The organism is Winogradskyella luteola (assembly GCF_019203985.1).
Lineage (GTDB): Bacteria > Bacteroidota > Bacteroidia > Flavobacteriales > Flavobacteriaceae > Winogradskyella > Winogradskyella luteola.
In genome coordinates, this window is record NZ_JAGSPD010000010.1 from 1 (window position 1) to 57,671 (window position 57,671).

Genomic DNA, 57,671 nt, shown 5'->3' on the forward strand with positions numbered 1-57,671 from the left:
CATAGTGAATGAAGCGTCATCAACGTCAATGACATCAAAAGTTTGAGCATTTATCGAAGGGCAAGTACCATTTGTCGTGTACTCAATTGTATAGGTTGCGCCTGGTGTACCTCCAGTAACTTCACCTGTATTTGGATCAATTACTGCGCCATCAGTAGGTGCTGGATTAAATGTAAATGTTCCACCTGGTAATCCTGTGAGTGTTACGGTAGCTCCATTACAGTTTGGTGTCACTGTAAAAGATGCATCATCTCTTGGTACTACCACAAGGTTGAATAAAGGATTTGCTGTAGCATTGTAACAGTTGGAATCCCCTGCACTTTCAACTCTAACATAAATTGGTTGAGGATTTATTGTATTGGTATAATCTAATGGCAGTTCGCCTGTATCACCATCTGCATCAGCAAAACTTAAATGATATGTTACATTAAAATCTGTAGCAGCTTGTGTGCCTAAAATTCCTAATGTTTGTACGCTTAAATCAAATTCTTCAAAGCCATCGTTAGAAGGGTCGTCACACAATACTAAGTCTGGCACATCATTAATATCTGGTTGACCAGCGACATTTAATGTAAATGGAAGCACTTCGTGACAACCAGAATTTTGATATTCTACCCTAATGTATATAGTTTCCCCATCAGTACCAGAATAAGCATTTGTACCAGTAATGGCACCTATATCTCCACTAGCATCTCCAAATGAGTTGTGATATGTCACAATCATATCACCAGGAATCGTTGAACTAGCTAATACTGTAGCAGTATTTACCTCTAAATCAAAAATATAAGGAGGCATTCCCGTATCACAAACAAATAGATTACTTGGAGCTTCGGTAACTATTTCTGGGAGTACATTTATACATACTTCTTCCGTGTATTCACAGCCAAAATCATCAGTGACTCTATATGTGTAACAATATAGCCCCTCATTAGGTGGAGCTACAGTAATAACATTGCCGGTAGTATTTGTTATTGTTGGGTCAGCATCCCATGCTTCACTACTTATCATAGGAGTGAATGCAAAATCTGATTCCAATAATGATTCATCAAAATTTAACGACCATGTAAAAATTGTTCCATCATCAATATTTAAGTGATCTTCGATAAACAATGTCCATGTTCCATTAATAGTAGAGCCTACAAAAGAATTAAAATTTCCAACCGGTAAATACGGTCCAGCTGCAGGATCTACCGAGTTGCCTGGTGTAGGAGTACCACCTGGAATTGTTGGACCAGCACTTAATTGTTGTGTTCCACTCATTGAGAAACAATACTCCCAACCTGTACCAGGACCAGTGCCATCAGAAATAATAGGGTCACCCACAAAAGTACCTCCACCTGTTTGATTATGCAGAGTTACTTGTTGTCCACTCGGGCTAATAATTATTATTTCTAAATCCCCGATGTAAGTATGTTCCATTACCAAGCAAACACTTTCAAGTTGTGATGCATTAGTTATGGTCTGTCCTAAAAAACAATCCAATTCTAATTCTGAACTATAAGTCTGACCACCTTGCGAACCTAAATTCGCTTGTACTCCACCATTAGCACAATCTATAGCAAATGTAACTCCCTCTACTTGACCTGTGATATCTGTAGAATCGCCATAGCAAATTGTACTATCAGCAGCTTGTGTACCCGTAAAATCTGGGTCGGTAGAAACATGAATAAACTGATTAATAAAATTTGAACTTGAACACCCTGCAGGGTTGTCATCAGATACAGTTAAATTAACTATATATATCCCCTCATTGTTATAGGTTTTAGATACCACTTGACCTGTTCCGTTGGTTCCATCACCGAAATCCCATTCGTATGTTGCACCTGTTGCGTCAGATGAGAAAACACCATCACCCTCAAAAGTGATTTCTTCACCTTGACATATTCTTATTACATCTTCAGCATTTGCAGCCGGAGTCGAACTTACTAAAACAGCATCAATTGACTGGCAAGGTTCAAAGCAAGAGATCTCTGCTATCCAACCAGCTGAAGGGCCACTATCATTACTTGTGTAAACTATTGTTAAGCAACCATCTGGATTAGGCTGACCTCCTGGATTTATTTCTGTCAATGAAGCAGTAATTGTGCCTGGGCTGCTTACGGCTGTAAAAACACCTATCTCATCATATGTCGCATCGGGACCATTATAAATTGTTAAAAAATCTTGATTGGCCTGTAACGCAAACTGCGTAAAATTCAATTGTGCTTGAAAGCCAGGACTATCTGGACATAATGTTAGTGTAAAGTTTTCATCATTGCCTGCATTACCAAATTCCCCACCAGAATCATAGAAAAATCCAGGTGAGCATTGATTAAATATCCCATTTTGCATTAATATATCTTGAGCACTTAAACTAAACGATATCGTAGTTACGACTAATAGTAAAAATCTTTTCATTATTTTTTTATTGAAATTGAGACTTAATCTGAATGAAATAATTTGTACCGTCTACTCGGTACAATTTGTTTTCTGAGGGATAGAAATCAAAATTATATTTTAAAGGGTTGAAGGTTTGCCTATTAAAATTTGTATCTCTTTTAAGGTTCTTATTGTAATGATTAAATAAATCAACCTCAGATAATAAAGTATAGTTTCTCTGCTTCTCCTTAATATTTATTTGAATTATACTAAATCTATTCCTTAATAAATGTTTTATTCGTTTTACATATGCTGGCCTATCTAAAACCTGCTTTTTTGTTGACTCTTGATACACTTCTTGGATCTTAGAAAGTTCGTTAGATGTAAGTGGTGCTTTTACATTATCCTTATATTTTACGGCTTTATAGGATACTTTCCCATCATTTTGAGAAGCCATATTCAATGGAATAAATAGCATACAAATGAAAATACTTAAAAATAGTTTTTTAGACATGGACTTTTGTGTTTTATAGAATTTCGAAAATTAAGAAAATTTTAGGAAAACCGCTGTTAATTCGTCAACGTTATTGGCATTTCAACGGTTTTATATATATAACAACTTCATTTATAAATCTCCTACCCTATCGATGCTATTTTTATTACGTATCTTTGCGCTTTGATTTTTAGAATTTGATTTATAACCTTTATTACAATGAAAATCGATAGTGATTTTAATGATATAGATGCTTTAGGTGACGACCATATTGGTTCATCTAGTGATACACCTTTACGAGATGACGCTTTTAAATTAACCAATTCCGAAAAGGTTGATATTATAAAAGATGATGTAAGACACATAATGGAAACTCTAGGATTGGATCTTAGTGACGACAGCCTCAGTGGTACACCAAATCGTGTTGCCAAAATGTTTGTAAACGAAATTTTTGGAGGTTTAGACCCTAATAAAAAACCAAGTGCATCAACATTTGAGAACAAGTATAAGTATGGTGAAATGTTGGTAGAAAAAAACATTACAGTGTATTCTACTTGCGAGCACCACCTTTTACCCATTGTTGGTCGTGCACACGTGGCTTATATTTCTAACGGCACTGTAGTTGGCTTATCTAAAATGAATCGCATTGTAGATTATTTTGCAAAACGCCCTCAAGTACAAGAACGTTTAACGATTCAGATCGTGAAAGAACTTCAAAACGTTTTAAACACAAAGGATGTTGCATGTGTTATTGACGCTAAACACTTATGTGTCAATTCTCGTGGAATTAGAGATGTTGAAAGTAGTACTGTAACTTCAGAATTTGGTGGTAAATTCAAAAATAAGGAAACACGAAGAGAATTTTTAGATTACATAAAATTGGACACTAATTTTTAACTATATTTGAAATTGATATTTAATTACAAATATATTCTATACCATGAAAACTAAGTTATTTATATTTTTATCAATCTTGTCATTTTTGGCTTGTCAAAAGGAAGAGCAATTTATAACCGATGAATCACAAGATAGTATTGTAAAAAAAAGTAAAGATTTAGAAGATATAGTAATTGATCAAAGTAACCTTTGCGATTTTAACATAGAGTCAGATATAACGCCATATTTCGGTGAAGATGGTGAACCTCTTGTTGACTTTAGATGGTATAACAGTGATGAAGTATTTGAATTTTGTTCCGTGCCAAATATTCCAGCTTATATTCAAGTATCAGACAACCCTCCATTTGCATCGTGTGGATATAGTTTTATAAATGAATACTATCCTATCGATTTTTACAACACCGATCATTTAACAAAAAATATAAATTATTTAACAGATGGACCGCCACATTTAGTGTATAATCCATACAATCCACCAACTTTTCAGAACGAAATATACGGCAGTAAATGTTTTTACTGGAGAATAATAGTAATAAGTGATTGTAGTAATAGTTGTCAAAATATAATTACTAAATGGAAATTCTTCGAGTTTAATATATAGATTTAATATATTTTCTTCTACACATAAATTCTGTTTATTCGAAACTATCACTCTAGTTTTATTTATATTTCTATAAGCTTTAACCATGTCACTATTTAATACGCAGAATATAAGAATATACAATTCGCTTTCTGGCGAAAAGGAAGTTTTTAAACCTCTAAACGAAGGCTACGTTGGCATGTACGTTTGTGGACCAACTGTATACAGCAACGTACACTTGGGTAATGTAAGAACTTTTATGTCTTTTGATGTTGTATTTAGGTATTTAAAGCATTTAGATTATAAAGTTAGATATGTAAGAAACATTACTGATGCAGGTCATTTAGAAAATGATGCAGATGAAGGGGAAGACCGAATTGCAAAAAAAGCACGATTAGAGTCTATAGAACCCATGGAAGTGGTACAACGCTATACTGTAGATTTTCATAATATACTTAATGAATTCAACTTCTTACCACCTAGTATAGAGCCTACTGCAACAGGTCATATTATTGAGCAAATTGAGATTATAAAAAGTATTATTGATAACGGTTTTGCATACGAAGTCAACGGGTCTGTCTATTTTGATATTCATAAATACAACGCTTCCAAGGAGTATGGTATTTTAAGTAAACGTAAACTTGAAGATTTAATACACAATACACGTGCTCTCGATGGTCAGTCAGACAAGAAAAACCCTCAGGATTTTGCGCTTTGGAAAAAAGCTGAACCTCAGCACATTATGCGCTGGCCTTCACCTTGGAGTGACGGTTTTCCTGGTTGGCATTTAGAATGTACAGCTATGAGTACTAAATATTTAGGAGAGCAATTTGATATCCATGGTGGTGGAATGGATTTAAAATTTCCACATCACGAATGTGAAATAGCGCAGGCAGAAGCTACCAATAACAAATCACCCGTTAATTATTGGATGCATGCAAACATGCTTATTATGAATGGTAAAAAAATGGCAAAGTCCACTGGTAATTTTATTTTACCAAATGAAATTTTCTCTGGCGACAATCCACATATTACTAAAGCATACTTGCCTAGTGTTGCCCGTTTTTTTATGTTGCAAGCTCATTACAGAAGTATTTTAGATTTTACGAATAATGGTCTGCTGGCAAGCGAAAAAGGTTTCTTTAGATTAATGGATGCCATCAATATTATCGACGATTTAAAAATTAGTAGTACTTCATCTTTTGATGTAAACACTTGGAAACAGAAGTGTTATGATGCTATGAATGATGATTTTAATACTCCTATTTTAATCGCCACACTTTTTGATGCAGCCAAATTTATAAACCAGGTTAAAGATGGAAGTGCTACCATAACTAAAGAAGATTTAGAGTTGTTAAAGCAAACCATCGAGACATTTACTTTTGATATCTTGGGTCTTGTTAATGTTTCTAAAGAAAATTCGGGAACTGATAAATTATCTGGTGCAGTAGAAATTTTAATCAAACTTAGAAAGGAAGCTAGATTAAATAAAAATTTTGCTTTATCCGACAAGATTAGAGACGAATTGGCTGAAGTTGGTATTCAACTGAACGATAGTAGGGAGGGCACGACATTTACGACCAGTTAGAAGCCAATCCTAAAAACCCTTTCCAAGAGAAGGTTTTACCATTATTATGAAAAATATTCTGATTGCTCCTTTTCTATTCCTCATTAAAGTCTATCAGACCGTAATTTCCCCCATTACACCAGCAACATGTAGGTACCAACCTACCTGTTCGCATTATGCAAAAGAAGCTTTGGAAGTACATGGTTTTTTTAAAGGTGGTAAATTAGCTTTAAAACGTATTTTTAGTTGTCATCCTTGGGGAGGAAAAGGTTATGATCCTGTTCCCAAAAAGGATGACAACTAAAAATTTTCCCTCGCCCGCATGCTCGCCCATTCATTAAAAATGTACTCCGTACATTTTCTTTACGCTCTGTCGCCTTGGGGAGGAAAAGGTTATGATCCCGTTCCTCCAAAAGAAGATTAATATTACGTTAATCTCAATTTCAATCACATTCAAAATATTATATTTACGCCATAAATAGTATATCTATGCATCTATTAAAAATAAACTGGGATCCAGTAAAATCAATCGATTTAGGTTTTTTTGAACTTCATTTTTACAGTGTTATGTGGATTGTTGCCTTTGTTCTAGGTTTTCAAGTCACTAAGCGCATTTGGAAAAATGAGGGAGAATCCAATGACTCTTTAGATTCACTATTTATATATTCTGTTTTAGGGATTATGCTAGGTGCAAGATTGGGCCATGTTATCTTTTATCAATCAGAATTAATCTCAGAAGATTTCTTCAGTATCTTTTTGCCATTTAGTTTTAAAGATGGCATACGATTTACGGGCTTCCAAGGTCTGGCTAGTCATGGAGCGGCAATAGGTATGATTATTTCTATGTACCTGTACAATAAAAAAGTCTTAAAAAAATCTGTGATTTGGATTTTAGATCGCGTAGTGATCCCTGTAGCTTTAGGTGCTGTATTTGTTAGGGTAGGTAATTTTATCAATTCAGAAATTATTGGCAAATATACCGGTAGTGATTTTGGAGTGGTCTTTAGACAACTAAGTGAAACAGAACCGAGGCATCCTGCACAATTGTACGAGGCTTCCTGCTATGTTTTTGTGTTTATAATTCTTTTATACTTCTATTGGAAAACTAAAAAATCGGAACAACAAGGCTTTTTGTTTGGCCTGTTCCTTCTCTTATTATGGACCGTTAGATTCTTTGTAGAATATGTAAAGGAACCTCAAAATATAGAACGTGCCGATTGGTTATTGAATACAGGACAGCTTCTAAGTATTCCCTTTATTTTAATTGGTTTGTATTTTATGTTCTTCTATAAACCAAAAACCGAATTAAGCTAATGCAATTAAAAGCCATTTTAAAATATACATTTCTATATATTGGTCTTGCAATACTCACAAACTGTAAGGAGGATAAAACAACCAAAACTGAAAACAAAGTTGTAGTTAGCTTTAAGAAAGAAGGTGTTTTACATCTTAAAAAAGCAGATTCGGATTCTATTATTAAAACCTTGGATATTGAAATAGCAGATAATGAATACGAGACTCAAACCGGTTTAATGTATAGGGCTAAACTAGAAAGTAATCATGGAATGCTATTTATATTCCCAAATGTGCAAATGCGCAGCTTCTACATGAAGAATACCAAAATTCCACTAGATATAATTTATATAGACGAGAACAAGAGCATTGTAAGCTTTCAAAAAAATGCCAAACCTTTTGATGAAACGTCTCTCCCATCGGAAGCTCCTGCTCAATATGTTTTAGAAATCAATGCAGGGCTTTCTGATGAATGGCAACTTGAAGTTGGTGATAAAGTTACGTTTGAGGTTTTAGATTAAACCAAGTTCAATTTTAATCGAACTAATTTTAAACAACCTATACTATTCTGCAAGGTTTTTGATACCTTGTAGGTATTATAAAGCTCGCTCAAAACATACTCATAAGGTATCAAAAACCTTGCAGGATACTTTTTTATAACACTATATTTTGAGAACCAATTGGTTAAACAGTATTAATCGTATTAAGATTAGACTAATTAAAATTGTGATTCTTCAGTCATTCTTTCCTCTGGGTGACAAACAAAAAAATGCCTCTCAATTAAGAAAGGCATTATTATTCTGCGATGACACTTAGACATTGCCCAGTGTAACATCTTATATATTTAAAGACTTATTCCTCGTCTTCCTCTTTAACTTTTTTCTTTAAAGATTCAGCTGCATCACCTTTCTTAGCTGTATCGTACATTAGTGGTGTTGCTATAAACATCGACGAATATGTACCTACAATTACACCTACAATTAAGGCAAACAGTAAACCTCTCAACGAATCTGCACCAAATGCAAACATGGCCAATAACACTACTAAGGTCGTTACAGATGTATTTAATGTTCTACTTAATGTACTGTTCAAAGAAACATTAATCGTTTTGCCAAATTCCCAAGATGTATGCTCATTTAAGAACTCTCTAATTCTATCGAACACAACAACCGTATCATTAAGCGAGTAACCAATTACTGTTAGGATAGCCGCAATAAAAGCCTGGTCAATCTCCATACTAAATGGCATAAATTTCCAAGTTAATGAGAAGATACCCAATACAATCAATACATCATGGAACACAGCCGCTACTGCACCTAATGAGAATTGCCATCTCTTAAATCTAAATAAGATATAAAGAAACACAACCACTAAAGATCCTAATACTGCCCAGAATGAAGACTTCTTAATATCATCTGCAATTGTTGGGCTCACTTTACTCGATAGCATTTTACCGATTTTAGCTTCACCAGAACCATCTTGAAACTCCTCATAGCTCATGCCAGACGGCAAGTAAGGTTTTAGAGCTTCGAATAGTTTTGTTTGCACTTCATCATCAGCCTCAACCGAATTATCTTCAACTTTATATTTAGTAGATATTTTTAACTGATTTGCAGCACCGATAGTTTTTACTTCAGCACTTCCAAACACTGCTTGGTTATTTAATACAGTAGTAATTTCCTCTGTACTTACAGGTTGTTCAAAACGCACCTGATAGGTTCTACCTCCAACAAAATCAATACCCTGATCTAGTTTATTTGTGAATAAAGATACAATACTTGCCGTTAATAATATACCTGAAATTACATAAGCAATCTTACGTTTCTTTAAGAAGTTGATATTGACATTCTTAAACAAGCCTTTAGTCATTGTTGTTGAGAAATCTAATGTTCCGCCTCTATTTACCCACCAGTCAATCAGTAGGCGTGTAATGAATATCGCTGTAAATAAAGAAGTTAAAATACCAATGATTAATGTTGTTGCGAAACCTTTAATCGGCCCTGTACCAAATACAAATAAGATTAAAGCGGTTAAACCAGTGGTAATATTGGCATCTAAAATTGATGATAAAGCATTAGAGAAACCGTCTTTAATAGATTCCTTTTGTGATTTACCTTTTGCTATCTCTTCTCTAATGCGCTCAAAAATAAGTACATTGGCATCGACCGAAATACCTATGGTAAGTACAATACCAGCAATACCAGGTAAGGTAAGTACAGCACCTAGACTCGCTAACACCCCGAAGATTAATAAGATGTTTAACAATAGTGCTACATCAGCAAAAATACCAGCTTTACCATAATAAAAAATCATCCAAAGTAAAACGAAAGCTAAGGCAATAAGGAACGATTTCATTCCGCTATCAATAGCCTCTTGACCTAAAGATGGACCAACTTCATCAGCTTGAATAATTTCTGCTGATGCTGGCAGTTTACCTGCTCTTAAAACGTTTGCCAAATCCACAGCTTCCGTTAGTGAAAAAGCACCAGAAATTTGAGAATTTCCTCCAGAGATTCCACCAGCTTGGGATACGCCAGGTGCTGAATAGACAATATCATCTAATACTATAGCAATATTACCATCTTCCTCATTTGCCTTTTTGGTCATTTCTTCCCAAATCTTAGCACCTTTGGCATTCATTTGCATACTCACTGCCGGTCTGCTTATTTGGTCGTAATCTTGTCTAGCATCAGTAATAACCGCACCGCTCAATTGTGGTGTACTATCTCTATTGCCTTTAATAGCGTATAACTCTGCCAGTTCAGAATCCTTTTGTTGAATTCCCCATACAAATTTTGCATAACGCATTTCTGCAGGTAACTGCGATCTATTTTCTGGAGCATTTAGTGCTTCCATAACTTTCTTCTTATCCTTAGCTAAGAAATAAGCAATTACCGGGCCTCTACCTGGGCTTTGTATTCCTAACGGATTGATATCAGCAACATTGGTAGTATCAGACTCTATCTGTCCCGTTAAGTCATCAATAGTACTAGATGTTGAATCTTGTTCAATTTTAGTAGTCTCGGTAACTTCATCTTCAGAGGTTTCTTTAGCGGCTTCAACCATAGCTTGGTTTACTTGTGCTACATAACCAAACATCTCTTGAGCCTTATAAGTTTCCCAAAACTGTAATTGAGCCGTTTTAGTGATGATATCAACCACACGTTTTTTATCTCGTGCACCTGGTAACTCAATTAAGATACGACCAGAGTTTCCTAAACGCTGAATATTTGGAGAGGATACACCAAAACCGTCGATACGATTACGCAATACCTCAAAAGCAGATACTATCGATTCGTCTATTTTACGCTCTAAAACCGTTTTTACTTCATCATCAGACATATCGAATGTTATGTCATCACTTAAATCTCTATTGGCAAAAATATCTGGAGATGCTAATTTGGTATCTCCTTTAATGGCATCAAATGCTCTAAAAAATGATTCTAAATACGATTCTTGGGCATCTTTCTGTAACTCTTCAGCATCTGCTAACGCTTTATTGAAAACAGGATCTTTACTTTTATTAGATAAGCCTATTAAAATATCCTTAACAGAAATTTGAATAATCGCGTTAATACCACCTTTAAGGTCAAGACCTAATTTCATTGCATTCTCCTCAACCTCATTATACGTATACTGAGAAATACCTAAATCATACACCTCTATAGGTTCTAACTTATCATCGATTTCAACCTTAGAAGTCTTTAAAGAGTCTAAGTAATTTATTTCGGCCTGTGTTCTTAATTCTTGATAATCTTTTGCTGCTTCGTCATATTTAGCTATGGCAGCCTGTTTTGCTTCGTCCTCGATCTGGTTGGCCTTAAATGTAAAAGACAATTGGTAAATACTTACCAAACCAAATAAGAGTGCAAACAATTTAATTACTCCTTTGTTTTGCATTTTGTGTTTGTTTTATGTCGAAATTTTGTCGCGCAAATATAGAGTTTACAACGGCATTCGACAATTATTTTTTATCTATGTATGAATTGTTTTTTGCTTTTTGATTGAATGTAAAAAGCTATTTTGAAAAGATGGGAACTAGATGTGATTGTGATTCCCTAAGTAGTTGGCCCAGCTCTAACTTCTGGTATTTTATACGACTGATTGTCAATTGCTAAAGCAATACTGTTGTTATATGCAACACAGACTTTGATAAGGTTGCCTAATGACTTTAAATTAATTTGAGCATTCGTATTATAATCATTGAGATTACTAAACCTATCGCTTTTATGATTTAGATCTACGATTTCAACGGTTTCAAAATTCCAAGTATTGGTATTATTTATTTCTGAAATATTTAGCTCATAGTCTTTTGTGCTTTGCTGTTCTGGAAACTCGTCGGAATGGTCTCCATTAGCATTATAGGCAAACTCGATACTTTCATCATCAGACAGAACACCTTTGATGTACTGAATGTCCGTTTCGCTGTAGTAGGTAATTTTAAGCTGTCCGTTTTGGTCTTGACCAACCTGAATGTCTTTAACTCCAATAGTTTGAAGCTTTAATTGAATGGCTTCGATAGTTTTCTGAGATTCGCTTTCAGTAATTTGCAAATCAGAAAACTGTACAACAATCTGTTGATTGTGTACCACTGAAGATTCTAAGTACCTCCCTAAAAAGGCCATTAGAATAATTAAAATACCAAAATGTAGTTTGGTTTTCATGCGACAAATATAACAAAAAACAGAGACCGTATTTCTACGGTCTCTAATATTATGTTTCAAGTACTAAAATTCTACAATTCCAATAAGCCATTTGTCTTTTTAACACCTTCAGCACTTTCTGCCATGTGTGTTTTTTCAGCATCGCTTAATGGTACATCAACAATTTTTTCAATACCATTTCTTCCCAAAATAACTGGCACACCAATACATAGGTCACTTAATCCGTATTCGCCATCTAATAATGTAGAGCAAGGGAACATTTTCTTTTGGTCGCATGCAATAGCTTGCACCAATCCGCTTACTGCAGCACCAGGTGCATACCAAGCAGAAGTTCCTAATAACTTGGTTAGGGTCGCTCCACCAACTTTAGTGTCTTCCTTTACTTGATTCAATCTGTCTTCTGATAAAAACTCAGATACTTTAATACTGTTTCTTGTCGCATGTGATGTCAATGGTACCATACCTTTATCGCTATGTCCACCGATTACCATACCGTCTACATCACTGATCGGTGCTTCTAAGGCTTCAGCCAATCTGTATTTAAAACGTGCCGAATCTAACGCCCCACCCATTCCTATAATTTTATGTTTTGGTAAGTCCGTAGTTTTATGAGCTAAATACGTCATCGTATCCATAGGATTACTGACTACAATAAGAATTGTATTTGGTGAATGCTCTACTAAGCTAGAAGAAACTGTTTTTACAATACCAGCGTTGATGCCAATTAATTCCTCTCGTGTCATACCAGGCTTACGAGGAATCCCAGAAGTAATTACACAAACATCGCTATTTGCAGTTTTTGAATAATCGTTTGTGCTTCCTGTTATTTTTGTGTCAAAACTATTTAAAGATGCGGTTTGCATTAAGTCCATTGCTTTACCCTCAGCATAACCTTCTTTAATGTCTAACAAAACCACTTCGGAAGCAAAATTTTTAATCGCAATATATTCTGCACAACTTGCGCCAACTGCACCTGCACCAACTACTGTTACTTTCATTTTTTTATAATTTTTAATGTGAAACTTAATGTTTTAAAACGATTGCAAAATTACAAATAAAATTACTGTAAATGAAGAAAGCACAGGATTTACTCCTATGCTTTTCAATATTTTAAATACATATTATAAATTACCTAAATCCGAAGTTGATTCCAACAGAAAATACATCAAATTCAGAGAGGTGATATTCAGCATTCAACCTAAAAAATCCGAGCTTCAATTTTGCGCCCAATGTACCTCTTACGGCAGAAACCTTACTAGAAACAGAAAAAGGGTCTGTAATGGTTTCAGAAGTTAAAATACCATCTGTGACTCTATAATTTCCCAATAGGTCTGATTCTGATTTGCCCGTTATATAACCCAAACCTCCATAAAGATTAAATACGGGAAGTTTTGTGGAAACTGCCAATTGAAATAACCATGTATTGGTATTGTTTTCTAACTTTTGATTTTCCCCGTCAATACCAGATGATTCTGTGATATCATAAGAACCATCTAAATGATTATACGCCACAAGTCCAGATAAAGCAACTGGCCATATTTTATCTGCTGGTAGCCATTCTGTAAATTCTAACTGTAACGCTGCTCCATACATATTAAAAGTTACATCATCGGTATCCACTTTAGGAAAATAACGTGCTTTAACTTCAATACCGCTCCCCAATCCAACAGCACCCTGTATTGAAGCTGTTGGTAATAAATTTCCACTTCCATCTCCTATGCCTTGAGGCAATTCCAATACCACGGTTTGGGAACCGAAAATAGGATCATCATATTCCACTTCAACAAAAATCTCTGGATCATTCTCTCCTAAAACTGAAGCGACATCTTGTATACTCGGACCGGTAACAAATTGCACATTGTTATAATCTGCAGTGTTCATATTAAACCTTTTATCATCATCTTTAATCAGAGCTGCATTAGCTATGACAGAAATCTCAAAGCCTCCTAAGGGCTTTACTTTTGCTGAATTAAACCAATTGGCATTCATACTATGTATTACACCATCGGTTCCCGGTGCTAAATAATCATTGGCAAAACGCTGTGCATCTTCTACACCTGCCGTTAGTAAAACATCAATATCATTTTGAGCTTTACAGATTGAAACAGTTAAAAACAAAACTGCTATTGAGACTATCTTTTTCATAAGGTTAGGTTTTTATAAAGTAAATATATTAAAATAACGTTGAAAAAATGTATTTTATCGTGTTTTTATGTTTTTAATCGGTGAAAAATTAGCTTGCAATTTCTAAATTCTAGTATAAATTATTGATACCTATTCTCTATTTTTACCAAAAATTTTTACTTGCTATGAGCTTTGAAGAATTAAAACCTCAAATAAAATTAATCGCTGCCAAAAACAACTTCTCATTTGATGAACGTTTAATGCAGATTTGCGAACTTCTAGAGTCTAACATCCCTCATTATAATTGGGTTGGTTTCTATTTTAAAAATGGAGATAAAAACGAACTAAAACTCGGCCCTTATGTTGGTGAACCTACAGACCACACTATTATTCCTTTTGGAAAAGGTATTTGTGGACAAGTTGCTGTAAGTAATGAAAATTTTGTAGTACCAGATGTATCAGCACAAGATAATTATATTGCTTGTAGTATAACGGTTAAAGCCGAAATAGTGATACCTATATTTATCAATGGTGAAAATATTGGTCAAATAGATATTGATTCTAACACACCAGATCCTTTTACTGAGGCAGATGAGCAATTTTTAGAGTTTGTCTGCTTAGAAGTTGCAGCTATGCTTTCTTAAATTTTACATACCTGTTCTTATAGCCTCTACAGGATCTAATTTAGATGCCGAAATTGCAGGTATAATTCCTGAAATTAAACCAATAAAGGTTGAAAGTGCAAAGCCTAGAAACATATTACCAAAAGAGAGTACAAAATTAAAATCATCACCAATAACCCCATTCATAATCTTGGCTATTATATATACAAATAGTAAACCGAATAAACCCCCAACAATAGCCAAAATAACAGCTTCGAATAAAAATTGAAATAATATAAATCTATTTTTAGCACCTAGCGACTTTTGTATGCCGATAAGATTAGTTCGTTCCTTTACACTAACAAACATAATATTAGCTATACCAAAACCACCTACTAATAGCGAAAATCCGCTGATAGCCCAACCGATGCCATTTAGTACACTGATAATTCCGTCAATAGCATCTTTTAATCCTGAGATTACACTAATAAAAAAGGTGTTTATATCATCTGGTTTAAGACCTCTTTTGCCTCTAAGAATTTGGACAACCTCAGCTTCTAACCCCTCAATATCAGCATCTTCTTCTGGTTTTATAATCACTACATTTATAATATTGGGATTGTTATCACCAAAACGGTTTCTCACATAATTTGCTGGTAAAAAAATAGATACATCATTACTATCACCAAAAAGTCCCGACCCTTCTTTTTTAACAACTCCTATTACGGTAAATTTCTGACCATAAATCCTCACTTTTTTTCCGATAGGCTCTAAATCACCAAACAAAGATTTGGCAATGGAAGAACCAATAACCACTACAGCTTTTCCAGAATTAGATTCAGACTCATTGTAAAATCTCCCTTTTTCAAACTCTAACACCTGAATATCGGTAAACTCATGAGACACAACTACGGTATTGACACTGCTTACCAACTCGGCTTCATACCTAATATTTTCTCGTCTAACAAATAACTGAAAGGCAACATGCTTAGCATCAGAAAGCGAAGATTTTAAATGCTTATATTCATTATAAGAAATATCTTCAAATTGCTCGCGTTTCCACCTTGGCACATCGGTTGGTGCAAAAGATATTCGCGACAAATACATCGTATTGCTGTCTAAACTTGATAAGCTTTCCTTAATATTTCTATCTAAAGAATCTACAGCAGCCAAAACTGCAATGATAGAAAATATACCAACCGTTACTCCGAGTAAGGATAGAAACGTACGAAGTTTGTTTTTTCTCAGTGCATTTAAAGCAAACGAAAAACTCTCCTTGAGTACTCTTAAATAAATTAGCATTGGCCGGTACTATAAAATTAATTTAAAGATAAGACGTTTTCAACAATTTATTGTTACAAAAAACTTAAAGAAACTAAACTTATCAGGGAAATAATCCTATTGAATATTTTATTTTTGCACCTTAAAATCACAATACTTCATTATGAGTACCAAAACTATGTCGTCTGCCTTAATTTCTGTTTTTAGTAAGGATGGATTAGCTCCAATTGTAAAAAAACTTAATGACCTTAACGTTACCATCTATTCTACTGGAGGTACAGAAAAATTTATCAAAGATTTAGGTATTGATGTTGTACCTGTTGAAGATGTTACATCTTACCCTTCAATTTTAGGTGGACGCGTAAAGACTTTACATCCAAAAGTTTTTGGTGGTATTCTAAATCGTCAAAACAACGATGGTGATATAGCTGAACTGGCTGAATTTGAAATCCCTCAAATTGATTTAGTTATCGTCGACCTCTACCCTTTTGAAAAAACTGTAGCTTCTGGTGCTGACCATCAAGATATTATAGAGAAGATTGATATTGGAGGTATTTCATTAATTAGAGCTGCGGCCAAAAACTATACCGATGTTACCTGTGTTTCCTCTGTAGAAGATTATGCTGAATTTTTAGAATTACTTGAAACTAAAAATGGGGAGACGACTGAAGACGACAGAAAACGTTTTGCCGCTAAAGCTTTTAATGTGTCTTCGCATTATGACACAGCAATTTTTAATTACTTCAACGAAAATCATGAAGAGGCTGCACTAAAGATAAGTGAAACCAATGGCAAAATATTACGTTACGGAGAAAACCCACACCAAAAAGGCTTTTTCTTTGGAGATTTTGATGCTATGTTTACAAAACTTCATGGTAAAGAACTAAGTTACAATAACTTGCTCGATGTGGATGCCGCTGTAAACTTAATTTTAGAATTTAAAAATGAAGACCCAACATTTGCTATTTTAAAACATAATAATGCTTGTGGTTTTGCACAACGAAATACAATTCATCAAGCCTATGTCGATGCTTTAGCTGGTGACCCAGTTTCTGCCTTTGGTGGTATTTTAATTGCAAACACAGAAATTGACAAAGATACAGCTAAAGAAATTCATAAGTTATTCTGTGAGGTAGTTATTGCTCCTTCATTTAGTAATGAAGCTCTGGAAATTTTAAAAGGAAAGAAAAATAGAATTCTTTTAATCTTAAATGATGTAGAATTACCAAAAACTACAGTAAGAACTTGTTTAAACGGAGTTTTGGTTCAGGAACGTGATGCAAAAACGGACAGCTTAGACGATTTAAAAACAGTTACAAGCACATCGCCAACTCAAAGCGAATTAGAAGATTTAATCTTTGCTTCAAAATTGTGTAAACATACCAAGTCCAATACTATTGTTTTGGCTAAGAATAAGCAATTATGTGCAAGCGGTACGGGTCAAACAAGTCGTGTTGATGCATTAAACCAAGCTATACATAAAGCAAAATCATTCAACTTTGATTTAAAAGGAGCGGTAATGGCAAGTGATGCATTCTTTCCATTCCCTGATTGTGTTGAGATTGCAGATAAGGCTGGCATTAAAGCTGTTATTCAGCCAGGTGGTTCTATAAAAGATGAATTGAGCATTAATTATTGTAATGATAACGATGTTGCAATGGTATTTACAGGAACGCGCCATTTTAAGCATTAAATCCTATACAAAAAGAGCATCATTTTGATGCTCTTTTTCTTTTAAAAAACCAATTAGTTATGTACTATCAATCTGTTCTTAACCTCTCATTTTGTAATTCTACTTCGTGCTTCTAAATCAGCAATATTCGTTGCGGTTGCCAAACCTATGTCACCCATGTATCTCAACCAAATATCACAAACACCTGTTGGGAGCCTTTCAAACTAAAGCCTCTTGCGGGTTGCATTTCTGGCGCCCCAATATACGTTCTGTGACCTAAAGTATTAGGTACCCTAAAAAATAATGACGAGACGATAATACCTTACATTATAGCTTTAAATTGTAATTTCTGCTTCATCTTTGATTTGTTTTTAGATAGCAAAAATTGGTAAACACTATTTTTAAAAAATGTTAGCTAGCTAATATATCAAAAAAAGACACCATTAATCTGGTAATCAGACCATAATAAATTAAAATTTAACTTGCTTTTTAATAATAATGAATTAAAAAAAGCTGAAAGTTAGCGTTGATTAATTGACTGACCTCTTTATACTTAAAAAAAATCAATCAATAAACATCTATAACCGTAGAAATAACGTATAATTTATTACATTTACGCTTGGTCATTAAAATTGACTATAATAATCAAAATAATTTTAAAAAACACATGGGATTTTTTGATTTCTTAACAGAAGAAATAGCCATAGATTTAGGAACTGCAAATACGTTAATTATTCACAACGATAAAGTTGTTGTTGACAACCCCTCTATAGTAGCAAGAGACCGAATTAGTGGAAAAATTATTGCCGTTGGTAAAGAAGCCAATATGATGCAAGGCAAAACACATGAAAATATAAAAACCATCCGCCCATTAAAAGATGGTGTTATTGCAGATTTTGATGCCTCGGAACAGATGATTAGCTTGTTCATTAAGAACATTCCTGCATTGAAGAAGAAATTTTTCAACCCAGCACTAAGAATGGTGGTTTGTATCCCTTCGGGAATTACCGAAGTAGAAATGCGTGCGGTAAAAGAATCTTGTGAGCGTGTAAATGGTAAAGAGGTTTACCTCATCCATGAACCCATGGCAGCAGCGATAGGTATTGGCGTAGATATTATGCAACCCAAAGGTAATATGATTGTAGACATTGGTGGTGGCACAACTGAAATAGCAGTTATTGCACTTGGTGGTATTGTTTGTGATAAGTCTGTAAAAGTAGCAGGTGATGTGTTTACAAATGATATTATATACTACATGCGTACACAGCATAATTTATATGTTGGAGACAGAACAGCTGAAAAAATTAAAATACAGATTGGAGCAGCAACCGAAGATTTAGAATTACCGCCAGAAGATATGAGCGTTCAAGGACGTGATTTGTTAACCGGTAAGCCAAAACAAGTTCAGATTTCTTATCGTGAAATTGCTAAGGCCTTGGATAAATCCATTCTTAGAATTGAAGATTCTGTAATGGAAACATTATCTCAAACCCCACCAGAATTGGCAGCAGATATTTACAACACTGGAATTTATCTTGCAGGCGGAGGATCAATGTTAAGAGGGTTGGACAAACGTTTATCACAAAAAACAGATCTACCAGTTTACATTGCTGAAGATCCATTGAGAGCCGTAGTTAGAGGTACAGGAATTGTACTTAAAAACTTACCTAAATACAAAAGCGTATTGATTAAATAAAGCGTAAATAATGCAACAAATTTTCAATTTTGTTATAAAAAACAAAACCTTTCTGTTGTTTTTATTGCTTTTTAGTATTGCTCTTGCCTTAACCATTCAGTCGCATTCTTATCACAAAAGCAAATTTATAAACTCTGCAAATGCGCTTACAGGAGGTGTTTATGGCACAGTAAACTCTATAGGTAAATATTTTGATCTAGAACACGAAAATGAAATTCTATCAGAAGAAAACAAACATCTAAGAGAACAGCTTTTTAATTCTAAAAATAATTTAGATTCTACTTATATTGATTCGACATATTCTAAAGGACAATACAAAGTCACTGCGGCCCAAGTTTATAAAAACAGTTACTCTTCAACCCATAACTATCTTACCATAAATAAGGGCAGAAAAGATAGCATACGACAAGATTTTGGTATCATTACTTCAAAAGGAATAGTAGGAATTATAGATCAAACCTCTTCTGGTTATGCTACAGTACTTTCTATTTTAAACAAAAAAAGTAGGATAAATGCTAAGCTCAAAAGAACCGATCATATTGGTTCACTAAAATGGAACGGCTCCTCTCCTTTTTATGTTCAACTCGAAGATGTATCGAAATTTGCACCGGTAAAAGTTGGTGATACAATAGTAACAGGTGGACAATCTGCAATTTTCCCAAAAGGTATTGGTATTGGTATAATTGAAAGTTTTGAAACTGATATAAGTGGTGACACATATACCATAGAAGTGAAATTGTTTAACGACATGACCAATATAGGGGCGGTCTATATTCTCGAAAATCTTGACAGAAATGAAATAAAAACACTTGAAAATTTAAGTAATGAATAGTGTTATTTTATCAAATAGTACCCGGTTTATAGTTTTGCTTTTGGCGCAGGTTGTTATTTGCAACAACATTAATTTTCTAGGCTACATTAACCCATACATCTACATAATTTTTATCTTTTTGTTTCCCATTAGAGAAAACAGACTTGTGCTTTTATTGGTCAGTTTTATGTTGGGCATGCTGATAGATATGTTTTCAGATTCTGGTGGAGTGCATGCAGCCGCAGCAATTTGTTTGGCCTATGCACGTCCTGTATTGTTAAAAACTTCGTTTGGTATGCTATATGAGCATCAAAGCATAAAGTTTAGCAATACCGATTTAGGTAGTCTAATTACCTATGTAACCTTTGGCACATTGATACATCATTTTATATTATTCTCGCTAGAAATTTTTAACATGTCTAGCATACTTTTAATATTAAAAAAGACGTTATTCTCTAGTATTTTTACAGTGATACTCAGTATACTGATTATCATTTTATTTAGCCGAAAAAAGAAATGAGAAAACTATTACTCCTAACTACTGTTATTCTTGTTGGCCTAGTTTTTATAGCGCGCTTGTTTTATCTTCAAGTCTATGGTGGTTATGAATACAATATTTTTGAAGACAGCGCAATTAGAAAAGAGTACAACTACCCTAAGCGAGGCTATGTCTATGATAGAAACGGAAAGCTTTTAGTTGCCAACCAACCTTCTTACGATGTTATGGTAATTCCTCGAGAAGTTGAAACGATGGATTCCTTAAAACTGAATGAATTCTGTAAGCTATTAAAAATCACAAAAGAAAAATATCTCAGAAAACTAGAGAAAGCTACAAATTATTCTCCAAGATTATCCTCACCATTCGTCCAACAATTATCTAAAACTGATTATGCTGTTTTACAAGAAAAGATGAGAAAGTATGATGGTTTTTATATTCAAAAGCGGTCATTGCGCTCTTACCAAACTACTATTGGGGCTAACGTTCTTGGCGACATTGGTGAAGTTAATCGCGCTATCATTGCTAAAAAACCCTATTACAAATTAGGCGATTTAATTGGTAAACAAGGGGTTGAAAAAACCTATGAAAATATACTAAGAGGTGTTAAGGGGATAAAGTTTATTCAAAAGGACCGTTTCAATAAAAATATTGGCCCTTACAAAAATGGAACTTTTGATACGCTACCAAAACCAGGGAAAGATATTACCATAACAATAGACGCTCAACTTCAAGCTTATGGTGAGTTACTAATGACCAACAAACGTGGTGGTATTGTAGCCATTGAACCTAGTTCTGGTGAAATATTAGCTATGGTTTCTGGTCCATCATACAACCCTAATTTATTAGTAGGCAGAGACCGTTCTAAAAATTTTAATAAGCTCTATAGAGATAGTATTGCAAAGCCATTATTTGATAGAGGTTTACAGGCCATGTATCCGCCTGGCTCTCCCTTTAAAACCCTTAATGCTTTAGTCGCTTTACAGGAAAGTGTAGTAACTACCGAAGAGCGCTTTAGTTGTGCTATGGGTTATCGTTATGGTAATAGGAAAATGGGATGTCATGCACATAGAAGTCCAGCGAACATGAACATTGGGATCTACGAATCATGCAATGCCTATTTTGCAAATGTTTACCGAAGAATTATAGATAAATATGACTCCCCTGCAGAAGGTATGGACAATTGGAGTAGGCACATAAAGAGTTTTGGTCTTGGCAATTACCTTAATAATGATTTATCCGTAGGTCAACCTGGTAAAGTACCTACGGCTGAAACATACAATGAAGGTTATGGTAAAAATAGATGGTACACCACTTTTACGATTTCTAATGCTATTGGACAAGGTGAAGTTTTAGCAACACCAATTCAACTAGCTAATATGGCAGCAGCAATTGGTAATCGTGGTTATTATTACACACCACATATTATTAAAGAGATTGAAGGAGATACAATTCCTTTAAAGTTTACAACACCTAAATACACCACTATAGACAAACGCCATTTTGAACCTGTTGTACAAGGTATGTTTGATGTTTACAATAAAGGAACGGCAAATATGTTACAGGTAAAAGGTATCGAGATATGTGGCAAAACAGGAACTGCTGAAAACTTTGCCATTATTGATAGTGTAAAAACACAACTAACTGACCACTCAATTTTTGTAGCATTTGCCCCTAAAGATAACCCTAAAATTGCTCTGGCAGTTTTTGTTGAGAACGGTTATTTTGGAAGTCGATTTGCAGGTCGCATGGCAAGCTTGATGATTGAATATTACCTTAAAGGCGAAATTACAAGAACAGATATGGAAAACTTTGTACTCCGTTATTCCCTTGAGCATGAGTACCAAAAGCCATTTTCTGGTGAACCTTTTGGTATTAACAGGCAAACCACACTTGAAGCTATTGACGAAAAAGCGTTTCAAAAGTTATTAAAACTTAAAGCCGAAATCCCTAAGTCCTAGACCATGCTAAGAGAAAATCAAAGACGTTTTAAGTTTGATTGGATTACGATCATTTTGTTTTTATTATTAGTAGGTTTTGGCTATCTCAATATTTTATCGGCATCTCATGTTGGAGAAATCACGAGTTATTTTGATACATCCCAACTTTATGGAAAACACCTCATATTTATTGGACTCACTTTTGTATTAATTGTATTTATTCTCTCGTTCGAGGCCAAATTTTATGAACGTTTTGCAAGTATTATCTATTTAGTCGCCATTTTGGCCTTAATGGGTTTGTTTATATTTGGTAAAGATGTTAATGGTGCACGATCATGGTATGGCATTGGTAGTATGACCATTCAACCAAGTGAGTTTGCAAAGTTTGCTACAGCTCTGGCGGTTGCTAAATACATAAGTGATTTGCAAACCAATATGCAAACCTTAAAAGACCAAATCAGAGTCGCTGCCATTATTTTTACACCAGCTATATTGATTTTACTTCAAAATGATGCAGGTAGCACTATAGTTTACTTGGCTTTTTTCTTTGTGTTTTACAGAGAAGGTCTGCAACAGGTCTATTTGATTGTTGCCGTATCATTAATTTTAATAGCTGTACTTGCATTAAAATTCGGAATCTTAACTACTGCAATAGTTACTTTATTAGCACTCTTAATTCGTTATTTTTTCAGAAAAAAGAAACGTGCTTCCATACTTCAATATGTCTTAGTTTTATTGATTGCTGTCGGATTTGGATATGGTGTGAAATTATTTTACCAACATGGGTTAAAAGCTCATCAGCAAAACAGAATAACTATCTTTTTAAGATTGGAGAAAGATCCGATTAAGCTAGAACAAATGCGAAAAAGAGAAGCTTATAATCTCATTCAATCCGAGCAGGCTATTAGCTCTGGTGGCTTAACCGGCAAAGGGTTTCTAGAAGGCACAAGAACAACAGGAAAATTTGTACCCGAACAACATACCGATTATATTTTTAGTACTGTCGGCGAAGAATGGGGGTTTTTGGGCAGTAGCGTAGTTGTAGTTCTATTTGTACTTCTCATTATAAGAATTCTCTATTTAGCCGAAACTCAAAAATCCCAATTCAGTCGTGTTTATGGTTATGGAGTTGCTTCGATATTATTTGTACATTTTACCATTAATATCGGTATGGTAATGGGACTAATTCCTACTGTTGGTATCCCTTTGCCATTTTTTAGTTATGGCGGCTCAGGACTTTGGGGCTTTACCGTTTTACTGTTTATTTTTGTAAAGTTAGATAGCAATAAAATCAATGAATGGTAAATAAAAAAAGACTGTTTTTATTAAAAAACAGTCTTTCAATGACATTTATCATCATAGCTATTAATCAATATATGTCATATTATTTGTTTTGAATGTAATGGACATTATATAAAAAAAGACACCAAGTACCGGTAAAAACAATAACAATACTAACCAAACCATTTTGCTCTTAATTTTCCTCCGTGATTTAAGCACAACAATACACAGAAGCAGAATAATTAGTATGTAACAACCTATGAAAAAATTTACCATTTCTGAATCTACCAACATCATGGTGTCTTAATATTTTTAACTTACATTCCGAGATGCTATATAACTAACTCTCTATTTCAATTTTACAATCTTGGAATGTAAGTTTTTTTGAAAACTTCTATTTACTGTCCTTGTCCCAATGAGTAACCCCTTACACCATCGAACGTATATAAGTTTTCTGTTTTTATGGCATCTATACCGTGATCCATAGCTGCCTGTAAAACTTCTACTATTTTTCTTTTTGACAATTCTTTCCCATCTTTAGCACTATATCTACATCTCCAATGATCCGTACAAAACGTTTCATCAAATCCATTTGGCCAAACCTTAATACCCCTATTGGTAATCATTGACAACTCTAGCTCATCATTATTTAATTTTTGTAGTTGTTCCGCAAGTTTATCGGCATCGTAGCCATTCCAATCTACAAACAAATCAACTCCTACAACTTTTTTGTCTTTAGATGGCTTTCGCTGGTATTTTGGAAGTATTAATGGTGTATTATCATCAAAATGAACTTCTGGTAATTGCTTAGGCTTATTACCCAAATTAGCAATAACCGCTTCTGCAAATTCTTTTGTTCCGACACGTTTCGTGCTCATTACCGAATCATAGATATCATTGGTATGCACACCATCTTCGATAGTTCTTAACCATGCGTTTTGTATTTTTTCAGCAACTTCGCTTTGCCCAACATGATTAAGCATCATAACAGCACCGTTAATTAATCCTGAAGGATTAGCTACATTCTTACCTGCAATATCTGGTGCAGAACCATGAATAGCCTCAAACATAGCACATTCTTGACCTATGTTTGCTGAGCCTGCTAAACCTACAGAACCTGTAATCTGAGCAGCGATATCTGACACGACATCACCATATAAATTTGGCATAACAATGACATCAAAATCTTCTGGTGAATCGGCCAATAGAGCAGAACCTATATCTACGATCCAATGTTCATTTATTATATCTGGATAGCGGGAAGCAACCTCATCAAATACTTGATGGAATAAACCATCGGTCTGCTTCATAATGTTATCCTTAGTAAAACAAGTGACTTTTTTTCTTCCATACTTTTTGGCATATTCAAAAGCATAGGTTACAATTTTTTCACAACCAGGACGACTAATTAACTTTAGGCATTGTACCACTTCATCAGTTTGTTGATGCTCAATACCTGCATATAAATCTTCTTCATTCTCTCTAATAATTACAACATCCATATCTGGATGCTTAGTCGTTACGAAAGGGTGTAAACTACGACAAGGTCTAACATTAGAATATAATCCTAAAGTTTTGCGCATAGTTACATTAAGACTTTTGTAGCCACCGCCTTGAGGTGTTGTAATAGGTGCTTTAAGAAGTATTTTATTTCTTCTTATAGACTCCCATGCATTATCTGAAATTCCGGTAGAATTACCAGATAAATATACCTTTTCTCCAACTTCGATTTCCTCAAAAGTTAAATCTGCACCAGCTGCAGAAAGTATATTAAGTGTTGCATCCATAATTTCTGGACCGATACCATCACCTTTGGCTAAAGAAACTTTTATCATAATTGCGTTTGTTTTTTATTACAGTGCAAAGATGATATTCCTTTTTCATATATTTTTATATATGTTTTAAATGATATATATAAACAATACTTATCGAAAACGTTTTCGTAGTAGGCCAATACTACAGAATTGCTAATTTAAAGTAGTAAATCGAACAAAAAATTTAAGAAAATTTAACTAATTAAGATTGTCCAAGCTTGCTTTAATGGTTTCGATTTTTGCTAAAGCATCAGCTTCTTTTTTCTTTTCGGAAGCTACAACTTGCTCAGGTGCATTATTGACGAAACGCTCATTAGCTAGTTTTTTCTGTACCGATTTTAAGAAACCTTCCGTATAATTCAACTCTTCGGTAAGTTTCTTAACTTCTGCTTCAACATCGATATTGCCTTCCATCGGAATAAAGTATTCGTTAGATTTAACACGAAAGGTCAATGCGCCATCAACTGGCTCTTTTACGTATTCAAAACTATCAAGATTACCTAATTTTAATATAACCTCATCAAAAGTAGAGGACACATCTTCATTATTAATAATTGAAAAATCAATAGTATCCTTAAAAGCAATATTCTTTTGTTTTCTAATGTTTCTGATTCCCGAAATGACTTCAGATGCAAAATCAAATTCTGAAATCAATGTTTCATTAACAGATTTAGATCCTGGCCATCTTGAAATGATCAAAGCCTCTTCTGGAGAACGCTCTTCCATGTAATGCCAGATTTCTTCGGTCAAAAAAGGCATAAAAGGGTGAAGAATTCTTAAGTTATCTTCAAATAAACCAATTACTCTATTATAGGTTGCTCTGTCAATTGGCTTTTGGTAGGCTGGCTTTATAATTTCTAATAACCAAGATGCGAAATCGTCCCAAATCAGTTTGTAAGTTGCCATAAGTGCATCACTCAATCTATATTTGCTAAAATGATTTTCAATTTCTGTAATGGTTTTTTGAAATTTAGATTCGTACCATTCTAAAGCAATTTTGCTTGACTTGGGTTGGCTGATCTCTTCATCGATTTGCCAACCTTTAATCAACCTAAAGACATTCCATATTTTATTGGCAAATTGCTTTCCTTGTTGGCAAAGATCTTCATCAAACATTAAATCATTTCCTGCAACAGAACTTAATAGTAAGCCAACACGTACTCCATCTGCTCCATACTCCTCGATTAATTTTAAAGCGTCAGGTGAATTACCCAATTGTTTAGACATTTTACGACGTTGCTTGTCTCTTACCAATCCTGTAAGGTAAACATTCTCAAATGGTCTTTCTCCTTTATACTCGTAACCAGAAATAATCATTCGTGCTACCCAAAAGAATAAAATATCTGGACCAGTAACCAAATCATTAGTTGGGTAATAGTATTTTATCTCTTCATTCTCTGGATTTCTAATACCATCAAATACGCTTATTGGCCATAACCAAGATGAGAACCAAGTATCTAGTGCATCTTTATCTTGATGTAGGTCTTCAATAGAAAAAGACTTCTCGACTTCGTTCGCAGCGACATCGAGTTTCTCCTTTGCTAATTCAAAAGCTTTTTCTTTGTTCTCTGCCACTACAAAATCCTCTTTACCATCACCATAATAGTACGCAGGAATTTGTTGCCCCCAAAGTAGTTGACGTGATATATTCCAATCGCGGATGTTCTCCATCCAATGACGGTAGGTATTTTCAAACTTCTTAGGAAATAGTTTTACATCACCAGTTTTTAGAACAGCATCTAAAGCTGGTTTCGCTAAGTCTTCCATTTTTAAAAACCACTGATCGCTTAAACGTGGCTCTATAACTGCTTTTGTTCGTTCTGAAGTGCCAACCTTATTCATATAGTTTTCAGTTTTCACTAATATGCCAGCTGCTTCCAGTTCTTTAGCAATAGCTTTACGTACCACAAAGCGATCTTGTCCTTCATAATGCATTCCAAAGCTATTTAAACTCGCATCTTCATTAAAAATATCAACAACTTCGAGATTATGCTTGTCGCCTAAAACTTTATCATTTTCGTCATGAGCTGGCGTTACCTTAAGACAACCTGTACCAAATTCAACATCCACATACTCATCTTCAATGATTGGCACTACTCTACCACAAATTGGTATAATTGCTTTCTTACCTTTTAAGTGGGCAAATCTTTCATCATTTGGGTTTATACAAATTGCCGTATCTCCAAAAATCGTTTCTGGTCGTGTTGTCGCTATAGTTAATTTATCCTTACTTCCTTCAACCTGATACTCTAAATAATATAATAGTCCTTGTCTTTCAACATGGATAACCTCCTCATCAGATAGTGTAGTTTTAGCTTCAGGATCCCAATTCACCATACGATGACCTCTATAAATCAAACCTTTGTTGTAAAGGTCAACAAAAACTTTTATTACAGCCTCAGACATGTCGTCATCCATTGTAAATTTAGTTCTATCCCAATCACAAGAGCAGCCCAATTTTTTTAATTGCTCCAAAATTACCCCTCCATATTCTTCTGTCCAATCCCAAGCATGCTTTAAAAACTCTTCTCTGGTTAAGTCATTTTTATGGATACCTTGTTCTTTTAATTTGGCAACAACTTTAGCCTCAGTGGCTATAGATGCATGATCAGTTCCTGGCACCCAGCACGCATTTTTACCTAACAAACGTGCACGACGAATCAATACATCTTGTATGGTGTTATTGAGCATATGCCCCATATGCAATACGCCTGTAACATTTGGAGGCGGAATTACAATAGTATAAGGTTCTCTTTCGTCTGGTTTTGAGTGGAAATAATTATGCTCCATCCAATAGTTATACCATTTGGTTTCTACTGACAATGCATTATATTTTGATGGGATTTCCATATTTTGGTATCGTTTTTGCTAAGTAACTGACAAAAGTACTTATATTTCTTTTTTTGAAAAATTATTAGGTAATTAATATGAATATAAAGCTCTAAATACTGTTAAATAGAGTGCATTATATCTAATTAATTTTGAGGAGAGTTAAAAAGTAAGTAATTTTGATAGTATCAATTTAAAAATTTAAATGATGAAAAATTTAATAGCAATTTTATTTGTAGGATTAATTAGCCTTGGGGCTTATGCTCAAGAAAAGAAAGTAGCTAAGATTGAGTTTAAGACTGATGTTATAGATTACGGTACCATAGAGAAAGGCGCAAATGGTGTGAGAACATTTGAATTTACCAATACTGGTAATGCCCCGTTAATTATTTCTAGCGTAAAATCTACTTGTGGCTGTACAGTACCTAAAAAGCCCAAAGGACCAATTATGCCGGGTGAAACAGGTGAGATTGAAGTAAAATACGACACCAAAAGAGTTAATCCGATAAGAAAAACAATTACCGTTATTTCTAATGCAGAAACTCCTACAATAGCACTAAAAATTAAAGGTTTAGTTATAGACCCAAACAAGACCAGTGTTTTAGAAAAAAAGGAAAAGAGCATGATTGAGCAATAAAAGCTCTGTCAATACTAATCTAAGGATGAGCGCTCAATATGGGCGCTCATTTTTTTAAAGGCATTATCAAGCTTAAATTTAAACGTCATGTCTTTACCATTTCGTTCTATTTTCAACTTTATGCTCTTACCTGTTTTACCATGAAAAATCTCATTGAGTTCAGGTAATTTGTAATCATAAGCAGGACTGCCGTTAATACTTATAAGAATGTCACCTACTTTTAGACCAGATGCGTATGCATTAGATGATGTTCTTAACTCTACAATTTTATACACAGGTTTTAATACCATAATATGCTCAATGGAAAAATCTATTTTTACTGCACTAAAATCACTGCTCATTTTTTTGTTATTGTCTTGAGACATGCTGATCTGCTCTCTTACAAACATGGTTCCATGATGTTCTAATACTATACCACTGTTATTGTATGTAAAAGGTTCTTTAAAAAATCTGTTCTTTTTTAGGTGAAGCTTTTTATTACGATAGTCAAAAAACACATTAAATCGTTTTAAGATATTACTACCCAAGCTCCCACTACGTTCTTTATAGGCTCTTGCTGCATGAACATAGCTTGAATCTGGAAACGCAACATTAACATCACTGAGGCTAAAATCACCTATAGTAAACTTATCGGCTTTAGATCGGTTTCCATAAACAGATCCACTGAGTCCCTGACCCAAATAATCCTCAAAAAACAAATCTTTTTTTGGCATTAAGCCTTCTCTTTTATTTTCAAATAACCATATTGCATCGCTACTACCTGTATCTAAAAGTAGTTTTACTGGCTTTTTATCTTTGTTAATGGTAATTTCAGCATTTAGATAAGGTTTCTTTCTATGAATATTAATTGGTATGGTTTTCCATTTTTTTGAAGATTTTGGCTTAAAAGTATGTGGTCTATGCAACCTAATGTACTTAGACATATAATTAATTTCTACAACAAAATCTTTGAAAATATCATAACCAATAATACCATGAACTAAAACGCCCAGACGCGGAGTAAAATTAATCGACTTATCAAAAACAACATACAAATCCTTATTTACACCTATAACATTACCAATTTTAAATCTATTATGACTAGATTTTAGGGCCTTAATGCGTCCATTGCCACCTAGACCATGCAAGTAAAAGGATCTTGTGCTTTTTAAGTCAAGTGAGTCTCGTTCTTCAAGATTAAAAAGAATAGGTTTACTTACACCACTATCTAAAACAAAAGATAGCGTAACTCCATTAATCTCTACAGGAATGATGATAAGATTACTGGCAAGCTCAAAATCTATTTTATCACTTACATCAGCTTTGAGAAAAAAACTATCTTGAGCCATTAATAAACTACCATTAATGACACAAAAACAAAAAACTATACATCGTAAGAACAGCATAAACTTTGGTTAGTTTAATCTGAATTTACAAATCTTTATCTTATTACGTATTTTAAACGTTATTTTTTACATAAACTTTAAGAAATTTCAGAACTTAGCACTTTATAATTTACGACGATGCCAAAAATTTCAAAAAAGGGTATAAACATGCCACAATCGCCAATTAGAAAGTTGGTGCCTTTTGCAGAACAAGCAGAAAAACAAGGAAAAACAGTATACTACCTTAATATAGGACAACCAGATATTAAAACTCCACAGATAGCTTTAGATGCTGTAAAAGTACATTCCTTAGATATATTAGCCTATTCAAGATCCGAAGGTTCTGAAAATTACAGAACTAAAATTGCCGACTACTATAGAAAAAATGACATCCATGTTACACACAATAACATCATTGTTACCACAGGCGGAAGTGAAGCTTTATTATTTGCCTTTGGCAGTATCATGGACGAAGAGGATGAAGTCATAATTCCAGAGCCATTCTATGCCAATTATAATGGATTTTCAACGGCATCTAGCGTTAAGGTTGTACCAGTCATCTCAAAAATTGAAGACAACTTTGCTTTGCCTCCAATTGAGGAATTTGAAAAGTTAATTACGCCAAAGACAAAGGCCATTTTAATTTGTAATCCTGGGAATCCCACTGGTTACTTATATTCTAGAGAAGAAATAAAAAAATTAGCCGCTATTGTTAAAAAACATGATTTGTTTTTAATAGCTGATGAAGTTTATAGAGAGTTTGTTTACGATGGTATAACACACTATTCCATTTTACAAGAATCAGGATTAGAAGAGCACGCTATTGTTATTGACTCAGTATCAAAACGCTATAGCATGTGTGGAGCTCGTATTGGTTATTTGGTTTCAAAAAATGAAGAGGTTATTAAAACAGCATTAAAGTTTGCTCAAGCAAGATTGAGTCCTCCAACCTTAGCGCAAATAGCAAGTGAGGCAGCACTTGAGACACCTCAAAGCTATTTTGATGATGTTATTGACGAATATGTTAAACGTAGAAATATACTAATATCGGGGCTAGAAAATATTGAAGGTGTTAAAGTTGCCAAACCAAATGGTGCTTTTTATTGTATTGCAGAATTACCAGTAAAAAACTCCGATGATTTTGCACGTTGGTTATTAGAATCCTTTGATTATGAAAACAATACTATTATGGTAGCACCAGCAGCAGGGTTTTATTCCACTCCGGGTGTTGGCTTAAACCAAATTCGTATTGCCTATGTATTGAACGAAAAAAGTTTAAAACTTGCCATAAAAATATTAGATGAAGCCTTAAAAGTTTATAGAGATTAAATGACCATAGAAAACAATGTTTCACTAAAACCATTTAACACTTTTGGCATAGATGCTAAGGCTACCTCATATTGTAATATCTCAACCGTTGAGCAATTAAAAAATATTTTAGCCTCTCAGCATACCAACCCACTTTTTATACTTGGTGGTGGCAGCAATATGCTATTAACCAAAGATATTGAAGCCTTAGTTCTGCATATCAATCTCAAAGGCCTTACAATTGTAAATGAAACTGACAATAAGGTTACAGTAAAAGCCATGGCTGGAGAAAATTGGCATGAGTTTGTACTTTGGTGTTTAGAACAAAATTATGGTGGCATAGAGAACCTATCACTTATTCCCGGTAACGTTGGCACTGCACCTATTCAAAACATTGGGGCTTATGGAGTTGAGCTAAAAGATGTATTTGTGAGTTGCGAAGCTATTCATATAAAAAGCCAACAACTAAAGACATTCACAAAAAAGGATTGTAACTTCGATTACAGAGAGTCTGTTTTTAAACAAGATCTTAAAAGTCAATATATTATTACAAGTGTCAATTTTGAGCTCACCAAAACTAATCACAGATTACATATGGATTATGGAGCTATAAAAGACCAACTCAATGTTTTTAATATAGCAGAGCCTACTATTCGACATATCTCTAAAGCGGTCATAGCCATTAGACAAAGTAAATTACCAGACCCAAAAGATATTGGCAATAGTGGTAGTTTCTTTAAAAATCCTATTATTTCAAAAGATGAATTTGAGACCTTAAATGATAATTTTCCAGATATCCCGTCTTATCAAATCTCTGATAAAGAAGTAAAAATACCTGCTGGCTGGCTTATAGAAAAAGCTGGGTTTAAAGGTAAACGTTTCAATGATTATGGTGTACATAAAGAGCAAGCTCTTGTTTTAGTAAACTATGGCAATGCAAAAGGAAAAGATATTTTTGAATTAGCTAAACTCCTTCAAAAAACAATAAAACGTATTTTTAATATAGAGATTGAAACCGAAGTGAATATTATATAAAACATAAGTCGCAATAAATATTGCGACTTATGAATTTGGAATAATTTCTTTGAAAATGCTATTAATCAATTCTCTAAATGGAAGAAAAATTATACCAATAAAATGTGCTATTAACCTAATAAAGGTGTATTTAAGTATATTTACGTTTATAAATCCATTTTAGATGTTTTAGAAACTAAAAAAGAAGATTTTAACATTTTGAGCATAACACCAACAGAACAAAAAATAATCGATTACCTCAAAAAAGGAGATAAACGTGCATTAAATCTACTCTACGAAAATTATTCCACTAGTCTTTATGGTGTTATTTTAAAGATTACAATTAATGAAGAAATTGCAGAAGATGCTTTACAAGAAACCTTTATAAAGGTATGGAAAAATGCTCATAAATATGACTCCAGTAAAGCTAAGCTATTCACTTGGCTATTCCGTATAGCAAGGAATACAGCTATAGATAAACTAAGAAGTTTTAACAATCGTTATAAAAAAGAAGTCCAAATCGATACTTCTAACGTATATATCTTACCAACAAGTAATTTAAATCAAGATGTTTTGGATATTAAAGAGCATGTTGGGCGACTAGAAGAAAAGTACCAAATTGTGTTAGATGCCTTGTTTTTTCAAGGGATGACACAACAAGAAGCTAGTGACGAACTAGATATTCCTCTCGGTACAATTAAGTCGAGGTTAAAAATAGGGTTACGAGAATTAAAGAAAGTTTACGACCCATAAAAGAATGTATTATGGAAACAAAATTACATAGTTTTTTAAATTCTAACCTGCTAAACAAATATTTGGTAGGCGAAACTTCTGCTGAAGAAACAAAGGAAGTAGAATTTTTTATCAGTCACTATCCTGAAGCTGCTTCAGCATACGAAAAACTTCAGAATAACTTAGAGCTTATTGCCAAAGCTGGTGCTGTGGACGTGCCAAACCACATATTATCTAATATTTTAGAAGCTTTGGATGAATCTAATGACACTAAAGTGATTCAATTAGTACAGACCAAAAAGATACCTTGGTATAGTATTGCTGCTAGTGCTGCAGCTATTCTATTTGCCGCTACATCGTTTGTACTGTATCAGAAAAATCAAATGTTAAACGATGAAAACAACGTTGTTATTGAAGAGATTTTTGATTTAAGAAGTGATATCGAAAACAATAATACCAAATTGGACGAACTGTCTAAGGAATTAAACAAGTTAAACAATCCAGATGCCAGAAAATATGTTATCAATGGTAACGAGCGTGCAAAAAATTTAAAAACAGTGGCTTACATTAACCCTGTTGAAAAAACATCTATGATTGATGTAATTACTTTACCGCAATTACCTAAAGAACAACATTATGAAATCTGGGCTGAATTACAAGACAGAATGGTTAACTTAGGTATAATCGACGAATCTGATCGAAAATTAAAACCAATACCATATATGGAAGATGCATTGGCATTGAGTATTAAAATTGGAACAAGTGGCGAAGCTAACGAGAATAATACTGAGGTTGCAGAAATATCATTAAAGGAAGAATAACCCTAACCTTTAATAAACCGAAAGAGGCACAATAATATTTATGTGCCTCTTTTTTATTTTTAAATTTTTTAAAAAACCTATTCGTTTTCAAATAGCGTTTTGTGGATAATTCCGCCAATAATGGCACCTACAATTGGAGCTACCCAAAACACCCACACTTGCGATAAGTAAGCACCATCAGCAAATAAAGCCTGACTTAAAGATCTTGCAGGATTTACTGATGTATTTGAAATAGGTATACTGATTAAGTGGATTAAGGTTAATGCCAAACCAATAGCTATCGGCGCAAAGCCTTTTGGTGCTCTGGCATTTGTACTTCCTAAGATAACGATTAAGAAAAATGCCGTTAAAATCACCTCAGCTACAATTACTGCCATCATACTGTAATTATCTGGTGATAAATCACCATATCCATTCGCAGCAAATCCACCTAGTGTATCAAAACCAGCTTTACCAGAAATAATTGTCTTTAACGCCAAAGCTGCAACTACAGCTCCAGCAACCTGAGCAATGATGTAGCCAATTAAATTTTTAGCCTCAAATTTTCCACCAGACCATAGACCTACAGATACAGCAGGGTTAAAATGACCACCAGAAATATGCCCTACAGCGTAAGCCATGGTTAATACAGTTAAACCAAAAGCAAGTGCAACACCTACAAATCCAATACCTAATTCTGGAAATCCAGCAGCAAAAACTGCACTACCACAACCTCCAAAAACAAGCCAAAACGTTCCAAAGAACTCTGCAAATAATTTTTTCATAATTGATAATTAATTAGTTAGTAAAAATGTTTATATGGTTATGTGACACAAGGTTTACGTATTAAGTCACAATTAAAGAAGAGCATTAAATAATGTAAAAGCATTATCTTTGCATTAAATTTAAGCTTTAAAATGAAATTGTTACTTCTTACACTCGGATTGTTAGCTTTAGGCATCGCTGGTATTGCCATAAAACTATGGGCAAAAAAGGACGGTGAATTCGCAGGTACTTGCGCAAGCCAAAACCCAATGCTTAATAAAGAAGGAGAAGCTTGTGGTTTCTGTGGCAAGACTCCAGATCAGTTCGAAAACTGCAACGAACCTCAACACTCTTAGGTCTTAATGAGCTTTACTACAATACTGTTTTTTACTTTTGTAGTAATAGTTGGTATTCAAGCTGTATACTACCTTATTTTTCTTTTTTCCTTTTCTATTAAGAGGCCAGAAACACAAATAAAAAAGCATGTTCCAGTTTCTGTCATTATCTGTGCAAAAAATGAAGCAGAAAACTTAAAGCAGAATCTTCCTCTAGTTTTAAATCAAAACTATTCAAACTTTGAAGTAGTTTTAGTCAACGATAGTTCTTCTGATGAAACATTAGAAGTGATGAAGCAGTTTAAAACTAATTATGGTAATGTAAAACTTGTTGATGTTAAATCTATTGAAGCCTTTTGGGGAAATAAGAAATATGCACTCACACTTGGCATAAAAGCTTCTAAACACGACTTTTTAGTGTTTACTGACGCAGATTGTAAGCCAAGATCCAATAAATGGTTAGCTCACATAAGCAGTAAATTCTCTAATCAGAAAGCTATTGTTCTAGGATACGGTGCTTATGCCAAAAAGCACTTTTCATTGTTAAATCAACTTATTAGGTTTGAAACCGTAATGACAGCTTTACAATATTTTTCATATGCCAATCTGGGAATACCATATATGGGAGTTGGCAGAAATATGGCTTACAGAAAGGAATTATTTTTTAACAATAATGGTTTTAACAGTCACATGACCATAAAATCTGGTGACGACGATTTGTTTATCAATGAAATTGCCGATACTAAAAATACTGCTATCTGTACCTCTAAGGAAAGTTTTACAATTTCTGAATCAAAAAGTTCTTTTAAAGACTGGATTATACAAAAACGCAGACATGTCAGTACAGCTAGCTTGTATAAAACTAAGCATAAGTTTCTTTTAGGTGTGTTCTATACATCGCAACTATTATTCTGGGTTTTGGGTATTTTACTATTCATATTGAGTTATGATTGGATATGGATTGTAATGCTAATTACTTTACGATTTATAGTTCAACTTTTAAGTTTTGGATTTACAGCTAAAAAACTAAATGAAATTAATCTTATCTTTTTAGCACCTTTTCTAGAATTATTTTTAATTACTACACAATTAAGTATCTTTATTGCTAACCTTATATCTACACCAAAACATTGGAAATAATAGACGCAATTAAAAAAGCCAAACAGAATGACCAAATTGCGTTCAATTTTCTTTTGGATACCTTTTGGAATGAGGTGTATAAATTTCAACTTAAGCGTACAAAAAATGAAAATGACGCTGAAGATATTACCATTCAAACATTTTCCAGAGCTTTTGACAAAATAAATACCTATAATGAAGATTATAAGTTCAAAACTTGGTTGATTACCATTTCAAAAAACATCCATATTGATTTAATTAGAAAGCAGAAAAAAACAATTAGAAATACATCTAAAGACGATAACGAGCGTTACTTCGACATTGTTGACGACTCACCTACTCCAGAAGATAAGATTATAACTGAGCAAAATCTTGCCAAGCTTTTAAGAGATATCAAAAAATTAAAACCTCATTATCAAGAAATCATTAACTTAAGGTATTTTCAGGAGTTTAGTTACAAGGAAATATCCCATGAATTAAACGAACCTATTAACAATGTAAAGGTAAAATTACTCAGAGCAAAAAAATTATTGGCAGCTATCATTACTAAAACATAATGCTTTCTATGCTTAAAAAATTAGGGCCTGGATTATTATTTGCTGGTGCAGCTATTGGTGTTTCGCATTTGGTACAATCCACAAGAGCTGGTGCCGACTTTGGGTTAGGACTGCTTTGGGCGCTTTTACTTGTCAATTTATTCAAATATCCTTTTTTCCAGTTTGGACCAAGATATGCTTCTGCAACAGGCGAAAGTCTATTAGAAGGTTACCATAAGCTAGGTAAAGGCATCCTTATCGCTTATTTTGTACTAAGTTTAGCGACAATGTTTACCATTCAAACTGCTGTTACCATTGTTACAGCTGGTTTAGCAAATTCACTTTTTGGAGATATTAGTGTTTTAAACTTTGGTATTGATGGTATTAGCAGTATAGAAATTTGGACTGTTATTATATTATTAATCTGTTTGCTCATACTTTTCTTGGGCAAGTACAGAACTCTAGACAAGTTGATCAAAGTCATTATTATCGTACTCACCATAAGCACTTTAGTCGCCGTTTGCTTTGCGTTTGTAGAGTTTGACAAACCTATTTCCTTGGTTCAAATATTACCAGAAAACCCTACTGAAATTGCTTTTCTTATTGCTTTTATGGGATGGATGCCTGCTCCATTGGATATTTCGGTTTGGCATTCCATTTGGGCAATAGAAAAGAAAAAGGACGAAGGTGTGTTTTCTCCAAAAACAGCATTACTAGACTTTAATATAGGTTTCCTTGGTGCCATAATTTTAGGGTTTGCTTTTGTTTGTCTGGGCTATTTTATAATGTTTGGCAATGGTAATACCTTTAGTGATAAAGCAGCAATTTTCTCAAATCAGCTTATTGACTTGTATACTAAAAGCTTAGGAGATTGGGCTTACATAATTATTGGTATAGCTGCTTTCACCACTATGTTTAGCACAACTATTACCACTTTAGACGCATCACCAAGAGCTATGACCAAAAGTCTAGAAATACTCTCTAATGAACCAAAAAAGAATGGCTATCTCCATTGGATTTTAATTTTAGCCATTGGTACTATTTTTATCTTTTTTGCTTTGGCTTCAGAAATGGGTCTATTGATTAAAATAGCAACCATCCTTTCATTTATAACAGCCCCTTTTTATGCTATTATTAATTACAAGTTAATTTCCAGTAAGCATACACCGAAAGATTGGAGACCAAGTATAGGGCTTCATGTTTTATCATGGTCTGGTATTGCTTTTTTAGTTGGCTTTAGTATCTGGTATCTTAGCTTTCTGTAAACCTTTTTAATTATTTACTTCGTATCTTTGCTTTCTCGAAAATGAAAATGTATGGAAACCAAAGTAGCTTCAAATATTTTACCCGAACGCAAACCAAAATGGTTACGAGTTAAGTTACCTACTGGTAAGAAATACACGGAACTCAGAAGTCTTGTAGATAAATACAAACTCAATACGATTTGCACCTCAGGAAGTTGCCCAAATATGGGAGAATGCTGGGGAGAAGGTACTGCAACATTTATGATTTTAGGAAATGTCTGTACACGTTCTTGCGGATTTTGTGGGGTAAAAACCGGAAGACCAGAAACCGTAGATTGGGATGAACCAGAAAAGGTAGCACGATCAATCAAAATCATGCAAATTAAACATGCGGTTTTAACAAGTGTGGATAGAGACGATCTTAAGGATATGGGAAGCATTATGTGGGCAGAAACGGTTAAAGCCGTTCGTAGGATGAATCCTGAAACGACACTTGAGACTTTAATTCCAGATTTTCAAGGTGTCGAAAAACATATAGACCGTATTATCGATGTGGCTCCAGAGGTTGTTTCACATAATATCGAAACCGTGAGACGATTAACGCGAGAGGTTCGTATACAAGCTAAATACTATCGTAGTATGGGAGTTTTAAAATACTTAAAACAACAAGGACAGCGCAGAACCAAATCTGGTATTATGTTGGGCTTAGGTGAAACAAAAGATGAAGTCATCGCTACGCTTCACGACCTTAGAGACAATGACGTTGATGTGATAACTATAGGTCAATACCTTCAACCTAGTAAAAAACACTTACCTGTAAAACGGTTTGTTAATCCTGATGAATTTGATGAATATAAAGCTATAGGTCTAGAATTAGGATTTAGACATGTAGAAAGTAGTGCTTTGGTAAGATCTTCGTACAAAGCACAAAAACATATTGACTAATGATTAAGGTTGCCATAAACGGGTTTGGTAGAATTGGCCGACGTGTGTTTAGGTTAGCACTTCAACATCCACAGATAGAAATTATAGCTATAAATGATTTGGCAGACGCAAAAACCCTAAGTCATTTATTAAAGTACGATAGTATTCATGGCGTTCTAAACGAAACTATTTCGTACGACCATAATCATATTATCGTTAATGAGATTTCTATCCCTTTATACAATGAGGATCATCCCAAGTCTATTGATTGGTCATCAGCACAACCAGATTTTGTTATAGAATCAACAGGAAAATTCAAAACCAAATCAGAATTACAAAACCATATAAATAATGGTGCGCAATGTGTAGTTTTATCCGTTCCTGCGTTAGATGATGATATTAAGACTATAGTTCTTGGCGTAAATGACCACAGCATGGATGGTTCTGAAACCATCATATCCAATGCATCTTGTACAACCAATAATGCTGCACCTATGATTGCTTTAATCAAAGCGCATTTCGGTATAAAGCAAGCTTACATTACAACTGTACATTCTTATACGACAGATCAAAGTCTGCACGATCAACCACATCGCGATTTGAGACGTGCCAGAGCTGCCGGACAATCTATAGTACCAACCACTACAGGTGCGGCTAAAGCACTGACCAAGATTTTTCCCGATTTATCTGATGTTATTGGTGGTTGTGGCATAAGAGTACCAGTAGCTAATGGTTCGCTTACAGATATTACCATTAATGTTGAAAAACATACAACCATACAAGAGGTTAATGCTGTTTTTGAAGAAGCTTCAAAATCCCAATTAAAAAAGATTCTTGAATATACGGAAGATCCCATTGTTTCCATTGATATCGTTGGTAATTCACACTCATGCATTTTTGATGCACAGATGACATCTGTAATCGGAAATATGGTCAAAATAGTAGGTTGGTACGATAATGAAACCGGTTATAGTCATAGAATTTTAGATTTAATTTGCGATTTATCGGATAAAAAAGCACTTTTGTCGAATAAATAATTATATTTGTTAAAATAAAGTGAGCTGAAATGTCCCGAATCAAATATTACATATTTGTTTTTTTAGCGTGTTTTTGCAGTCTGATTTTCGCACAAACAAACAGTGTTGAAGATGCAGACTTGCTATCTATGAGGATACAAGAGCGCATTACCCAAGCAAAATTAGAGAGTGATCGCGGAGACTACTACAACGCTTTAGGTAATCTTGAAAAAGCACTTGTAATTGCCGAAAAAATTGATGATAAGACCAATCAGGGTAAAATCCATACCAAAATTGCTAAAGTTCGTTATCTGGTAGGTGAAACAGATAAAGCCAATATTTCATTAAATAAAGCGCTTCAAATTCAACGAGATATTGATGACTATGGCAATCGTGCTATCAGTTATAATATTAAAGGTGTTATACTTAGCACAAAAGAAGAATACGATAATGCTCTTGAATATTTTAAGTCAGCAAAAAATTTATTTGAACAGGAAGGTTTAGAAGAATATATTTCTGAAGTTACCCTAAACGAAGCGAAAGTATACATCTCGCTAAAGCAGTTCGATAAAGCCAAATCTCAACTCGATAAAACAATAATTATTGCTAAAAAGTATGAGCAAAAGAGAAGACTCAGCAGTGCTTTAATAGAAAGCGGTAAGGTTTCCAGTGCTCTCAACAACAGTGATTTAGCATTGACCCAAGCCGAAGAAGGACTTTCAATTGCTAAAGCTTATAATATTTTAGAAAATATTAATGAAGCATATTTAACATTGAGTGCTATTCATAAAGCTAAGGGAGACTATAAAAACTCTTACGATTTTATTACCAAGCATATCAAACTATCTGATTCAATTTTAGATGTTAAGCGCGAAAATTTAGCACCTGGTATTACAGGTAAATACATCTACAAATATAAGGATGCTCAAAATGCACAGTTGAAGCAACAGATAGACGAAGTTAGCGCTGAAAGTAATTTTACAAGAATTACTACCATACTTAGTATTGCGTTAATTACAATTTTATCTTTATTAACCCTATCACTTTACAAAAACAACAACATAAGGCTAAGAACCAATAACATGCTACAAACAAAAAATGATGAATTTATTGTAGCAAAAGAGAAAGCAGAATTGGCTTCTAAAACAAAGGCAAATTTCTTATCCACTGTAACGCACGAGTTGCGTACACCTTTATATGCAGTTACCGGTCTTACCAACATGCTTTTAGAAGAGGATCCTAAAGAACATCAAATACCGCATTTAAAGTCATTGAAATTCTCAGGGGATTACCTATTGACCTTTATAAACGATATCCTTCAAATCAATAAAATTGAAGCTAATAAAGTTGAGTTGGACCCAGAGGTGTTCAACCTTAAAAATAAACTCGAAAATATAATCTCTGCACTTAGCAATTCTGCTAAAGATAATGATACAAACCTACATTTTGACTATGAAGACGGTTTGCCAGAATCCTATAATGGCGACCAATTAAAAATTTCCCAAATCTTAATTAACCTACTTGGAAATGCTATTAAATTTACAAAAGATGGAGACATCTGGGTAAGAGCGTACAAGATTGACCAAAAGGACAATATGTATACACTACGCTTCGAAATTGAAGATAATGGCATTGGTATTACAAAAGAAAAACAAGACCAGATGTTTGATAGCTTTTCTCAAGGCTCTGTACAAATCAACAGAAAATATGGTGGCACAGGTCTTGGCCTATCTATTGTAAAAGGACTTATTAAAATTCTGAAAGGTAAAATCTATTTAAAGAGTGAACTTGGCAAAGGCACAACATTCTTTTTTGAAATTCCTTTAGAACACGTTGAAGAAGTTAAAGCACCTAAAGTAGAAGAAATTAAAAAATCTAATAAGATGGAAGATTTGGATTTAAGCGAAGTTAAAATTTTGATTGTCGAGGATAACAAGATCAATCAAATGATTACCAAAAAGATTCTCAATAAAATGGGATTGAACTGTGACGTGGTGGATAATGGTGAAGCTGCTGTAGAGCAAGTTAAATCAAATGATTATAATGTGGTATTAATGGATATTCATATGCCGGGTATTAGCGGTTTAGAAGCTACAAAAATCATTAGAACTTTTGACAAGGATTTAACCATTTTTGCGCTTACAGCTGTAACCATTGAAGATAAAATGCAAGAATTTGGAGAAGCTGGCTTTAACGATATTATTTCTAAACCATTTAAAAAGGAAGATTTTGAAACCAAGCTATATGATGTACTTTCCGGGAAAGAAGTAGTTTCTAGCTTCTTTTAATTAACAAATGTACTAATAGCCCTTTCCAAATCCTTAGCAATATCAATTTTTATTTGAATTGGTAAATAATACAAGTTCTCGTCTAAACTTTCATTATTAGATAGCCTTACATAATCCTTTTCGGTAGTTATAATAAGTCCTCTTTTTTCTAGCATTTCAATATCTGATGGTTTAAAACTGTAATGATCTGGATATTCAATATGATTAAAATCCAACCTTTTGTTTTTTAAAAATTCAACTAGAGGTCTTGCATTAGCAATTCCGGTGACCAATGTAAATTTAGGAAGTGAACTCAATTTAAGCTCATTTGTCTTAGAAATTACTTTTTCAGAATAGTCAATATAACTAAAGGCAACCTCTTGATGCTTTCTTATTTTTAACCGTTGTACTATTCTAGTTTTTTCGACTTCAGATATATCTTCTGGGCATTTCGTAACTATAATTACATCTGCTCGTTTAGCACCAGAGCGTGGCTCTCTTAAATTTCCCGTAGGCAAAACTATATCTTCATAGTAAGGTTTATGGTAAGCCGTCAATAGAATATTGAATCCCGCTTTTACTTTTCTATGTTGGTAGGCGTCATCTAACAAAATAACTTCTGGTTTAATCTCTAACGACATTAACTCTTCAATACCATTTTGGCGATTGCCATCAACCGCTACCTTAATATCTCTAAATTTTTTAAAAAACTGATACGGTTCATCACCAATAGTATCAGCTGTAGCATTTTCATCAGCTAAAACAAAACCATCCGTTATGCGTTTATAGCCTCTGCTTAAAGTGGCTACAGATTTCTGATCCTTCAATAACCGAATTAAGTATTCAATCATGGGTGTTTTTCCTGTACCGCCAGTGCTAAGGTTTCCAACACAAATAATCGGAAGATCAAAACGCTTGGAAGACTTAATACCTTTATCGTACAACCAATTTCTAAGCCAAGTTACAGTATAGTAAATTGGCACAATTGGGAACAATATGGTACGGATAAATTTCAAGAGTACTAAAATATATTATTTTTGAAACAAATATACACTTATGACTGTTCAAGATGTAATTAATCAACTACATGATTTAGCACCACTAGCCTATGCCGAAGATTTTGATAATGTTGGGCTTCTAGTAGGCAATAAAAACCAGGCCGTTTCAGGTGTCCTTGTTACACTAGACACGCTAGAAGCCGTAGTAGATGAAGCCATAGAAAACAATTGCAATCTCATCGTTAGCTTTCATCCAATTATTTTTAAAGGTTTAAAAAAGCTAACGGGCAAAACGTATGTAGAACGTGTGGCTATAAAAGCCATTCAACATAACATTGCTATATTTTCAATTCACACGGCTTTAGATAATGCTTTACAGGGAGTTAATTCAATTATATGCGACCAATTAGAATTAAAAAACAAACAGATTTTAATACCCCAATCAGGAACCATAAAAAAACTGCAAACTTATGTTCCCAAAAGTAATGCTGAAGCTTTACGGATGGCTTTATTCGATGCTGGCGCAGGTAGTTTGGGGAATTATGAATCCTGTAGTTTTAATGTAGAAGGAGAAGGTACTTATAAAGGCAACGAAGATTCTAATCCCGTAATAGGTAAAAAAGGAAAGTTACATTACGAAACTGAAACCGCTATCTCAGTTACTTATAAAAAACATTTAGAATCCAATGTACTAAAAGCACTTTTTAAAACACATCCTTATGAAGAAGTCGCTTACGAAATCACAACATTAGACAATACCAACCAAAATATTGGCATGGGGATGCTTGGTGAACTCAAAAATGAAATGGATGAAGTTGCATGTCTTCAATATATAAAGCATAAAATGAATACAGAATGTGTGAGACATTCTAAACTATTGGATGAACCTGTAAAAAAGATTGCTGTTTTGGGAGGTTCTGGTAGTTTTGCCATTGGTGCCGCTAAAGCTTCTGGTGCAGATCTTTTAGTAACTGCCGACCTAAAATATCATGACTTTTTTAGTGCTGAAAATGCTATTGTTTTAGCAGATATTGGACATTATGAAAGTGAGCAGTTCACAAAATCATTTTTAGTAGACTATCTCTCAAAAAAAATTACTAATTTTGCAGTCATTTTATCAAAGACAAATACAAATCCGGTAAAGTATTTATAATTATGGCAAAGAAAAAGGCTGAAGCTACTGTAGAAGAACGATTAAGAGCGTTATATGATTTACAATTAATTGATTCTAGAGTAGATGAAATAAGAAATGTCAGAGGTGAGCTGCCTTTAGAAGTTAGAGATTTAGAAGATGAAGTTGAAGGGCTGAACAAAAGATTAGAAAAACTAAATGACAGTCTTGTTGTTATTGATGATGAGATTAAAAGCAAAAAGAATTTAATTGAAGAAGCCAAAGCTTTAATTAAAAAATATAGTGAGCAACAAAACAATGTTAGAAATAACAGAGAATATAACTCATTGACCAAAGAAATTGAGTTTCAAGAATTAGAGATTCAATTAGCTGAAAAGCACATAAAAGAATTTAAGGCTCAGATAGAACAAAAGAAAGAAGTTATTTCTGAAACAAAGGATAAATTAAAAGATCGTCAAACACACCTAAAACACAAAAAGGGAGAATTAGATGAAATTTTAAAAGAAACCGAAAAAGAAGAAGAAGCTCTTTTGGATAAGTCTGAAGATTTTCAAAAGAAAATTGATGAGCGTTTGGTAAAAGCATATCTGAGAATTAGAAACAATGTTAAGAATGGCTTGGCAGTTGTTGCTATTGAGCGTGGAGCTTCAGGTGGTTCTTTCTTTACTATTCCGCCTCAAGTACAAGTGGAAATTGCATCTCGTAAAAAAGTTATCACAGATGAGCATAGTGGACGTATTTTGGTTGATGCCGCTTTAGCTGAGGAAGAAAAAGCAAAAATGAATAAGTTATTTGCTAAACTTAGTAAATAAGTATCTTAATATAGATAGAAAAAAGCCTTCACGTTTTGTGAAGGCTTTTCTATTTAAAACAATTTATTAATAACAATCCTCATGCACCTTAGCCACGGCTCTACCAGAGGGATCGTTCATGTTTTTAAAAGCTTCATCCCATTCTAAAGCAATTTTGGTGCTACAGGCCACACTTGGCTCTTGAGGAACACTTAAAGCAGCAGCATCACTTGGAAAATGACCTTCAAAAATGGTTCGGTAATAATATTCCTCTTTATTTTGTGGTGTTTGTATTGGGTAACGGAAATGTGCACTAGCCATTTGCTCATCAGAGATTTCGTCTTCAACAAGTACTTTCAATGTATCAATCCAGCTGTAACCTACCCCATCGCTAAATTGCTCTTTTTGTCTCCAAACAACACTTTCTGGCAACATATCTTCAAATGCTTTACGTACCACCCATTTTTCCATACGCTCTCCATTAATCATCTTATCTTGTGGGTTGATGCGCATTGCAACATCCATAAACTCCTTATCCAAGAATGGGACACGGCCTTCAATTCCCCAAGCTGCTAAGCTTTTGTTTGCCCTTAAGCAATCGTACATGTGCAATTTGCTCAACTTACGTACAGTCTCTTCATGAAATTCTTGTGCATTTGGTGCTTTATGAAAGTAGAGATAACCTCCAAACAATTCATCTGCACCCTCGCCAGATAGTACCATTTTAATTCCCATAGACTTTATAACACGTGCCATTAAATACATTGGCGTGCTTGCCCTTATGGTGGTAATATCATAAGTTTCAAGCTGATAAATAACATCTTTGATAGCATCTAAGCCTTCTTGGATAGTGAACTTGATTTCGTGATGAACGGTACCAATATGGTCAGCCACTTTTTTGGCTGCTGCTAAATCTGGAGAGCCTTCCAGTCCAACTGAAAAACTATGCAATTGCGGCCACCACGCCTTTTCTTTATCATCAGCTTCAATACGTCGCTCTGAATATTTCTTTGCAATAGCAGATGTCACCGATGAATCCAATCCGCCTGATAGCAATACGCCATAAGGCACATCACTCATTAACTGTCTGTGTACAGCATCTTCCAAAGCTTGTCTAACTTCAGTGATACTTGTTTCATTCTCTTTTACGGCATCATAATCTGTCCAATCGCGCTTGTACCACTGTACTAATTCGCCATCCCTACTACTCATGTAATGGCCAGGTGGAAACAATTCAATTTTTGTACAAACACCTTCCAAGGCCTTTAATTCGGAAGCCACATAAAACGTACCGTGCTTGTCCCAACCCATATATAATGGAATAATTCCCATATGATCTCTGGCAATAAAGTATTCCTCTTTATCTACATCATAAATAGCGAAACCAAAAATACCATTCATATCATCTATAAATTCATGGCCTTTTTCTTTATACAAAGCCAAAATAACCTCACAATCACTTTCGGTTTGAAATTTATAATCAGGAAATCGAGAACGTAATTCTTTATGGTTATAAATTTCACCATTGGCTGCTAAAATCAACTTTTTATCTTCACTGAATAAAGGTTGCTTTCCTGAAGCAGGATCAACAATTGCCAAGCGCTCATGAGCCATAATCACTTTTTCATCATTATAAATACCACTCCAATCTGGCCCACGATGTCTTATGGTCTTTGCCATCTCTAAAACTTGAGGCCTTAATGTTTCTGATTTCTGTTTTATATCAAACGCACATACTATACCGCACATAACTTTTTGTTTTTATTTTGAATGCGACTTTGATTACACTCAGTCTAACACTCATTTGTTATTAATTATGAAGCAAATATGATACTAAACTTTCAATTATTAAACACAAAATACCTAATTAGTTATATTTTAAAACTAAAAATAACGAATAACTAAAATAATAAAACTACAATTGAAAAAATTGAAAGTTTAGCTAATAATCTGTAAACTTTAGTATTTCTTTTCGACCACAAATCGATAAGGACATATTTTAATAAAAAAAACACCATATTTATGAAAACCACACGACTAATCACAACCGTTACTTTAGCATTCTTAATGCTACTCTCATTTAATGCAGAAGCACAAAACTTCAAAGGCTTGGACAAAAGTCCTATGGATGGGGCATCGTACCCTAGCGACTATAAAGTATCAGACAAACTCATTAAGATTGTTTACAGTAGACCTCAATTAAAAGGTAGAGATGTAAACAAATTAGCAAAACCTGGCAAAGTTTGGAGACTCGGAGCTAATGAAGCTGCCGAATTACACGTATATACAGATATGAAACTTGCTGGAAAGGATGTTAAAGAAGGCACTTATACAGTATATGCCATACCAGGAGAGACAGAATGGACCGTTATTGTAAGCGCTGACCTTAATGTATGGGGAAGTTATTTCTATAACGAAAAAAATGATGTAGCAAGAGTTACAGTACCTGTTACCAAAGGAGAAGAATCTTTGGAAGCTTTTTCAATAGCTTTTGAAAAATCTGATAATGGCGTACACATGCACATGGGATGGGGAACCGTTAGAGTTGCCGTACCATTTGTAAAGGGTTAAGCTAGAAGCTAAAAAAAAAGTTCCGAAGGTTTTAACCTTTCGGAACTTTTACATTTAAATGTTAAACCAAAATCTTGGCCAATATCTACTAAGGTATATTTAAATATTTATGTGTTTGCAATGACACTTTCCATTTAGGATTATCCATAACATAATCCACTATTTGAGGCATCATCTTTTCGCGTTTACTCCATTCGGGTTGCAAATAGAGAATACAATTATCATTGACTTTCGTTGCCTGATCTTCTGCAAATTTAAAATCATCTTTATTATATACGATGCATTTTAATTCATGAGCTTCAGCATAAATTTCTTCAGTTGGTAACTTCACTTTTTTAGGTGATAAACAAATCCAATCCCATTGACCTGTTAACTTATAAGCTCCAGAAGTTTCAATATGCGTTTGTACCCCTTTGGCTTTTAACTGTTCCGTTAATGGTCCCATATCCCAAGTTAAAGGCTCACCACCAGTTACTACGATAATATCGCTATATTTTATGGCATTATCAACGATTTTTGTTGTCTCAGTTGCAGGGTGTAATTCCGGTAACCAACTTTCCTTAACATCGCACCAGTGGCAACCAACATCACAGCCTCCTATTCTTACAAAATAAGCAGCAGTTCCCTTATGATAACCTTCCCCTTGAATGGTATAAAACTCTTCCATTAAAGGTAATAAGTGACCTTGATCTATTAATTGTTGTCGCTCTCTTCTTGTCATAGTTGACAAAGATAGTTATTAAGTGCGAAGTGTAAAGTCTAAAAACGATAAGTAAGCGTCTTAAAAATTAAAAAACACTTTAAACTTTGTACTTAACTCGATAATGGAGATTTAAACACCGCAAACATACTTTGAAATTTTAGGACTTTTACATTACCAACCCCGTGAGTTTACTCCGAGGTAGTTTGCTAAAATTACATTATTTTTATGCAAATTTTCTGATTGATGACGAATTCTGATAAATTCATAAAAGACATAGCCGAAGGCAATACTTTTAAAGGTGATTATATCACTTTAGGCGCTGCAATGTTAGATGGTGAAACCAAAACGAATGCTTATGTAAATGTACCTTTAAAAACTATGAACAGACATGGCTTAATTGCTGGTGCCACAGGTACAGGGAAAACGAAGACATTGCAAGTCTTAGCTGAAAACCTTTCGGAAAAAGGAGTTCCTGTTTTGTTAATGGACATTAAAGGGGATTTAAGTGGTTTGGCAAAACCAAGTCCAGGGCATCCAAAAATTGATGAACGTCACGAAAAAATAGGTTTACCTTTTGATCCAAAATCATTTCCTGTTGAAATAATGACACTCTCTGAGCAAGATGGCGTACGGCTACGTGCTACCATTAGCGAGTTTGGACCTGTTTTAATTTCAAGAATATTAGGAGTCACTGAAACTCAAGCTGGAATTATATCGGTTATTTTTAAGTATTGTGACGACAATAAACTTCCACTTTTAGACTTAAAAGATTTTAAGAAAATGTTACAATATGCAACTAATGAAGGTAAGAAGGAATTTGAGGAAGCCTATGGTAGAATTTCTACAGCGTCGACAGGAGCCATCCTTAGAAAACTTATTGAAATTGAACAACAAGGTGGTGATTTATTCTTTGGTGAAACCTCTTTTGACACCCAAGATCTGTTACGGATCGATGAGAATGGCCGTGGTTATATTAATATTATTAGACTGACTGATATACAAGATAGACCCAAGTTGTTTTCTACATTTATGCTGAGTTTATTGGCAGAAATTTATTCAACATTCCCAGAACAAGGAGATAGTGGTAGACCAGAGCTTATTATGTTTATAGATGAGGCACATTTAATTTTTAATGAAGCTTCAGATGCCCTTTTAAACCAGATTGAAAGCATTGTAAAGTTAATTCGCAGCAAAGGTGTGGGTCTATATTTTGTAACACAAAACCCGACAGATGTTCCCGAAGCCGTTCTCGGACAGTTAGGGTTAAAAGTTCAGCATGCCCTAAGAGCATTTACGGCAAAAGACAGAAAAGCGATTAAGCTAACTGCGCAAAACTATCCTGACACTGATTATTATGACACTGCTGAAGTCTTAACATCTTTAGGAATTGGAGAAGCCTTAGTATCTGCATTGAACGAAAAAGGGAAACCTACCCCATTGGCAGCAACAATGATGCGTGCACCAATGAGCCGAATGGATATTTTAACTGAATCCGAACTTAGCGCACTATTAGCTCAGTCTCAACTTGCAAGAAAGTACAACAAGGAAGTTGATAGAGAAAGCGCTTACGAAATGCTCAATGAAAAAATAAAACAAGCTGAGGCTGAAGAGGCTCAACAAAAAGCCAAGGAAGAAAAGGAAGCACTAAAACGTGCGGAAAGTAAACGAAAATCCCATTCAACAAGAAGGCGCAGCAATAGACAAAATCCAATTGTTAAGGTGCTGTCTAGCCCAACTGTAATACGAAGCGTTTTGGGAATACTAACTAAAATGTTAAAATAGATTAAGCCTTAAATCAAAACTATGAGAAATATACTTTTTGCATTACTAATATGCACATTATTAGTGATGAGTTGTACAAAAGATACAAAGCCTAACCCCTTTTTAATAAATAAGACTCACATAGGTTTATTAACAGATTCTACCCAAGTGAAAGAATTAGATTCTGTATTCATTAACGATTCTGTGGTACGTTACATTGCTGGCGATGAATTTGCAGGTTCAATCAATACCATAGAGATTTTTGAAAAAGGAGGAAAAAAGTTATTGGACCTTTCCCCTAAAGAAGCTTTAGATTCTACATCAGTAATTTCCAGTGTTCGTATTATTGACGAGCGTTATAAAACAGAAAAGAACATATCTACTTTGAGTACGTTTAAAGCTATCAAAGAGGCCTATACGATTTCTAAAGTTGATAATTTGATAAATTCTGTTGTTGTTTCTGTAAATGAAATCAATGCGACATTTACCATTGACAAAAAAGAATTGCCTGGAAGTTTACGGTTTAATATGGAAGCCACTATAGATCCTGTTCAAATTCCTGAAAAAGCCAAGATAAAATTCTTTATGGTACATTGGTAGGATTCCATAAGCCATATAGAGCAGTAGAAGATTACATTAATACATCAGTTGCAGTAAATACTTAGATACAATATAATTATTCATGGTAAACAAAAAAAAGTATAAAGTCCAGACTTCACCATTTGTTGTACCAACACATGATGGTAAACTTATTGAAGAACATTTTGGTTTGGCAAGTGACGGTAATTCTAGTATCAGTATTGCTCACATGGTTGCTCCCCCTGGCTGGAGTGAACCATTTCAAACACCAGAATTTGATGAATATACATTTATAATCAAAGGAAAAAAACAATTCATCATAGAAGATGAAACCATTATCCTTAAAGCTGGGCAATCCATAAAAGTTAATAGACATACAAAATTGCAATACTCTAACCCATTTACAGAGCCTTGCGAATATATTGCTATTTGTTTACTTGCATTTTCAATGGATTCCGTAAATAGAGAAAACCAATAACATGAGTAGTTTTGTTATAAAATCCATTGGCAATGCTTTAAACGCAACGAGCCTAATTTCATCTAAGTACGCTTCAAAAAAAGCTTTAAATTTATTTGCATCACCACGAAAAGGACGTTACACTGAAGAACAAAAAAAAGTTGTCAATTCAGCTTTATCCGAAGAGGCTTCGTATGATGGTCTAAATATCGCCACCTACCGTTGGAATGGTAAGGGTAAAACTGTTTTGTTAGCTCATGGATGGGAAAGTAATGCCTCACGTTGGGATTATATTTTAGAGGATTTAAAAGCTAAAAATTATAACATTATTGCACTGGATGCGCCAGCTCATGGACGGTCTAGCGGAAAGCAATTTAACGCTGTTTTGTATTCTGAATTTATAAATGTTGTAGCACAAAAATTTCAGCCAGAAATAATTATGGGACATTCTGTTGGTGGTATGGCCAGTGTATTTTTTATGTATAATTACCAACCAGATTCGGTTAAAAAAATGATTTTACTTGGTGCACCTGCCCATTTCACGGGAGTCTTTTCCAGATACAAATCGATGATGGGCTACAATAGACGTATATCTAATGGTTTAGATAGAATTGTATTAGAGCGTTTCGGTAAATCAGTTGATTACTTCTCAGCAGCAAACTTTACCAAGGCCATGGATGCCAAAGGGTTAATCATTCATGATAAAAAAGATAAAATTATTCCTTACGAAGATGCACAATTGTTTGCTAACCGCTATAAAAACTCTGAATTGGTCAGTACTGTAGGTTTTGGGCATGGGCTTAAAGACCGATCTTTGACACCAAGGATTATTGAATTTATTGATTTATAAATATTATCCAGATGAGATTTTTTACAACCATCTTTCTTATCCCCTTTGTGATGTTTTTTAGTTGCAATCATAAAGAAAAATCAACAAAAAAACCTAGTGATTTTAATTCCGTAAAGATCGTCGGACAAATGAAAGACGTCATGTGGAAAGGTGAGCTGTTTGGTAAAATAAATTTGGATACCATATCAAACACAAAAGGGCTTTACGGACTTGGCCCAAAATCTTATTTAAGTGGAGAAATTCTTATAAATAATGGTAAAACTTATATCTCAAAGGTTCTATCTGATTCTACGATGATAGTTGAGGAAAACAATAATGTTGAGGCTCCATTTTTTGTTTATTCTAACGTTACTGAATGGAATATAAAAAGACTACCTGATTCCTTAAAGTCAATTGCACAACTTGAAAAATACATAACAGAAGCATCAGAAAAGATTAAAAAACCATTTGCTTTTAAGCTTTATGGAGACGTTTCTAAAGCTACTATACATATTCAAAACTTACCCGAAAACACTAAAGTTTCTTCGCCAAAAGAAGCACACCAGGGGCAAACAAATTACAATATAGAAAATAAAGATGTTGAAATTATTGGTTTTTTCTCTAAAGATCATCAAGGCATATTTACACATCACGACTCTTTTTTACACATGCATCTTATAACAAGAGATTTAAAGAAAATGGGGCATTTAGACGACGTGATTTTTAACGAAATGACTTTATTTTTGCCAAAACCTTAACTGAATTTACATCGATAATCTTTATCGTACTTTTGTATCATGTCAGACAATCTAACAAGACTTAACAAATACCTTAGTGAAGCAGGCTATTGCTCACGTCGTGAGGCTGACCGCTTAATCGATGCCGGACGTGTAACCATTAATGACGTGATCCCAGAAATGGGGACCAAAGTAGCACCCGAAGATGTCGTTAAGGTTGATGGAGAAATTATTGGAGGGCGAAAAGAGGACTTTATCTATTTAGCATTTAACAAACCTGTAGGTATAGTTTGTACCACGGATACACGTGTAGAAAAAGATAACATCATCGATTACATTGATTACCCTAAGCGGATTTTCCCCATTGGTCGCTTAGACAAACCTAGTGAAGGCCTAATACTTTTAACCGATGATGGTGATATTGTCAATAAAATTCTTCGCGCTAGTAATAATCACGAAAAGGAGTATACAGTCACCGTTGACAAGCCCATTTCCCAAACATTCATTCAACGTATGGCTGGAGGTATTTATATTGAAGAACTGGGAAAGCGTACCAAAAAATGCGAAGTCAAAAAAATTGATAAATACACGTTTAGCATTATTCTTACCCAAGGCTTAAATCGACAGATTCGTCGTATGTGCGAGTATTTAAACTATGAGGTACAAACACTAAAACGTGTGAGAATAATGAATATTAAACTCGATACACCTATTGGAAAATATCGAGAGCTTACCAAAGAAGAGTTTAAAACACTAAGCAAACTTATTAGTGATTCTAAAAAAACCTTTGACCCTAAACAACCTACTTCGCGAAGGAAAAGACGTTAATTAAATCTTAATTATCCGACATGGTGAATTATCCTTATTAACTTTAAGGAAACTAACTCATCATGAAATTAATACTGCCTTTCCTATTACTATTTTCTGTCCTCAGTTTTTCTCAAAACGATTATTCCGTTTCTGACACTCATCCTTTTGGGTTACCTAATCCTGAAGCACCAAAACAAATTAAAGATTTTGAAGGCTTAATCGGCAAATGCAATTGCAAATCTGTATCCAGAAAACAAGACCAATCTTGGGCAGATCCTGTTGACATGACTTGGGAGTGGAAATACATAATGAATGGTATGGCAGTACAAGACGAAACTATAAAGTCTGACGGAAAGCATTCTGGTAGCATTCGTCAGTTTATAGCAGACAGCAGTAAATGGTACGTTCATTATTATTCTTCCAACTCACCTTCTACAACCTTGCCGACTTGGGAAGGGAGTAAAACCGATACTGGTAACATCGTCTTATATCGCAATCAAAAAGCACCTAATGGCATGGAAGGTTATTATAGATTAACATTTTATGATATAAACGACTCAGGTTATAAATGGATTGGTGAATGGACTGACAAAACCGAAAAAGTCTCCTTTGCTACATGGAAAATTGATTGTAAAAGAGAGACAAAAACCGAATCAGATTTAGATATCATAAAGAAAAACACTTTGGCATTCTCAAAAGCCTATATGGATGGCGATATAAATACCTTAGTACATATGTACACAGAAGATGGTAAGATATTCCCCAACAATAGAAAAATTATGGCTGGTAAAACAGATTTATTGTCGTATTGGACCATTCCAGAGGGTGTTAAAATTCTTCATCACAAAGTAACCCCTTCCGAAATTAATATTGAAAATGACACAGCTTATGATTATGGGTATTACGAAGGAAAAACTCTAACTGAAGATAAAAAGGAAGTGTCTTGGCAAGGCAAGTACATTATAGTTTGGAAAAAAATTGACGGAGATTGGAAAATATACTTAGATATTTGGAATAATGTTATCAACTAACACAAAACGGTTTTAGTAAATATTTATAATTCTATACTTTAGTAAGTGTCATTTACTTACATTGTTTAACATGCAACAAACACCGTCTTTTGATACATGGACTTCTGGATTTCTATTTGCAGTTGCTATGGGGGTTTTTCTATTCTTCATTTTAATAGCAAATAGGCAAAAACGTAATTATCCTATTGCATTTTTAGTATTATCCTTTTCAACCATTTTGTTTTGTTACGTGCTCTATTGGACAAGATACCATACAGTCATAACTTACCTAAATTCGCTTCAGTTTATCGGGTATTATTCAATTGGCCCATTACTTTATTTATATATACTGAAATTGTATAACAAGGAAATGAAATACCCCATCATTCATTTTGCACTCAGTTTTCTGTGTGTAGGGCTAACACTCATTATCTGGTCTCGATTCTTATTTAGCCACAAACTGCGATTGGCCCCAATATTTAGTTTATTGTCAAACTATATTTTAATCATGGCTCACTTGGCATTTTATTTTTTTCTAATGCTTATGGTCATCAAAAAGAATCGAGATGTAAAAACCGAATTCCAAAAAATACGCTATAGGTGGTCAAAAATTTTATTATTGCTTTATACGCTTTTCTTATGCGCTTATATCTCTTATTATATATTGGTCAACTTTTCATTCTTCAATAACCAGTGGGATTATATGATATCCATTTCCATGTCTATCGCCATATATACGATTGGTTACTTTGTATATAAAGAACCACAAATTTTTGATGGTGAGTTCTTTGTTCAGTTGTTTCTACCAATTAAAAATAAAGAGGATAGTTTTGAAGACAATCTAATAAACGAATTTTATGATAATCTTATTAGTTATATAGAGCGCGAAAAACCATTTAAAGATAATGAGCTTAGATTAGCTAATCTAGCAGATAAAGTTGGCTACTCGACACATTTGTTATCTAAAATCATCAATAAAAAGTCAAGGAAAAATTTTAATCATTTTATAAATGACTATAGATTGTTGGAAGCTGAAAAATTACTTTCAGATAGTAAAGATCTAAGTATAAAAAGCATCTACTTCGATGTTGGTTTTAATAACAAAGTTACATTTTACAAAGCCTTTAAAGAAAAGCACAATTGTACACCAACACAATTTAAAACCAAAAATAAAATTAGGTAAGTTTTTATAATTGCGAACTAAGGATTGGAGATTTTCATATTGTTTTAAAATAAATTAAAACGTGAAAAACTATGAAAAAAACTACATTCAACTCATTACTTGGCATTGTCTTTATTTTACTACCTATTTTTTCATTAGCTCAGCTACCTGAAGGATCTTATCTTTTAGTGAGTGATATTACAGCTAATGTCACGCCTTCTTCCGATTATAAAATTTTGAAGTTTGACAACAATGGTGAGAATGGCGAGCTTTTTACAAATGTCGAATTATCATGGCCTCAAGATATACTAATAGCAAATATCCCCAATGAAGGTCATCGTGTATTAGTTTCAAACTTATTCAGTGGAAAAATTACAAAATATGATCTCGATGGAAATTATGTCGGCGATTTCGCTACAGGAATAGGCGGTCCAACTCGAATGCATATAAGGAATAATGAACTTTATGTTTTACAATGGTTCAATCAATTCACGCCAGAATTTGTACTGCGATATTCACTCGATGGTACACCTTTAAGTAACTTTACGAGTACGGGAACACCGCTTAGTATCGGCATAGATTGGGACGCCGCCGATAACATGTACCTAAGTTCGTATGGACGACCATCATTTAATGGCAACCCTGCCATTCCACCGCAAGTCCATAAATTCAACAGCCTTGGTGAATTCGAATCTGTTTTTATATCGGAATCCGATCTCGTTGGACCGACAAATATTTGGTTTGACAAATTGGGAAGCGGAGATCTTTGGGTTATTGACTATAACAATAACTCTGTAAAACGTTTTGACAGTGAAGGTAATTTGATTGGCACCATAATTACTGGCCTCAGCACTCCAGAGGGAGTTGCTTTCTTAGAAAACGGAAATTTTTTAATAGGAAACGGCACTACCGGACTCATCAAAATGTATGATAATAATGGAACTTTTATTGAAGATTTTATAGATGCCCAAGCTTCGCTTGCAGCCAACCTCATCAATACCAACGCATTCTATATCACACCTGCGACCTTATCACTGCCCGAATTGGTCAAAAAAAAGATGTCCTTTTTATTCCCAACGATTGGAAATAAATTCACTTTCGATGCCAATATTGTCAATGCCAACGATAACATTATATTTAATGATTTAAGTGGAAGACAATTGGAAAATATAGAACTAGATAATTCAATGGAATGGATTCCTAGTAACTATGATGATGGGATTTACTTTATTTCTGTAATATCTGGAGAAAAGAAAATCATTCAAAAAATAATACTAAAGAATTAAATTATGAAAAAAAAAATCACTTTCCTTCTGCTCGGTATTTTTTATCAATTCATTTTTGCTCAAAATAATAACCCTTATCAACCCGACTTTAGAAACGAAGACTTTGGAAAGGTAATCGAAACTGCCAAAAAGCAGTTAAAAATAAATTCTAAAGATTCAATGGCTAATTATTACATGGCCTTTAGTTATGCAAACTTAAAGCAACACAAAAAAGCTATTGAGAACTTTGAAATTGCAAAGAAAAGTGGATTAAAAGGACCTTATGTACTACTGTGGCTGGCAAAAAGTTATGTCGCAGAAAACGATAATGAAAAGGCGCTTAGAGAACTTGAAGCATTAGACAGTTTACAGGTAGGTTTTTCGCGTCAATTAGATGACGCTATATT

General features: G+C 34.1%; 53 protein-coding genes (1 of these 53 running past the window's edge). 38 read left to right on the forward strand and 15 right to left on the reverse strand.

From position 1 onward, the window contains the following. Both KCG49_RS12200 and KCG49_RS12205 read right to left on the reverse strand, forming a co-directional pair. Positions 1–2,397 (reverse strand): FIDD domain-containing protein (locus KCG49_RS12200; RefSeq protein ID WP_218546866.1); only part of this gene is annotated, 2,397 nt, incomplete at its 3' end. A 7-nt stretch (positions 2,398–2,404) separates the two neighbouring features. After that, on the reverse strand, positions 2,405–2,872 hold the full coding sequence (locus KCG49_RS12205) for a hypothetical protein (protein ID WP_218546867.1): 468 nt from the start codon (positions 2,870–2,872) through the stop codon (positions 2,405–2,407). 198 nt (positions 2,873–3,070) lie between these two features. Between KCG49_RS12205 and folE the strand changes: the two genes are divergently transcribed. From folE to KCG49_RS12235, 6 genes are all read left to right on the forward strand, one after another. Then, positions 3,071–3,748 carry a GTP cyclohydrolase I FolE gene (gene folE / locus KCG49_RS12210; protein WP_218546869.1) on the forward strand — a complete coding sequence of 226 codons (678 nt, stop codon included), beginning with the start codon at positions 3,071–3,073 and terminating at the stop codon, positions 3,746–3,748. An 85-nt stretch (positions 3,749–3,833) separates the two neighbouring features. Next, positions 3,834–4,349, forward strand: coding sequence for a hypothetical protein (locus tag KCG49_RS12215; protein ID WP_218546870.1), 516 nt, complete (start codon positions 3,834–3,836; stop codon positions 4,347–4,349). A gap of 85 nt (positions 4,350–4,434) precedes the next feature. Then, entirely contained in the window at positions 4,435–5,916 is a 1,482-nt protein-coding gene (gene cysS / locus KCG49_RS12220; protein WP_218546872.1) for a cysteine--tRNA ligase, read from the forward strand. Between the two features lie 46 nt (positions 5,917–5,962). Then, positions 5,963–6,199 carry a membrane protein insertion efficiency factor YidD gene (gene yidD, locus KCG49_RS12225; RefSeq protein ID WP_218546874.1) on the forward strand — a complete coding sequence of 79 codons (237 nt, stop codon included), beginning with the start codon at positions 5,963–5,965 and terminating at the stop codon, positions 6,197–6,199. Positions 6,200–6,384: 185 nt separating this feature from the next. Then, positions 6,385–7,209 (forward strand): prolipoprotein diacylglyceryl transferase, encoded by an 825-nt coding sequence (gene lgt, locus KCG49_RS12230; RefSeq protein WP_218546876.1) that lies wholly within the window; start codon positions 6,385–6,387, stop codon positions 7,207–7,209. Then, positions 7,209–7,709, forward strand: coding sequence for a DUF192 domain-containing protein (locus KCG49_RS12235; RefSeq protein WP_218546877.1), 501 nt, complete (start codon positions 7,209–7,211; stop codon positions 7,707–7,709). The genes lgt and KCG49_RS12235 overlap by 1 nt, the downstream gene beginning before the upstream one ends. Positions 7,710–8,040: 331 nt before the next feature. Here KCG49_RS12235 and secDF read toward each other — a convergent pair whose 3' ends face one another. From secDF to KCG49_RS12255, 4 genes are all read right to left on the reverse strand, one after another. Next, positions 8,041–11,088, reverse strand: coding sequence for a protein translocase subunit SecDF (secDF, locus tag KCG49_RS12240; protein ID WP_218546879.1), 3,048 nt, complete (start codon positions 11,086–11,088; stop codon positions 8,041–8,043). A gap of 158 nt (positions 11,089–11,246) precedes the next feature. Beyond that, positions 11,247–11,852 carry a hypothetical protein gene (locus tag KCG49_RS12245; RefSeq protein ID WP_218546881.1) on the reverse strand — a complete coding sequence of 202 codons (606 nt, stop codon included), beginning with the start codon at positions 11,850–11,852 and terminating at the stop codon, positions 11,247–11,249. Between the two features lie 71 nt (positions 11,853–11,923). After that, positions 11,924–12,850, reverse strand: a complete 927-nt coding sequence (locus KCG49_RS12250; RefSeq protein WP_218546883.1) for a malate dehydrogenase — start codon at positions 12,848–12,850, stop codon at positions 11,924–11,926. Between the two features lie 130 nt (positions 12,851–12,980). After that, on the reverse strand, positions 12,981–13,997 hold the full coding sequence (locus tag KCG49_RS12255; protein ID WP_218546884.1) for a DUF6588 family protein: 1,017 nt from the start codon (positions 13,995–13,997) through the stop codon (positions 12,981–12,983). 164 nt (positions 13,998–14,161) lie between these two features. On the opposite strand from KCG49_RS12255, the gene KCG49_RS12260 reads away from it, so the two are divergent. Beyond that, positions 14,162–14,620, forward strand: coding sequence for an XrtF-associated fRMsr-like GAF protein (locus KCG49_RS12260; RefSeq protein WP_218546885.1), 459 nt, complete (start codon positions 14,162–14,164; stop codon positions 14,618–14,620). A 3-nt stretch (positions 14,621–14,623) separates the two neighbouring features. Here KCG49_RS12260 and KCG49_RS12265 read toward each other — a convergent pair whose 3' ends face one another. Then, on the reverse strand, positions 14,624–15,880 hold the full coding sequence (locus KCG49_RS12265) for an ABC transporter permease (RefSeq protein ID WP_218546886.1): 1,257 nt from the start codon (positions 15,878–15,880) through the stop codon (positions 14,624–14,626). Positions 15,881–16,022: 142 nt separating this feature from the next. On the opposite strand from KCG49_RS12265, the gene purH reads away from it, so the two are divergent. The 6 genes from purH to rodA all read left to right on the forward strand — a co-directional run bounded on the left by purH (position 16,023) and on the right by rodA (position 23,779). Beyond that, on the forward strand, positions 16,023–17,552 hold the full coding sequence (gene purH / locus KCG49_RS12270; protein ID WP_256259992.1) for a bifunctional phosphoribosylaminoimidazolecarboxamide formyltransferase/IMP cyclohydrolase: 1,530 nt from the start codon (positions 16,023–16,025) through the stop codon (positions 17,550–17,552). A gap of 646 nt (positions 17,553–18,198) precedes the next feature. Continuing rightward, positions 18,199–19,227, forward strand: coding sequence for a rod shape-determining protein (locus tag KCG49_RS12275; protein ID WP_218546887.1), 1,029 nt, complete (start codon positions 18,199–18,201; stop codon positions 19,225–19,227). 10 nt (positions 19,228–19,237) lie between these two features. Further along, entirely contained in the window at positions 19,238–20,059 is an 822-nt protein-coding gene (mreC, locus tag KCG49_RS12280; RefSeq protein WP_218546888.1) for a rod shape-determining protein MreC, read from the forward strand. Positions 20,060–20,177: 118 nt separating this feature from the next. Next, positions 20,178–20,558 carry a rod shape-determining protein MreD gene (locus tag KCG49_RS12285; protein ID WP_369680365.1) on the forward strand — a complete coding sequence of 127 codons (381 nt, stop codon included), beginning with the start codon at positions 20,178–20,180 and terminating at the stop codon, positions 20,556–20,558. Next, a complete protein-coding gene (gene mrdA, locus KCG49_RS12290) occupies positions 20,555–22,495 on the forward strand; it encodes a penicillin-binding protein 2 (protein ID WP_218546890.1) in 1,941 nt (646 codons plus the stop codon). Before KCG49_RS12285 ends, mrdA begins: the two co-directional genes overlap by 4 nt. 3 nt (positions 22,496–22,498) lie before the next feature. Then, the gene (rodA, locus tag KCG49_RS12295) at positions 22,499–23,779 is read left to right on the forward strand and encodes a rod shape-determining protein RodA (RefSeq protein WP_218546892.1); all 1,281 of its coding nucleotides are present in this window, start codon (positions 22,499–22,501) and stop codon (positions 23,777–23,779) included. 60 nt (positions 23,780–23,839) lie between these two features. Here the strand turns inward: rodA and KCG49_RS16560 are convergent, their stop codons facing one another. From KCG49_RS16560 to KCG49_RS12310, 3 genes are all read right to left on the reverse strand, one after another. Then, positions 23,840–24,052, reverse strand: coding sequence for a PLDc N-terminal domain-containing protein (locus tag KCG49_RS16560; RefSeq protein ID WP_218546893.1), 213 nt, complete (start codon positions 24,050–24,052; stop codon positions 23,840–23,842). A 101-nt stretch (positions 24,053–24,153) separates the two neighbouring features. Next, on the reverse strand, positions 24,154–25,590 hold the full coding sequence (locus KCG49_RS12305) for an NADP-dependent isocitrate dehydrogenase (protein WP_218546895.1): 1,437 nt from the start codon (positions 25,588–25,590) through the stop codon (positions 24,154–24,156). Between the two features lie 177 nt (positions 25,591–25,767). Beyond that, the gene (locus KCG49_RS12310; protein ID WP_218546897.1) at positions 25,768–28,419 is read right to left on the reverse strand and encodes a valine--tRNA ligase; all 2,652 of its coding nucleotides are present in this window, start codon (positions 28,417–28,419) and stop codon (positions 25,768–25,770) included. Between the two features lie 187 nt (positions 28,420–28,606). Between KCG49_RS12310 and KCG49_RS12315 the strand changes: the two genes are divergently transcribed. Further along, entirely contained in the window at positions 28,607–29,035 is a 429-nt protein-coding gene (locus KCG49_RS12315; RefSeq protein ID WP_218546899.1) for a DUF1573 domain-containing protein, read from the forward strand. 14 nt (positions 29,036–29,049) lie between these two features. Here the strand turns inward: KCG49_RS12315 and KCG49_RS12320 are convergent, their stop codons facing one another. Then, complete coding sequence (locus KCG49_RS12320; protein WP_218546901.1) at positions 29,050–30,363, reverse strand: aspartyl protease family protein; 1,314 nt, start codon at positions 30,361–30,363, stop codon at positions 29,050–29,052. A gap of 174 nt (positions 30,364–30,537) precedes the next feature. On the opposite strand from KCG49_RS12320, the gene KCG49_RS12325 reads away from it, so the two are divergent. The 4 genes from KCG49_RS12325 (at position 30,538) to KCG49_RS12340 (ending at position 34,274) form a co-directional block, all read left to right on the forward strand. Further along, positions 30,538–31,728 (forward strand): pyridoxal phosphate-dependent aminotransferase, encoded by a 1,191-nt coding sequence (locus KCG49_RS12325; RefSeq protein WP_218546903.1) that lies wholly within the window; start codon positions 30,538–30,540, stop codon positions 31,726–31,728. Continuing rightward, positions 31,729–32,742 (forward strand): UDP-N-acetylmuramate dehydrogenase, encoded by a 1,014-nt coding sequence (gene murB / locus KCG49_RS12330; protein WP_218546904.1) that lies wholly within the window; start codon positions 31,729–31,731, stop codon positions 32,740–32,742. A gap of 198 nt (positions 32,743–32,940) precedes the next feature. After that, positions 32,941–33,474 (forward strand): RNA polymerase sigma factor, encoded by a 534-nt coding sequence (locus tag KCG49_RS12335; protein WP_218546905.1) that lies wholly within the window; start codon positions 32,941–32,943, stop codon positions 33,472–33,474. 11 nt (positions 33,475–33,485) lie between these two features. Further along, the gene (locus KCG49_RS12340; RefSeq protein ID WP_218546906.1) at positions 33,486–34,274 is read left to right on the forward strand and encodes an RNA polymerase subunit sigma-70; all 789 of its coding nucleotides are present in this window, start codon (positions 33,486–33,488) and stop codon (positions 34,272–34,274) included. A 77-nt stretch (positions 34,275–34,351) separates the two neighbouring features. Here KCG49_RS12340 and aqpZ read toward each other — a convergent pair whose 3' ends face one another. Then, positions 34,352–35,038, reverse strand: coding sequence for an aquaporin Z (gene aqpZ, locus KCG49_RS12345; RefSeq protein WP_218546907.1), 687 nt, complete (start codon positions 35,036–35,038; stop codon positions 34,352–34,354). Between the two features lie 132 nt (positions 35,039–35,170). Here aqpZ and KCG49_RS12350 point away from each other — a divergent pair, with 132 nt between their 5' ends. The 7 genes from KCG49_RS12350 to KCG49_RS12380 all read left to right on the forward strand — a co-directional run bounded on the left by KCG49_RS12350 (position 35,171) and on the right by KCG49_RS12380 (position 42,480). Next, positions 35,171–35,374, forward strand: a complete 204-nt coding sequence (locus KCG49_RS12350) for a membrane or secreted protein (protein WP_218546908.1) — start codon at positions 35,171–35,173, stop codon at positions 35,372–35,374. A 6-nt stretch (positions 35,375–35,380) separates the two neighbouring features. Next, positions 35,381–36,493, forward strand: a complete 1,113-nt coding sequence (locus tag KCG49_RS12355; RefSeq protein ID WP_218546909.1) for a glycosyltransferase — start codon at positions 35,381–35,383, stop codon at positions 36,491–36,493. Then, a complete protein-coding gene (locus KCG49_RS12360) occupies positions 36,484–37,029 on the forward strand; it encodes an RNA polymerase sigma factor (protein WP_218546910.1) in 546 nt (181 codons plus the stop codon). Before KCG49_RS12355 ends, KCG49_RS12360 begins: the two co-directional genes overlap by 10 nt. Then, the gene (locus tag KCG49_RS12365; protein WP_218546911.1) at positions 37,029–38,273 is read left to right on the forward strand and encodes an Nramp family divalent metal transporter; all 1,245 of its coding nucleotides are present in this window, start codon (positions 37,029–37,031) and stop codon (positions 38,271–38,273) included. Before KCG49_RS12360 ends, KCG49_RS12365 begins: the two co-directional genes overlap by 1 nt. A gap of 51 nt (positions 38,274–38,324) precedes the next feature. Beyond that, a complete protein-coding gene (lipA, locus tag KCG49_RS12370; protein WP_218546912.1) occupies positions 38,325–39,197 on the forward strand; it encodes a lipoyl synthase in 873 nt (290 codons plus the stop codon). Further along, positions 39,197–40,213 carry a type I glyceraldehyde-3-phosphate dehydrogenase gene (gap, locus tag KCG49_RS12375; RefSeq protein ID WP_218546914.1) on the forward strand — a complete coding sequence of 339 codons (1,017 nt, stop codon included), beginning with the start codon at positions 39,197–39,199 and terminating at the stop codon, positions 40,211–40,213. Before lipA ends, gap begins: the two co-directional genes overlap by 1 nt. A gap of 128 nt (positions 40,214–40,341) precedes the next feature. Further along, the gene (locus tag KCG49_RS12380; RefSeq protein ID WP_256259993.1) at positions 40,342–42,480 is read left to right on the forward strand and encodes an ATP-binding protein; all 2,139 of its coding nucleotides are present in this window, start codon (positions 40,342–40,344) and stop codon (positions 42,478–42,480) included. Here KCG49_RS12380 and lpxK read toward each other — a convergent pair. Next, entirely contained in the window at positions 42,477–43,475 is a 999-nt protein-coding gene (lpxK, locus tag KCG49_RS12385) for a tetraacyldisaccharide 4'-kinase (RefSeq protein ID WP_218546917.1), read from the reverse strand. The genes KCG49_RS12380 and lpxK overlap by 4 nt on opposite strands. 40 nt (positions 43,476–43,515) lie before the next feature. Between lpxK and KCG49_RS12390 the strand changes: the two genes are divergently transcribed. After that, positions 43,516–44,610, forward strand: a complete 1,095-nt coding sequence (locus KCG49_RS12390) for a Nif3-like dinuclear metal center hexameric protein (protein ID WP_218546919.1) — start codon at positions 43,516–43,518, stop codon at positions 44,608–44,610. Positions 44,611–44,612: 2 nt separating this feature from the next. Continuing rightward, positions 44,613–45,401, forward strand: coding sequence for a zinc ribbon domain-containing protein (locus tag KCG49_RS12395; RefSeq protein ID WP_218546920.1), 789 nt, complete (start codon positions 44,613–44,615; stop codon positions 45,399–45,401). Positions 45,402–45,467: 66 nt separating this feature from the next. On the opposite strand, the gene asnB is transcribed toward KCG49_RS12395, so the two are convergent. Further along, the gene (gene asnB / locus KCG49_RS12400) at positions 45,468–47,129 is read right to left on the reverse strand and encodes an asparagine synthase B (protein ID WP_218546921.1); all 1,662 of its coding nucleotides are present in this window, start codon (positions 47,127–47,129) and stop codon (positions 45,468–45,470) included. Between the two features lie 273 nt (positions 47,130–47,402). Between asnB and KCG49_RS12405 the strand changes: the two genes are divergently transcribed. After that, on the forward strand, positions 47,403–47,951 hold the full coding sequence (locus KCG49_RS12405; protein WP_218546922.1) for a DUF2911 domain-containing protein: 549 nt from the start codon (positions 47,403–47,405) through the stop codon (positions 47,949–47,951). Positions 47,952–48,039: 88 nt separating this feature from the next. Here KCG49_RS12405 and KCG49_RS12410 read toward each other — a convergent pair whose 3' ends face one another. Next, a complete protein-coding gene (locus KCG49_RS12410) occupies positions 48,040–48,672 on the reverse strand; it encodes a 7-carboxy-7-deazaguanine synthase QueE (RefSeq protein ID WP_218546923.1) in 633 nt (210 codons plus the stop codon). A gap of 225 nt (positions 48,673–48,897) precedes the next feature. Between KCG49_RS12410 and KCG49_RS12415 the strand changes: the two genes are divergently transcribed. The 10 genes from KCG49_RS12415 to KCG49_RS12460 form a co-directional block, all read left to right on the forward strand. Further along, positions 48,898–50,436, forward strand: a complete 1,539-nt coding sequence (locus tag KCG49_RS12415) for a helicase HerA-like domain-containing protein (RefSeq protein WP_218546924.1) — start codon at positions 48,898–48,900, stop codon at positions 50,434–50,436. A 21-nt stretch (positions 50,437–50,457) separates the two neighbouring features. Beyond that, positions 50,458–51,015, forward strand: a complete 558-nt coding sequence (locus KCG49_RS12420) for a hypothetical protein (protein ID WP_218546925.1) — start codon at positions 50,458–50,460, stop codon at positions 51,013–51,015. An 82-nt stretch (positions 51,016–51,097) separates the two neighbouring features. Beyond that, complete coding sequence (locus tag KCG49_RS12425; RefSeq protein WP_218546926.1) at positions 51,098–51,472, forward strand: cupin domain-containing protein; 375 nt, start codon at positions 51,098–51,100, stop codon at positions 51,470–51,472. 1 nt (position 51,473) lies between these two features. Beyond that, complete coding sequence (locus KCG49_RS12430; RefSeq protein ID WP_218546927.1) at positions 51,474–52,301, forward strand: alpha/beta fold hydrolase; 828 nt, start codon at positions 51,474–51,476, stop codon at positions 52,299–52,301. 11 nt (positions 52,302–52,312) lie between these two features. Then, positions 52,313–53,038, forward strand: a complete 726-nt coding sequence (locus KCG49_RS12435; RefSeq protein ID WP_256259995.1) for an acetolactate decarboxylase — start codon at positions 52,313–52,315, stop codon at positions 53,036–53,038. A 39-nt stretch (positions 53,039–53,077) separates the two neighbouring features. Beyond that, positions 53,078–53,845, forward strand: a complete 768-nt coding sequence (rluF, locus tag KCG49_RS12440; protein ID WP_218546928.1) for a 23S rRNA pseudouridine(2604) synthase RluF — start codon at positions 53,078–53,080, stop codon at positions 53,843–53,845. A gap of 62 nt (positions 53,846–53,907) precedes the next feature. After that, complete coding sequence (locus tag KCG49_RS12445) at positions 53,908–54,858, forward strand: YybH family protein (RefSeq protein ID WP_218546930.1); 951 nt, start codon at positions 53,908–53,910, stop codon at positions 54,856–54,858. Positions 54,859–55,540: 682 nt separating this feature from the next. After that, on the forward strand, positions 55,541–56,020 hold the full coding sequence (locus KCG49_RS12450) for a helix-turn-helix domain-containing protein (RefSeq protein ID WP_218546931.1): 480 nt from the start codon (positions 55,541–55,543) through the stop codon (positions 56,018–56,020). 71 nt (positions 56,021–56,091) lie between these two features. After that, positions 56,092–57,285 carry a T9SS type A sorting domain-containing protein gene (locus tag KCG49_RS12455; RefSeq protein WP_218546932.1) on the forward strand — a complete coding sequence of 398 codons (1,194 nt, stop codon included), beginning with the start codon at positions 56,092–56,094 and terminating at the stop codon, positions 57,283–57,285. Between the two features lie 3 nt (positions 57,286–57,288). After that, a protein-coding gene (locus KCG49_RS12460) for a tetratricopeptide repeat protein (RefSeq protein WP_218546933.1) crosses the window boundary here: on the forward strand, positions 57,289–57,671 show its 5' portion. It continues 493 nt past the right edge of the window; only the first 383 of its 876 coding nucleotides appear in the window; its start codon is at positions 57,289–57,291; its stop codon lies off the right edge, out of view.

Coding starts and splice junctions, on each gene's coding strand:
- cysS (WP_218546872.1), top strand. CDS start 4,435: ATGTCACTATTTAATACGCAGAATATAAGAATATACAATTCGCTTTCT.
- KCG49_RS12340 (WP_218546906.1), top strand. CDS start 33,486: ATGGAAACAAAATTACATAGTTTTTTAAATTCTAACCTGCTAAACAAA.
- KCG49_RS12320 (WP_218546901.1), bottom strand. CDS start 30,363: ATGGCTCAAGATAGTTTTTTTCTCAAAGCTGATGTAAGTGATAAAATA.
- KCG49_RS12435 (WP_256259995.1), top strand. CDS start 52,313: ATGAGATTTTTTACAACCATCTTTCTTATCCCCTTTGTGATGTTTTTT.
- KCG49_RS12260 (WP_218546885.1), top strand. CDS start 14,162: ATGAGCTTTGAAGAATTAAAACCTCAAATAAAATTAATCGCTGCCAAA.
- KCG49_RS16560 (WP_218546893.1), bottom strand. CDS start 24,052: ATGATGTTGGTAGATTCAGAAATGGTAAATTTTTTCATAGGTTGTTAC.
- KCG49_RS12405 (WP_218546922.1), top strand. CDS start 47,403: ATGAAAACCACACGACTAATCACAACCGTTACTTTAGCATTCTTAATG.
- KCG49_RS12410 (WP_218546923.1), bottom strand. CDS start 48,672: ATGACAAGAAGAGAGCGACAACAATTAATAGATCAAGGTCACTTATTA.
- KCG49_RS12445 (WP_218546930.1), top strand. CDS start 53,908: ATGAAATTAATACTGCCTTTCCTATTACTATTTTCTGTCCTCAGTTTT.
- secDF (WP_218546879.1), bottom strand. CDS start 11,088: ATGCAAAACAAAGGAGTAATTAAATTGTTTGCACTCTTATTTGGTTTG.
- KCG49_RS12315 (WP_218546899.1), top strand. CDS start 28,607: ATGAAAAATTTAATAGCAATTTTATTTGTAGGATTAATTAGCCTTGGG.
- murB (WP_218546904.1), top strand. CDS start 31,729: ATGACCATAGAAAACAATGTTTCACTAAAACCATTTAACACTTTTGGC.
- purH (WP_256259992.1), top strand. CDS start 16,023: ATGAGTACCAAAACTATGTCGTCTGCCTTAATTTCTGTTTTTAGTAAG.
- KCG49_RS12395 (WP_218546920.1), top strand. CDS start 44,613: ATGGCAAAGAAAAAGGCTGAAGCTACTGTAGAAGAACGATTAAGAGCG.
- KCG49_RS12250 (WP_218546883.1), bottom strand. CDS start 12,850: ATGAAAGTAACAGTAGTTGGTGCAGGTGCAGTTGGCGCAAGTTGTGCA.
- KCG49_RS12275 (WP_218546887.1), top strand. CDS start 18,199: ATGGGATTTTTTGATTTCTTAACAGAAGAAATAGCCATAGATTTAGGA.
- KCG49_RS12255 (WP_218546884.1), bottom strand. CDS start 13,997: ATGAAAAAGATAGTCTCAATAGCAGTTTTGTTTTTAACTGTTTCAATC.
- KCG49_RS12420 (WP_218546925.1), top strand. CDS start 50,458: ATGAGAAATATACTTTTTGCATTACTAATATGCACATTATTAGTGATG.
- KCG49_RS12365 (WP_218546911.1), top strand. CDS start 37,029: ATGCTTTCTATGCTTAAAAAATTAGGGCCTGGATTATTATTTGCTGGT.
- lipA (WP_218546912.1), top strand. CDS start 38,325: ATGGAAACCAAAGTAGCTTCAAATATTTTACCCGAACGCAAACCAAAA.
- rluF (WP_218546928.1), top strand. CDS start 53,078: ATGTCAGACAATCTAACAAGACTTAACAAATACCTTAGTGAAGCAGGC.
- KCG49_RS12265 (WP_218546886.1), bottom strand. CDS start 15,880: ATGCTAATTTATTTAAGAGTACTCAAGGAGAGTTTTTCGTTTGCTTTA.
- KCG49_RS12245 (WP_218546881.1), bottom strand. CDS start 11,852: ATGAAAACCAAACTACATTTTGGTATTTTAATTATTCTAATGGCCTTT.
- KCG49_RS12355 (WP_218546909.1), top strand. CDS start 35,381: ATGAGCTTTACTACAATACTGTTTTTTACTTTTGTAGTAATAGTTGGT.
- KCG49_RS12305 (WP_218546895.1), bottom strand. CDS start 25,590: ATGATAAAAGTTTCTTTAGCCAAAGGTGATGGTATCGGTCCAGAAATT.
- rodA (WP_218546892.1), top strand. CDS start 22,499: ATGCTAAGAGAAAATCAAAGACGTTTTAAGTTTGATTGGATTACGATC.
- KCG49_RS12235 (WP_218546877.1), top strand. CDS start 7,209: ATGCAATTAAAAGCCATTTTAAAATATACATTTCTATATATTGGTCTT.
- gap (WP_218546914.1), top strand. CDS start 39,197: ATGATTAAGGTTGCCATAAACGGGTTTGGTAGAATTGGCCGACGTGTG.
- KCG49_RS12415 (WP_218546924.1), top strand. CDS start 48,898: ATGACGAATTCTGATAAATTCATAAAAGACATAGCCGAAGGCAATACT.
- KCG49_RS12455 (WP_218546932.1), top strand. CDS start 56,092: ATGAAAAAAACTACATTCAACTCATTACTTGGCATTGTCTTTATTTTA.
- KCG49_RS12425 (WP_218546926.1), top strand. CDS start 51,098: ATGGTAAACAAAAAAAAGTATAAAGTCCAGACTTCACCATTTGTTGTA.
- KCG49_RS12450 (WP_218546931.1), top strand. CDS start 55,541: ATGATATCCATTTCCATGTCTATCGCCATATATACGATTGGTTACTTT.
- KCG49_RS12310 (WP_218546897.1), bottom strand. CDS start 28,419: ATGGAAATCCCATCAAAATATAATGCATTGTCAGTAGAAACCAAATGG.
- mreC (WP_218546888.1), top strand. CDS start 19,238: ATGCAACAAATTTTCAATTTTGTTATAAAAAACAAAACCTTTCTGTTG.
- KCG49_RS12390 (WP_218546919.1), top strand. CDS start 43,516: ATGACTGTTCAAGATGTAATTAATCAACTACATGATTTAGCACCACTA.
- folE (WP_218546869.1), top strand. CDS start 3,071: ATGAAAATCGATAGTGATTTTAATGATATAGATGCTTTAGGTGACGAC.
- KCG49_RS12325 (WP_218546903.1), top strand. CDS start 30,538: ATGCCAAAAATTTCAAAAAAGGGTATAAACATGCCACAATCGCCAATT.
- mrdA (WP_218546890.1), top strand. CDS start 20,555: ATGAGAAAACTATTACTCCTAACTACTGTTATTCTTGTTGGCCTAGTT.
- KCG49_RS12205 (WP_218546867.1), bottom strand. CDS start 2,872: ATGTCTAAAAAACTATTTTTAAGTATTTTCATTTGTATGCTATTTATT.
- lgt (WP_218546876.1), top strand. CDS start 6,385: ATGCATCTATTAAAAATAAACTGGGATCCAGTAAAATCAATCGATTTA.
- yidD (WP_218546874.1), top strand. CDS start 5,963: ATGAAAAATATTCTGATTGCTCCTTTTCTATTCCTCATTAAAGTCTAT.
- aqpZ (WP_218546907.1), bottom strand. CDS start 35,038: ATGAAAAAATTATTTGCAGAGTTCTTTGGAACGTTTTGGCTTGTTTTT.
- asnB (WP_218546921.1), bottom strand. CDS start 47,129: ATGTGCGGTATAGTATGTGCGTTTGATATAAAACAGAAATCAGAAACA.
- KCG49_RS12430 (WP_218546927.1), top strand. CDS start 51,474: ATGAGTAGTTTTGTTATAAAATCCATTGGCAATGCTTTAAACGCAACG.
- KCG49_RS12350 (WP_218546908.1), top strand. CDS start 35,171: ATGAAATTGTTACTTCTTACACTCGGATTGTTAGCTTTAGGCATCGCT.
- KCG49_RS12380 (WP_256259993.1), top strand. CDS start 40,342: ATGAGGATACAAGAGCGCATTACCCAAGCAAAATTAGAGAGTGATCGC.